The 57,671-nt window shown below is 71.0% G+C and carries 48 protein-coding genes; 9 read left to right on the plus strand and 39 right to left on the minus strand.

Going from position 1 to position 57,671, the window contains the following annotated elements:
- Nucleotides 1-403, minus strand: a 403-nt coding sequence (locus tag FXF52_RS22610; protein ID WP_148799762.1) for a glycosyltransferase family 2 protein, incomplete at its 3' end; no start/stop codon positions are given.
- 306 nt (nucleotides 404-709) lie between these two features.
- Between FXF52_RS22610 and FXF52_RS22615 the strand changes: the two genes are divergently transcribed.
- Both FXF52_RS22615 and FXF52_RS22620 read left to right on the plus strand, forming a co-directional pair.
- Nucleotides 710-1,258, plus strand: a complete 549-nt coding sequence (locus FXF52_RS22615) for a sigma-70 family RNA polymerase sigma factor (protein WP_222870606.1) — start codon at nucleotides 710-712, stop codon at nucleotides 1,256-1,258.
- 155 nt (nucleotides 1,259-1,413) lie between these two features.
- On the plus strand, nucleotides 1,414-2,439 hold the full coding sequence (locus FXF52_RS22620; RefSeq protein ID WP_187413634.1) for a sensor histidine kinase: 1,026 nt from the start codon (nucleotides 1,414-1,416) through the stop codon (nucleotides 2,437-2,439).
- A gap of 47 nt (nucleotides 2,440-2,486) precedes the next feature.
- On the opposite strand, the gene FXF52_RS22625 is transcribed toward FXF52_RS22620, so the two are convergent.
- Complete coding sequence (locus FXF52_RS22625) at nucleotides 2,487-4,829, minus strand: hypothetical protein (RefSeq protein WP_148799766.1); 2,343 nt, start codon at nucleotides 4,827-4,829, stop codon at nucleotides 2,487-2,489.
- Nucleotides 4,830-4,833: 4 nt separating this feature from the next.
- Nucleotides 4,834-5,499 carry a response regulator transcription factor gene (locus FXF52_RS22630; protein WP_187413635.1) on the minus strand — a complete coding sequence of 222 codons (666 nt, stop codon included), beginning with the start codon at nucleotides 5,497-5,499 and terminating at the stop codon, nucleotides 4,834-4,836.
- 156 nt (nucleotides 5,500-5,655) lie between these two features.
- On the opposite strand from FXF52_RS22630, the gene FXF52_RS22635 reads away from it, so the two are divergent.
- Together FXF52_RS22635 and FXF52_RS22640 are read left to right on the plus strand one after the other, a co-directional pair.
- Entirely contained in the window at nucleotides 5,656-7,848 is a 2,193-nt protein-coding gene (locus FXF52_RS22635; protein WP_148799770.1) for an Hsp70 family protein, read from the plus strand.
- Between the two features lie 120 nt (nucleotides 7,849-7,968).
- Nucleotides 7,969-8,808 (plus strand): SAM-dependent methyltransferase, encoded by an 840-nt coding sequence (locus FXF52_RS22640; protein WP_148799772.1) that lies wholly within the window; start codon nucleotides 7,969-7,971, stop codon nucleotides 8,806-8,808.
- Nucleotides 8,809-8,813: 5 nt separating this feature from the next.
- Here the strand turns inward: FXF52_RS22640 and FXF52_RS22645 are convergent, their stop codons facing one another.
- A complete protein-coding gene (locus FXF52_RS22645; protein WP_148799774.1) occupies nucleotides 8,814-11,021 on the minus strand; it encodes a LuxR family transcriptional regulator in 2,208 nt (735 codons plus the stop codon).
- Nucleotides 11,022-11,343: 322 nt separating this feature from the next.
- Nucleotides 11,344-11,553: a zf-HC2 domain-containing protein gene (locus FXF52_RS22650; protein WP_148799776.1), complete on the minus strand. Its 210-nt coding sequence runs from the start codon at nucleotides 11,551-11,553 to the stop codon at nucleotides 11,344-11,346.
- 364 nt (nucleotides 11,554-11,917) lie between these two features.
- Here FXF52_RS22650 and FXF52_RS22655 point away from each other — a divergent pair, with 364 nt between their 5' ends.
- The gene (locus tag FXF52_RS22655) at nucleotides 11,918-12,469 is read left to right on the plus strand and encodes a sigma-70 family RNA polymerase sigma factor (protein ID WP_148799778.1); all 552 of its coding nucleotides are present in this window, start codon (nucleotides 11,918-11,920) and stop codon (nucleotides 12,467-12,469) included.
- Nucleotides 12,470-12,483: 14 nt separating this feature from the next.
- Here the strand turns inward: FXF52_RS22655 and FXF52_RS22660 are convergent, their stop codons facing one another.
- The 10 genes from FXF52_RS22660 to FXF52_RS22710 all read right to left on the minus strand — a co-directional run bounded on the left by FXF52_RS22660 (nucleotide 12,484) and on the right by FXF52_RS22710 (nucleotide 28,279).
- The gene (locus tag FXF52_RS22660) at nucleotides 12,484-14,439 is read right to left on the minus strand and encodes a zinc ribbon domain-containing protein (RefSeq protein ID WP_222870607.1); all 1,956 of its coding nucleotides are present in this window, start codon (nucleotides 14,437-14,439) and stop codon (nucleotides 12,484-12,486) included.
- Nucleotides 14,440-14,722: 283 nt separating this feature from the next.
- A complete protein-coding gene (locus FXF52_RS22665; RefSeq protein ID WP_148799780.1) occupies nucleotides 14,723-15,958 on the minus strand; it encodes a histidine decarboxylase in 1,236 nt (411 codons plus the stop codon).
- A complete protein-coding gene (locus FXF52_RS22670; RefSeq protein WP_148799782.1) occupies nucleotides 15,955-16,668 on the minus strand; it encodes a hypothetical protein in 714 nt (237 codons plus the stop codon). The genes FXF52_RS22665 and FXF52_RS22670 overlap by 4 nt, the downstream gene beginning before the upstream one ends.
- Nucleotides 16,669-17,121: 453 nt before the next feature.
- Nucleotides 17,122-18,573, minus strand: a complete 1,452-nt coding sequence (locus FXF52_RS22675) for an APC family permease (RefSeq protein WP_187413636.1) — start codon at nucleotides 18,571-18,573, stop codon at nucleotides 17,122-17,124.
- A gap of 1,764 nt (nucleotides 18,574-20,337) precedes the next feature.
- Complete coding sequence (locus FXF52_RS22685) at nucleotides 20,338-21,255, minus strand: transposase family protein (protein ID WP_187413637.1); 918 nt, start codon at nucleotides 21,253-21,255, stop codon at nucleotides 20,338-20,340.
- Between the two features lie 42 nt (nucleotides 21,256-21,297).
- Nucleotides 21,298-22,782 (minus strand): cell wall anchor protein, encoded by a 1,485-nt coding sequence (locus FXF52_RS22690; protein WP_148799784.1) that lies wholly within the window; start codon nucleotides 22,780-22,782, stop codon nucleotides 21,298-21,300.
- Nucleotides 22,783-22,879: 97 nt separating this feature from the next.
- Nucleotides 22,880-23,200 carry a hypothetical protein gene (locus FXF52_RS41780; RefSeq protein ID WP_187413638.1) on the minus strand — a complete coding sequence of 107 codons (321 nt, stop codon included), beginning with the start codon at nucleotides 23,198-23,200 and terminating at the stop codon, nucleotides 22,880-22,882.
- A gap of 4 nt (nucleotides 23,201-23,204) precedes the next feature.
- Nucleotides 23,205-23,819, minus strand: a complete 615-nt coding sequence (locus FXF52_RS22700) for a GNAT family N-acetyltransferase (RefSeq protein ID WP_319993796.1) — start codon at nucleotides 23,817-23,819, stop codon at nucleotides 23,205-23,207.
- The gene (locus FXF52_RS44120; protein ID WP_370518017.1) at nucleotides 23,804-24,145 is read right to left on the minus strand and encodes a WhiB family transcriptional regulator; all 342 of its coding nucleotides are present in this window, start codon (nucleotides 24,143-24,145) and stop codon (nucleotides 23,804-23,806) included. Before FXF52_RS44120 ends, FXF52_RS22700 begins: the two co-directional genes overlap by 16 nt.
- 1,326 nt (nucleotides 24,146-25,471) lie before the next feature.
- The gene (locus FXF52_RS22710; protein WP_187413639.1) at nucleotides 25,472-28,279 is read right to left on the minus strand and encodes an AAA family ATPase; all 2,808 of its coding nucleotides are present in this window, start codon (nucleotides 28,277-28,279) and stop codon (nucleotides 25,472-25,474) included.
- A 657-nt stretch (nucleotides 28,280-28,936) separates the two neighbouring features.
- Here FXF52_RS22710 and FXF52_RS44125 point away from each other — a divergent pair.
- On the plus strand, nucleotides 28,937-29,410 hold the full coding sequence (locus FXF52_RS44125) for an IS110 family transposase (RefSeq protein ID WP_222870609.1): 474 nt from the start codon (nucleotides 28,937-28,939) through the stop codon (nucleotides 29,408-29,410).
- Between the two features lie 283 nt (nucleotides 29,411-29,693).
- On the opposite strand, the gene FXF52_RS22720 is transcribed toward FXF52_RS44125, so the two are convergent.
- The 16 genes from FXF52_RS22720 to FXF52_RS22795 are packed head-to-tail and all read right to left on the minus strand — an operon-like array spanning nucleotide 29,694 to nucleotide 43,865.
- On the minus strand, nucleotides 29,694-31,406 hold the full coding sequence (locus FXF52_RS22720) for a fatty acyl-AMP ligase (RefSeq protein ID WP_187413640.1): 1,713 nt from the start codon (nucleotides 31,404-31,406) through the stop codon (nucleotides 29,694-29,696).
- A 20-nt stretch (nucleotides 31,407-31,426) separates the two neighbouring features.
- Nucleotides 31,427-32,140, minus strand: coding sequence for a 2-hydroxychromene-2-carboxylate isomerase (locus FXF52_RS22725; protein WP_148799792.1), 714 nt, complete (start codon nucleotides 32,138-32,140; stop codon nucleotides 31,427-31,429).
- A gap of 44 nt (nucleotides 32,141-32,184) precedes the next feature.
- Nucleotides 32,185-32,931, minus strand: coding sequence for a 3-oxoacyl-[acyl-carrier-protein] reductase (gene fabG / locus FXF52_RS22730; RefSeq protein ID WP_148799794.1), 747 nt, complete (start codon nucleotides 32,929-32,931; stop codon nucleotides 32,185-32,187).
- Nucleotides 32,918-33,430 (minus strand): 3-hydroxyacyl-ACP dehydratase FabZ family protein, encoded by a 513-nt coding sequence (locus tag FXF52_RS22735; RefSeq protein ID WP_222870610.1) that lies wholly within the window; start codon nucleotides 33,428-33,430, stop codon nucleotides 32,918-32,920. Before FXF52_RS22735 ends, fabG begins: the two co-directional genes overlap by 14 nt.
- Nucleotides 33,427-33,828, minus strand: coding sequence for a 3-hydroxyacyl-ACP dehydratase FabZ family protein (locus FXF52_RS22740; RefSeq protein ID WP_148799797.1), 402 nt, complete (start codon nucleotides 33,826-33,828; stop codon nucleotides 33,427-33,429). Before FXF52_RS22740 ends, FXF52_RS22735 begins: the two co-directional genes overlap by 4 nt.
- Nucleotides 33,825-34,103: an acyl carrier protein gene (locus FXF52_RS22745; RefSeq protein WP_148799799.1), complete on the minus strand. Its 279-nt coding sequence runs from the start codon at nucleotides 34,101-34,103 to the stop codon at nucleotides 33,825-33,827. The genes FXF52_RS22740 and FXF52_RS22745 overlap by 4 nt, the downstream gene beginning before the upstream one ends.
- A gap of 4 nt (nucleotides 34,104-34,107) precedes the next feature.
- Nucleotides 34,108-35,310 carry a beta-ketoacyl synthase N-terminal-like domain-containing protein gene (locus FXF52_RS22750; protein WP_222870611.1) on the minus strand — a complete coding sequence of 401 codons (1,203 nt, stop codon included), beginning with the start codon at nucleotides 35,308-35,310 and terminating at the stop codon, nucleotides 34,108-34,110.
- Entirely contained in the window at nucleotides 35,307-36,155 is an 849-nt protein-coding gene (locus FXF52_RS22755; RefSeq protein WP_148799801.1) for an SDR family oxidoreductase, read from the minus strand. Before FXF52_RS22755 ends, FXF52_RS22750 begins: the two co-directional genes overlap by 4 nt.
- Nucleotides 36,152-37,081: a beta-ketoacyl synthase N-terminal-like domain-containing protein gene (locus tag FXF52_RS22760; RefSeq protein WP_187413641.1), complete on the minus strand. Its 930-nt coding sequence runs from the start codon at nucleotides 37,079-37,081 to the stop codon at nucleotides 36,152-36,154. The genes FXF52_RS22755 and FXF52_RS22760 overlap by 4 nt, the downstream gene beginning before the upstream one ends.
- On the minus strand, nucleotides 37,078-38,238 hold the full coding sequence (locus FXF52_RS22765) for a beta-ketoacyl synthase (protein ID WP_148799805.1): 1,161 nt from the start codon (nucleotides 38,236-38,238) through the stop codon (nucleotides 37,078-37,080). The genes FXF52_RS22760 and FXF52_RS22765 overlap by 4 nt, the downstream gene beginning before the upstream one ends.
- Nucleotides 38,238-39,218, minus strand: a complete 981-nt coding sequence (locus FXF52_RS22770; RefSeq protein WP_222870612.1) for a thioesterase family protein — start codon at nucleotides 39,216-39,218, stop codon at nucleotides 38,238-38,240. The genes FXF52_RS22765 and FXF52_RS22770 overlap by 1 nt, the downstream gene beginning before the upstream one ends.
- Before the next feature lies 1 nt (nucleotide 39,219).
- Nucleotides 39,220-40,080: an alpha/beta fold hydrolase gene (locus FXF52_RS22775; protein WP_148799807.1), complete on the minus strand. Its 861-nt coding sequence runs from the start codon at nucleotides 40,078-40,080 to the stop codon at nucleotides 39,220-39,222.
- Nucleotides 40,077-41,153, minus strand: coding sequence for a beta-ketoacyl synthase N-terminal-like domain-containing protein (locus FXF52_RS22780; protein WP_222870613.1), 1,077 nt, complete (start codon nucleotides 41,151-41,153; stop codon nucleotides 40,077-40,079). Before FXF52_RS22780 ends, FXF52_RS22775 begins: the two co-directional genes overlap by 4 nt.
- Nucleotides 41,154-42,293, minus strand: coding sequence for a beta-ketoacyl synthase (locus FXF52_RS22785; protein WP_148799809.1), 1,140 nt, complete (start codon nucleotides 42,291-42,293; stop codon nucleotides 41,154-41,156). It abuts the gene before it with no gap.
- On the minus strand, nucleotides 42,290-43,573 hold the full coding sequence (locus FXF52_RS22790) for a beta-ketoacyl synthase (RefSeq protein ID WP_148799811.1): 1,284 nt from the start codon (nucleotides 43,571-43,573) through the stop codon (nucleotides 42,290-42,292). Before FXF52_RS22790 ends, FXF52_RS22785 begins: the two co-directional genes overlap by 4 nt.
- A 22-nt stretch (nucleotides 43,574-43,595) precedes the next feature.
- Nucleotides 43,596-43,865: an acyl carrier protein gene (locus tag FXF52_RS22795; RefSeq protein WP_148799813.1), complete on the minus strand. Its 270-nt coding sequence runs from the start codon at nucleotides 43,863-43,865 to the stop codon at nucleotides 43,596-43,598.
- Between the two features lie 721 nt (nucleotides 43,866-44,586).
- Here FXF52_RS22795 and FXF52_RS22800 point away from each other — a divergent pair.
- The 3 genes from FXF52_RS22800 to FXF52_RS22810 all read left to right on the plus strand — a co-directional run bounded on the left by FXF52_RS22800 (nucleotide 44,587) and on the right by FXF52_RS22810 (nucleotide 48,098).
- The gene (locus FXF52_RS22800; RefSeq protein WP_222870614.1) at nucleotides 44,587-45,342 is read left to right on the plus strand and encodes a thioesterase II family protein; all 756 of its coding nucleotides are present in this window, start codon (nucleotides 44,587-44,589) and stop codon (nucleotides 45,340-45,342) included.
- Nucleotides 45,343-45,525: 183 nt separating this feature from the next.
- Nucleotides 45,526-47,580, plus strand: coding sequence for a BTAD domain-containing putative transcriptional regulator (locus tag FXF52_RS22805; RefSeq protein ID WP_222870615.1), 2,055 nt, complete (start codon nucleotides 45,526-45,528; stop codon nucleotides 47,578-47,580).
- A 236-nt stretch (nucleotides 47,581-47,816) separates the two neighbouring features.
- On the plus strand, nucleotides 47,817-48,098 hold the full coding sequence (locus FXF52_RS22810; protein ID WP_222870616.1) for a hypothetical protein: 282 nt from the start codon (nucleotides 47,817-47,819) through the stop codon (nucleotides 48,096-48,098).
- 90 nt (nucleotides 48,099-48,188) lie between these two features.
- Here the strand turns inward: FXF52_RS22810 and FXF52_RS22815 are convergent, their stop codons facing one another.
- The 8 genes from FXF52_RS22815 to FXF52_RS22850 form a co-directional block, all read right to left on the minus strand.
- On the minus strand, nucleotides 48,189-48,395 hold the full coding sequence (locus tag FXF52_RS22815) for an MbtH family NRPS accessory protein (protein WP_148799817.1): 207 nt from the start codon (nucleotides 48,393-48,395) through the stop codon (nucleotides 48,189-48,191).
- A gap of 26 nt (nucleotides 48,396-48,421) precedes the next feature.
- Nucleotides 48,422-49,429 (minus strand): 2,3-diaminopropionate biosynthesis protein SbnB, encoded by a 1,008-nt coding sequence (gene sbnB, locus FXF52_RS22820; protein WP_148799819.1) that lies wholly within the window; start codon nucleotides 49,427-49,429, stop codon nucleotides 48,422-48,424.
- A complete protein-coding gene (gene sbnA / locus FXF52_RS22825) occupies nucleotides 49,423-50,430 on the minus strand; it encodes a 2,3-diaminopropionate biosynthesis protein SbnA (protein ID WP_222870618.1) in 1,008 nt (335 codons plus the stop codon). The genes sbnB and sbnA overlap by 7 nt, the downstream gene beginning before the upstream one ends.
- Before the next feature lie 117 nt (nucleotides 50,431-50,547).
- The gene (locus FXF52_RS22830; protein ID WP_148799823.1) at nucleotides 50,548-50,814 is read right to left on the minus strand and encodes an acyl carrier protein; all 267 of its coding nucleotides are present in this window, start codon (nucleotides 50,812-50,814) and stop codon (nucleotides 50,548-50,550) included.
- Between the two features lie 140 nt (nucleotides 50,815-50,954).
- Entirely contained in the window at nucleotides 50,955-52,703 is a 1,749-nt protein-coding gene (locus FXF52_RS22835; protein WP_187413642.1) for an acyl-CoA dehydrogenase, read from the minus strand.
- A complete protein-coding gene (locus FXF52_RS22840; protein ID WP_148799827.1) occupies nucleotides 52,700-54,460 on the minus strand; it encodes an acyl-CoA dehydrogenase in 1,761 nt (586 codons plus the stop codon). The genes FXF52_RS22835 and FXF52_RS22840 overlap by 4 nt, the downstream gene beginning before the upstream one ends.
- A gap of 4 nt (nucleotides 54,461-54,464) precedes the next feature.
- On the minus strand, nucleotides 54,465-55,403 hold the full coding sequence (locus tag FXF52_RS22845; protein WP_148799830.1) for a TauD/TfdA family dioxygenase: 939 nt from the start codon (nucleotides 55,401-55,403) through the stop codon (nucleotides 54,465-54,467).
- A 67-nt stretch (nucleotides 55,404-55,470) separates the two neighbouring features.
- Nucleotides 55,471-57,597: an MMPL family transporter gene (locus tag FXF52_RS22850; RefSeq protein WP_187413643.1), complete on the minus strand. Its 2,127-nt coding sequence runs from the start codon at nucleotides 57,595-57,597 to the stop codon at nucleotides 55,471-55,473.
- Nucleotides 57,598-57,671: the final 74 nt, after the last annotated feature.

Here is a 57,671-nt window from a genome sequence, read left to right on the forward strand (position 1 = left end):
ACGCCCGAAGCTGCGCGTCCCGGTAGATCTCCATCGAGTCGGTGAGCCGGCCACGCGGGGTGTCGGTGAACATGTACATCAGATGCGGCTCGGGGCTGTCGATATATGGCCGCTCCCAACCGTCCACGATCGGCCAGCAGTCGTCGTCGAACAGGAACAGGTGGGTACAGCCCCGCTCGACCAGCAGTTCCAGGCACTTGTTCTTGGCCCGGGCGATACCGACGTTGCTGTCGAAGCGGAATGTCGCCTCCTCCACCGGCTCGTCGCTGGCGTCGTCGACCACGACTATCGCGGCGCCGCTGGGCGCGTACTTGCGGATCGCCTCCAACGCGGTACGGAACACGGCACCCCGGTTGTGCGTCGTGATCCCGATGCCCACCGCCGGAAAGCCCGTCTCCTGCATGCCCACCTCTTCGGTCGGGGCGCCACGGCGCCATCACTCGGGCCGCCGCCCGGCCCGCGGTACCGGCCGTCGCAGCGGTGCCGGACGACCGTCGGCGCTTGGCCGTGTGCGAGGTCGTCCACATGGGGCACGGCATCGCGGCATCGTCGGGTTCACCGGTCGACACGCGAACCAGCGGCGGCGCGGCGCGGGCCGCGGGTACGGCGCAGGGCGTAGGGATAACCCTCTCCAAGCCGAGGGACGGCACCCGCAGGAGCAGGGGCCGCACCATGTCGAGCGACCGGCCCGCGGCGGCACTGTCATGGCATGGCCGAACGGGTGCACAGCAAGCGACACAGCAGCGCGCTGGAAGGCGATTCCCGCCTGCGCGAACTGATGGACACCTACCAGCAGCCGCTGCTGAGGTACGCGCAGCGGTTGGCCGACGGCGACACTGGGCGCGCCGAGGACGTGGTGCAGGAGGCGTTCCTGCGGGCGTGGACGCACCTGGACCAGCTCACCGCCGACCGTGGGTCGGTGCTGGGCTGGCTGCGCCGGGTGGTGCACAACCTGGTGATGGACGGGTACCGGATGAAGAAGGCCCGGCCGACCGAGGTGGACATCGACAATGCCACCGAGGTGGCCACGGCGGACCCGATGGCCGGCGTGGTGGACTCCCTGCTGGTCGAGCAGGTGCTGCGCGGGCTGTGGCCGGAGCACCGGGCCGCGCTGGTGGAGACGTACCTGAACGGCCGGACCGCGGCCGAGATCAGCGCAACGCTCGGGGTACCGGTCGGCACGGTGAAGAGCCGGGTGCACTACGCGCTGCGGGCCGCTCGCAAGGCGACGGCCAACCACCTGCTCTGCGCCGCGTGAGCCGCTGGACCTGACCGTGGCGGAAGGCCGTCGCGGCCCACGGGCCGGGTCAGCCCGGCCCGACCGGAGCCGCTTACAGTGAAGCCATGCGCCGCTCGACCCAACGAACCGACGGATCATCCCCGGGGCCGGGCCCGTCGGGCAAGGTGGCACAGGTGGTCGACGCGGTGCACGGCCTGCCGGGTCGGCCGCTGCCGGGAGCGCAGGCCGAAGCCCTGGCCCGGGCGCTGGGTGGATGCCTGGAGGCCGCCACCGTCATCATCGCGCTGTGGCTGCCCCCGCCGGCGGGCCACGACGCGGACCCGGCTGCCGAACACACCGTGCAGGAGTACCGGTGGACCGCCACCGGCGCCAGCGCGGCGGTGCCCGTGACCGGGGCGGCGCCGATCCGGCTGCGCGACGGCGAGCAGGTCCTGGCCGACCTCGTGATCGAGCCGCCGGCGGCGGCCGAGCGGCTGCGCCGGTGGCCCGAGCTACACGCGGTGACCCGCCTGCTGGTCAGCGACATCCAGGCCCAGCTGATCACCGGCAGCGCCGAGCGGCTGATCGGCCAGAGCGACCTGCTGCTGGCCGACGCCCGGCTGCGGGCCGCGGGCGAGATGGAGCACCAGCGGCACCAACTGGAGCGCGACCTGCACGACGGCGCCCAGCACCACATGGTCGCGTTGCAGATGTCGCTGGCCATGGTGGAGCACCAACTGGCCGCCGGCAACGCCGCCGAGGCGGGCCGGCACCTCGACCGGCTGCGGGAGCTGCTGGCCAGCACCGAGGAGGTGCTGCACACCACCGCGACCGGCCTGCTGGCACCGTTGGCCGACCACGGTCTGGTGACCGCGTTGGCGGCCCGGCTGGGCACGCTCGACACGGTCACCCTGGACATCGACCCGCAACTGGCCGGCCATCGGTACCCGCCCGAGGTGGAGACCACCGTCTACCTGGCCTGCCTGGAGGCGGTCAGCAACGCGCACAAACACGCCCCGGGCGCCGCGGTCACGCTGACGCTACGTACCTCCCCTGGGGGGCTGACCTTCGAGGTGGCCGACACCGGGCCAGGCTTCGACACCGACGGGCGGATGCCGCTGCGCCAGCTCGCCGCCCGCCTGGCCTCGGTCGACGGCACGCTGACGGTACGGTCTAGCCCGGCCACCGGTACCCGGGTCAGCGGGTTCGTGGCGGTCTGAGCCTTCCCGCCGGTACCGCCGGGCCGCCCGCCCGTGCCTCGCGCCGGTCACTCGACGCCGTCGGTGAGCAGCCGCTCGCACGCCCGTACCAGCAGCGCGCACGCACTGCGCCCGGCCGGTCCCGAGTCCGGCGCCATGGACTGGTTCCGCCAGAACACCAGCGCCCGGCTCGCGGCCTGGGTCAACTGCCCCGCGCCGGCGTCGCCGGCCAGGCCGAGCCGGGACCGCGAGTCCGGACCGTACGCGCCGAGCAGGCGCAGCGCCTCGTCGTGCCCGCGCGGCAGCCGGATCCGCCGGCCCTGCAACGCCTGCAACAGGTCCAGCTCGGCCACCTCGTGCGCGCCCGCGACGGCCGCCTCCACCGCCCGGCCGAACCGGTCGTCCAGCTGCCCCGCGGCCAGGCAGGCCACCAGCGCGCGCAACGCCCACCGGGCGGCCACTACCCCCGCCCGGGCGCGTACCCAGGTGCGCAGCGCCACCTCGACCGCGATACCGCCGCCCGGGGCCGCACGCCAGTCCACGATCGCGTCGCACATCGACCCCAGGCGCTGCGGTGATCCCGCCGTCGCGGCGGTACCCTCCTCCAGCGCGCAGATCGCCACCGGGGAGAACCCGTCCCCGCCCGGCGACCGCAGGGCGGTCAGGAACTCCGACTCCGCCGCGCTGGCTGGCCTGGACAGCACCAGCACGACCGCATCGGGGGGCCCGTCGGCAGTACCCGACCAGCGGCGCAGCCGGGCCGCGAGGTCGGCGTCGACCCGGTCGCGATGGTGCAGCAGCCGCAGCCCGCGCAGCGCGTCCACGGGGCCCTCGACCAGGATCCGGTCCACCCCGGCCGCTGCGCCCAGCCAGGCGGCGCCGGACCGGCCGGGCAGCCGGACCGGCCGCCACGGCGGTGCCCCGCGAGCCGGGTCCAGCGTGACCCGCGGGTACGGCTGATACTGGTAACCGGTCGGCGGGACCACCCCGACCGGCGGCTCCCATCGGGCGGTACTGGCCGGCCCGTACAGCACCGATAGCAACTCAGGTGCGGAGGCCCCGACCACCACCACCCGGGCCTGAGCGTCCTGCCGATCGACCGCGACCCGCAACGGTGGGCTGTCCGCGGGCGCCTCCCGGCCGGTCACGAGCAGGGTCAACAGGCGGCGCGCGGAGGCACCGACCGGCAGCTCGGGTGCGGCGGCGTTGGCCCCGCGCGGCTGCGGCCCGGCCGGCTCCGGCGCGGCGGGACGCGCGGGCTCCGGCCAGTCGCCGCCGAGCCGCTCCGGCAGCAGGATGTCCACCACGGTCGCCGTGCCCCGGCCGGCCCGTTCCACCCGCAGCCGGCCGCCCAGCGCGGCCAGCCGCCGGGAGTCGTCCCGCAGCGCCGCGGCGACCCGGTTCGGCTCGGCGCCGGCCCGCTGCGCGCGGATCGTCAGCACGCCGGCGGACCGGCCCAGTTCCAGGTGCACCGGCTGCTCGCCGCCGCTGGCGCCGAGCGCGGCCGCCGCGGACGCACCGGCCTGGTACAGCCCGGACTCGACCTCCCAGCCCTGGCGCCGGCCCAGTTCGCCGCCGAAGACCACCGGTACCGGCAGCGCCGCGGTGACCTCCTCCAGCGCCGCGCGCACGCCGGTACTGCGCAGCACCTGCGGGTACACTCCGCGGACAACGGACCGGAACTGCTCGATCATCTCGCCCAGCCCGGCCCGGATGCCGCCGGCGATCGCCGTGGCCTGCGGTGAGCCGGTCCGCAGCGCCCGCTCCAGGTCCGCGGCGCGGTCCAGGATCGCCCGCAGCTGCCGACCGGGCGTCGCGGTGACCGCGGTGGCGAGCCGGTCGCGCTCCACCGCCTGCACGGTGAGCAGCTCCAGCTGGGTCGCGCTGACCCGCTGTACCGCCCGGTCGACCCGGGCCCGCACGGTGGTGCACGCCGCATGGTGGTGAGCCTGGCGCAGCAGCAGGCCGACGCAGACTGCTGTCTCGCCCAGCGGTGCCGCCACGGCCAGCGGGTACCGGGGATTCTCCGGGTGTGCCAGCACCAGCACCCCGTACCGGGCCCCGCCGTCGGTCACGTCCGCGGTCGCGACCACACCGGCCGCGTCCAGCAGCAGGTCCGGGTCGGCTACCGGGTTCGGCAGCGCGCCCTGCGCCCAGCGCCGGGACCGCCACGTGATCGCGGGTGTCCACGGTGGGGTGCTGGTGCCGGGTGCCGTCCCTGCCGGCAGCCACAGCGCCGCGTAGCGCACCGCGTGGGTCCGGGCGAGCTCGCGCAGCAACGTACGCAGGATCGGCCGGTATCCGCCCAGCGGATCCTGTGGTCCGGCCGGCGCGGGCAGCGCATCCGAGGACGCCAGCCGAACCAGGGCGGTGAACGGCCCGACTACCTCGCGGCCTGTGGTCCGGGGCACGGCCCTAGCCCGCTGTCTGGCTCGAGCGCAGGTAAGCGAGCACCGCCAGGACGCGCCGGTGGTTCGCGGCCGGCTCAGCCGGTAGGTCCAGCTTGGTAAAGATGCTCGCGATACGCTTCTCGACCGTCTTGACCGACAGGAACAACCCGGTCGCGATCCCGGAATTCGAGCGCCCCTCCGCCATGAGTCGCAGCACGGCGCGTTCCTGCTCCGTGAGATCGGCCAGCAGGCCACGTACCGGGGGACTCGGCCGGTCCACCAGGTTGGCGGCCAGCGCCGGCTCGATCACGATCTCACCGGCGGCGATGCGCACCAGTGTGTCGGCGAGCACGGCCACCCCGGCCACCTGGTCCTTGAGCCGGTACCCGATCCGCTCGGTGCCGATCTCCAGCAGCCGGAACAGGTAGTGCGCCTCGGCGTGCTGGGACAGCAGCAGCAGCCCGACGTCGGGGTACCTCGCCCGTACGCGCTGGGCGGTCTGCAGTCCGCCGTCCACGCCTGGCGGCATCCGAATGTCCATGATGGCCACGTCGACCGGGGTACGGGCCAGTAACTCCAGCAGTCGGTCGCCGTCCTCCACGCAGCCGACCACCTCGTGCCCCGCGGCGGACAGCAGCAGCTGCAGCCCCTCCCGGAACAGCGCGCCGTCGTCGGCCACCGCAACGTCCACAGCTCGCCTCCCGACGTCAACACCGACGAATTGTGACCCCCGAAATCGGCGACGTATCGTGACGGCGCGATGTGATCTGCTTCGAGGTCGGCAACGTATTACAACTATGGCATCAAGCATCGTAGCGACTGTGGACTCGGCGAGGGGAATCTGAGTATGTACGGGTTGGGCGTCGACCTGGGCACAAGCTTTACCGCCGCGGCGACCGCCTCCGCCTGGGCCCTGGACATGGCGCCACTGGCTGGGCAGGCGGTCGTCACGCCGTCGGTCGCCTACCTTGACGAGAAGGGCGCACTGCTGACCGGTGAGGCGGCCGACCGCCTCGGTCTGCAGGACCCCAGCCGGGCGGCGCGGGAGTTCAAGCGCCGCCTCGGTGATCCCACCCCGGTGATCCTGGACGGGGCGCCATACTCCCCCACCGCCCTGATGGCCGCCCTGCTCCGTTCCGTGGTGGACACCGTCAGCCAGGCGCAGGGCGGCCCGCCCGACCGGATCGTGCTGACCCACCCGGCGGTGTGGGGCCCGTACCGGCGCGAGCAGTTCGCTGGCATCCCGCACCTGGCCGGCCTGCCCCGCCCGCAGGCCGAGCCGGGGTCGGTGGCCGAGTCGGACGGCCCGACCGTCATCACCATCACGGAGCCGGTTGCCGCGGCCACGTACTACTGCTCCACCCAGCCACTGCCCCCGGACGGTCTGCTGGCGGTCTACGACCTGGGCGGAGGCACATTCGACAGCGCGGTGGTCCGCAACGGCCGAGACGGGCTGGAGATCATCGGAACCCCCGAGGGCATCGAATGGCTCGGCGGCGCCGACTTCGACCAGGCGATCATGGACCACGTCGACCGCCAGCTGGACGGTGCGATCACCGCGCTGGACCCGACCGATCCCGGTACCGCCTCGATCCTGGCCACCCTGCAACGCGACTGCATGCTCGCGAAGGAGGCGCTGTCCAGCCGCGAGCAGGCGGATATCACGGTGCCGCTACCCGGCTCGGTCCGGCACGTGACCGTGACTCGGAAAGCGTTCGAGCAGATGATCACGCCGTCCGTGGAGACCACCATGGAGACGTTCCGGCGGACCCTGACCGCCGCCGGCATCACCCTGCAGGACCTCACCGCCGTGCTTCTGGTCGGCGGATCGTCCCAGATCCCCCTGGTTACCCAGTTGCTGCGGGACACACTGCGGCGGCCGATCCTGATCAACACCCATCCGAAACACGCGGTCGCACTGGGCGCCGCGATGCTCAGCACCGACACCCACACGGCACACGGCATCCCGGCGCCCCGGCGGCGCAAGCCCGCCGCGCCGGCCAGGGCCGCGGTCCTGACCGGCACTCCACCCGCGGCGGCCGGACATGACAGCGGCGCACCGGCCACCACCGCGGCCCGGGCCGGCGCTGCGCCCACGGCGGCCGAACGTGACAGCGGCGCGCCCGCCGCCGCAGCCGCAGACGCAGCCGCAGCCGTGGGCACGGCGGCACCCAAGCCGGGGCGCGGCGCGAAGCACCGGGCGCAGCCGCCAGCCAAGCCGGAACGCCCAGCCAGCGGCCCTGCCGGAGACACCCGCCCGGCGGCCGAGCCGACCCCGACACGGCGGTGGCGGTCACGGCTCACCGACGCACGCTTCATCGTCGCGCTGATCGTGTCCTTCAGCGTGCTGGGCGTAGCGTTCGCGTTCGGGAACGCCCCGAGCGACCAGCCGCAGGTGCCCAGCGCAAATACCGCGACCAACGCCCCGAGCAACCAGCCGCAGGTGCCCAGCGCAACGGCCGCGACCAAGACCCCGAGCAACCAGCCGCAGAAGCCCAGCGCAACGGCCGCGACCAAGACCCCGAGCAACCAGCCACAGAAGCCCAGCGCAACGCCCAAGACCAACACCCCGAGCAAACGGCCAATGCTCAAACTGGAGGACGTCCAGGTACACAAACCGTCGAAGCTGGCTACGGTCCGCCCCGCGGTAGTAGGTGCCGAGCATCTCGTCGACCGGTCGCCCGTCTTCACCAGCCTTCCCGACCCGCTCACCGGAGCAGTGCTGATCCCCGGCGCCAGCGACGACAAGCGACTGACCTCCCCGGCCGACTACCTGGTCTTCGATGTCGCACGCGACGCCACCGTGTACGTCGCCTTCGACAGACGCGGAGCACCGGAGCTGTACAACTGGTGGCCGGCGTGGCTGAACCAGCAGGGCTTCAAACGCACTGACATGATCATCCCAACCAACGACAAGGACCAGCGCTACTTCGTCGTGTTCGCCAAAAAGGTGCCGGCGGGACGCGTCACGCTCGGACCGAACGCGGCGACAACCGTGTACTCCACCGGCTACATCACGCTCCTAACCGCTATTGGATGATGATTCCGTCACAAGGTTACTGAACGCCCCTTACCGGGCCGGGCTGCTTCGCGGAGCTGTCAGGTCACATCGGATCTGGACGAACCGTGTGGACGCTCTTGGGGAAGGACTCAGAAACAGATGACCACGCAAAGCTCAGCCCAGTCGGACGGCATCGACCCCTCCGTCCCCACTGCAGCGGGCATGTACGACTACTACCTGGGCGGCAGGAACAATTTCGCAGCCGATCGTCGAGCCGCGAACAAGGTGATCGCAGCGGCTCCCGAGGTGATTCTCATGGCCCGGGAGAATCGTGGGTTCATCCAACGTACGGTGCGATTCCTGGCCCGCGACGCGGGCATCCGCCAATTCCTCGATATCGGCAGTGGCCTGCCCACCCAAGGCAGCGTCCACGAGATCGCTCAGGCTGAGGCGCCGGACGCGCGCGTGGTCTACGTCGACAACGATCCGCAGGTGCTGGCCCGCTCGCGCGCCTTGGCACCCACCGAAGGCAAGACCACGAGCGTGATCACGGCGGACCTGCGCGACCCGGATGCCATCCTCAACCACCCCGAGACCCGGGCGCAGATCGACTTCGACCAGCCAATGGCCATCCTGTTGGTGGCCGTCCTTCACTTCATCGACGACGAAGCTGACCCGTACGGGATCGTCGCCCGCCTCCGCGACGCGATGGCGCCGGGTAGCTACCTTGTCATCAATCACGCCACCGCCGACCCCAGGCCGGACAACGCTGGTGGCGCCGCAGAAGTCTACAAGAACACCAAATATCCGGCCACCCACCGCACGCGTGATCAAATCGAACGCTTCTTCGACGGCGCACCCCTCATCGACCCCGGCCTGGTGTTCGTTCCGGAATGGCGGCCCGACATCGAAACCGACATCGCGCCGGAGGAGGTCTGGATCCTCGGCGGCGTCGGCCGAAAGCCGACTGTGGATCAACCTCGACCGTTGTCGCTCTAAAGGTCCTACTGCGAATTCGCCAGCTCACGAGCGATGTCGACCCGCGAATGGGCCCCGAGCTTCGCGAGGATGTGGGAGACGTGGGCTTCCACGGTACGGCGGGACAGGAACAGTTGGGCAGCGATGTCCGGGTTGGACTGTCCTGCGGTGACGAGGTCGGCGATCTTCCGTTCCGTGGCGCTGAGGGATTCCCGGCCGGTGGTGGGCCGGCGGCGCGGTCCGCGGCGGCCGCGGCGGATGCGGTCGTAGGCGGGCGTCGGCGCGCATGATGTCCCAAACCGCGTCGAGCGACGTGCAGCCCTCGACCGCCCGCGCGTACGCGGCCCGGGCGGCAAGCTGGTCGCCGCGTTCGGCGTACAGCACGGCGGCGTTCTCCAGTGCCTGCGCGCCGAACAGGGGTAGCCGATGCGGTGGAAGGTGTCGGCGGCGGCGAGGATCCGCGCGGGGTCGGCCGCCAGCAGGCCCGCGCAGTACCCGGCCGCGGCGGTGGTGGCGGGAGACGCCTGCCCTGGGCGGCGGCGTTTGCCCGGGCCGCGGCGGTGGCGGTGCGGTCGCCGCAGGCCAGCGCGAGGCGGACCACCGTCGGCCAGCCACATCGGCGTGTCCGGGGTCAGGTGCGGGAACTCGCGCTCGCCCTCGGGATCGAACACGGCCAACAGGCGAGCTAGCGCCTCGGCGGACCGGCCCTCGCGCTCGGCCGCGAACGCCCAGGCAACCAGCAGGAGGTCGCCGTACAGACGCAAGCCGTTCCCGGGGTTTGTCAGCTCCTCGACGCCGGAAAACTCCCGCTCGGCCGCCGGCAGGTCGTCGCGGTGAACCGCGATCAACTCCCGCACCCCGCGGCCGGCCAGCCGATACGTCATATCGGTCGGCAGGTCGGCGGCAGCCTGTAGCTCCGCCAGCGCCTCGTCCCACCGCCCTCGGTAGAAGCTGTAGTCTGCGATCTTCGCCCGCAGATGCCCCAGCCGGGGCGGAGTGCCGGCACGTTCGGCGAACACCATGGCCTGGCCGAAGGCGTCGTCGGCCTCGGCGGGCCGTCCCAGGTTGTCCAGGCCACCCGCGCAGTTGATCATCAACAGCAGCCGCAGGTCGGCGACCGGCGGCTCGTCCCCCAACACCGCCAACGCACGATCGATGAGCGCCACCTGCGCCGCCACGTCCCGCCGCTGGTTGTGCGCGATGAGGGCCAGGGTGTGCAGGGCGTATCCGACCGCCAGCCGGTCACCGGCCTGGTGCCCCTCGGCCTCGGCTCGGGCGGCGACCGCCCGAGCCTCGTCGAAACGCCCAACGCCGATGAGCGCAAGGGCGCGTAGGGCGTACAGGCGGGCGGTCCAGACCGCCGGAAGTCCCGGTCGCTCCAGCGTGTGCTCGGCGACCTCAACGGCCTGCTCGTACCGCCCCATGCGCATCAGCGCGTATCCAAGGGTCCAGGCCATCCGAGCGGCCACCACGGGATCGCGGCTGAAGGCCAGCACCGGACGGGCCAACTGCTCGACCTGCTCGTTGTCGCCAAGCTGCGACAGCGCAACCGTCAGATCGGCATCCAGCCGTTCCCGGCGCGGATCGTCGTCAAGTGCGCCGCGGACCCGGGTCAACAGGTCGACGGCCACCCGCGGCGCCCGGAAGGTCAACGCCGCGGCTTCCCGGGCCACCCAATCGATCATCCACTCGTCGGCCGTCACCGGTCCGACGAGCAACTGCTCGGCCACCCGCTCCACCGGCGCCCCCGCGCCGGCCAGCGCCCGAGCAACCTGCCGATGCAACGCCGCCCGCAGACTCACCGGCATCGCCTCGTACAGCGCCTGCCGGATCAGCCCGTGCCGGAACACCAGCCGATCCCCCGACGCCGCCAACACCCCGCCCGCCACCGCCTCATCCACCACGACCATCAACTCGGTCGCCGGCTGCCCGGAGACCACTCCCAGGTCATCGACCGTGAACGCGGGGCCCAACACCGCCGCCAGCCCCAGCACCGACCGGGTCCGCTCCGCCAAGAACCCCAATCGTCGCCCGATCGCCTCCGGCAACGACCCCGGCCACTCCCCCGCACCCGTCAACTCCGCCACCCCCGCCACCACGGTGATCCGCGACTCCCGGACCAACGCATCGACCGCCTCGCGGGCATAAAGCGGAGTACCTCCCGCCTGCCCCGTCAGCTCACCCAACGCCCCGCTCGGCACCGCGCCCACCAACTCGCCCACCACCTCGATCACCTGCGGTGCCGACAAAGCTCCCAGCGGCAGCACCGTCGCCCCCCCACTCCACGAGGTCCCGCCGCGTTGCGGCCACCTCCGGCCGGCGTGGCACCGGCCGGCATGCCGTGGGGCTGAGCACGCTGGACCGGTTCCGCGACGTGCTGATCGAGGTCTACTTTCGGAATGGGTCCGGGCCAGAGGCCGCCGAAATCTTGGGCGCTCCCGAGGAGCCCATCAAGTCCCGGACCTTCTACCCGCTACGCGCACTGGAAGCGGCATCGCTGGACCGGAGACTCATTGGAAATGAGCCGGAGCAGCGCGTCACCCAGCACGGCGCCGTCTACTCGCCACCGGGCTGGCGCATGTCGTCCTCGGAGAGCAGGGCCAAGCCAGCAACCACGTCCCGGAACCCGTCGTACTCCGCGCGGCATCGCCGGCATCGCGCGATATGAGCCTCCATCACCCGAACCTCGTCATCGGACAGAGCATCCAACGCGAAGACGCCGAGCGCCAGCTTGAACGGATCATCCGAGCGCTCGGGCTGGCTCATTCGACCTCCTCCTGACCGTTGACGCGTGCTGACTTACCTCGCTCTGATTACGCGCCGTAGGCGCGGACGGTTCAGCCCAAAGTGGTTTGCCGGTCGTCCGCTGACTGATCCACCATCGGCGGGCCCTCGGCGCCTGCCGGATGTCCATGGACCAGCGAGCCCCGGGCCTTTCCGACGAGCACAACGATGGGCGCGCTCGCCCGCGAGATCGCGCGGTGTATCACCGGCAGGCCAGTGGACACCGCACCGGCAACCCGGTGCGGTACGGGCACGGCCCCAAACATCCGTGAGCTACCCGATGTCTCTCAGTGCCAGACGACCGAACCTTGCCTTGAGAGCGGACCAGGTATGGAGGAGGGCAGCCATGGCACTTGCGACCGGAACCGTCGCCGTCAGGGACCTAACCGCCGAGGAGCGGATGCAAGCCCTGTATGACGCCCATGCCAAACCGGTCTATTCGTTCCTCCTGCGGCTCACCTTCGGCCAGCGCCAAGCGGCCGAGGACCTGCTGCAGGAAACGATGATGCGGGCTTGGCGCAAAATCGAGGTCTTGAACGCGGACATCGCAACGCTCCGCCCCTGGTTGCTCACCGTCGCCCGACGAGTGGCCATCGACGCCGGTCGGGCCAAGCAGGCCCGACCGGAGGAAGTCGGGCTGGTCGACATGACGGTGCTGCCATCCGGCGATGACGCCATCGAGCGAATGCTCGCCGTTCAGACCATCAAGAAGGCGATGGCTCGGCTGACTCCAGAGCACCGAAACGTGATCATCGAAATCTACTATCGCGAGCGGTCGGCCGTCGAGGCAGCCGCGGTGCTCGGCATTCCGGAGGGGACGGTCAAGTCGCGCACCTACCACGCGCTCCGCTACTTGCGCGCTGCCATGGGCACCGCCGCGAAGCGTCGGCCCGCATAGCGTCCCTGATCAGCTTAGTGATCCTGAGTCGGATTGAGTTTCCGGGATCGTTTCCCACCGTGGTGGGGACGCGTGGGCGTGGAAGTGGAATCCCGCGCCCAAGGCGGCTCCTCGTGGCTGTGGCCGGTGGTGGGTGTGCTGATCGTGTTCACGCCCTGGTGTCGGTGGGCTGCGCGGGGCAGCCTCCGGTCCGTTGGTGCGTGTCCCTCCGGACGCTTACCCGCTCGGTTGTGGGGCCGGGTGGGGGAGGGTGCCCTGCGTCGCCTGGGCGCGGGGCGTGGTGGCTTGTGCCGGGTGGGGCCGGTCTTCGACCGGTCCCCCCGACTGGTCGTGGTGATGACCGCGGAGGCTTCGAGTTTGTCGACCACGGCGCGGATGACCATGTGTCCGGTGGTCTTGTCGGTGACGGTCTTGGCCTGGTGGGTGAGGCCGCGGGCGGCGATGCGCCGCCAGGCGCCCTGGTCGCGGTCGCCTTGCCAGCGGCAGGACTGGTGGGGGCAGATGACCCATTTCCAGCCCGCCACCGTGGGCTTGTCGGGGGCCTTGCGATGCCGTAGCGGGGTCAGGCATTGCGGGCAGTGCTTGGAGGTGTTCCGGGCGGGGACGGTGACGACGGCGATACCGTGCTCGGCGGCGAGGTGCCGCATCCGGTCGACGATCTGCCCGCGCACCTGCTGGGACAGGCGGGTGTTGAGGGTGGCGCCCATGCCCCGTGCTTCCAACGATCGCAGGTCTTCGACGTAGATGACGGTCGCGCGGGAGGCGATGGCCTGGTCGACGGCCCAGCGGGCGGCGGCCCACGCGAGGGCGGTGTTCAGGTTTGTTCGGCGGTCGGAGAGGTGGCGGATCTCGTCGCGTAGGACTGCCTGTTTGCCGGCGAGGTGATGCTGCTCGTCACGGCCGGTGAGGCGTTGGTAGTGGTCGGCTTTGGCGTGCAGCCGCTCGGACAGCCGCCGGAGGCGGTGCTGTTTGGCGAGGATGCCGGCGGCTCGGAACTGGCCACCGGCCCCCAACTCGGTGATCCGCCCGCCCTCGTGCTGTCGCAGGGCTCCCGCGCAGAGGAGGGTGTTGAGGCCCCAGTCCACGCCGACCGCGACCGTGTGGCCGGTGCGCTGGGCCTTCGGCACGGCGTGCGTGTACGCGAGATCGGCGCGTACCTGTCTGCCGGTGAGGCGGAGGGTGGGCAGGTGTACCACCGCGCCTGCGGGGACCGTGGGCGGCAGGATGATCGGACAGGCCACCCACGTCCAATCCCGATACGATCGCGGATCCGGGCGGGTGGGCAACTGCAACCGCAGCAACACCCTCCTGGGGTCGGTGTCGCTGCGTTCGATGGTGGCCTGCTGCCGGTCACACGCGGCCAACAGCAGCATCCGCGCCACCCTTGGGACGCCTTCGAGTTCGAACACGTCCACCGGCAGCCGCCCATTGACGGCAAGGAACTTCGCGGCCTGCTGGGTGCGGGACTTGATGACGCGAGATGGTAGATGCTCCCCGCCCGGAACCGCCTGGCGTATCTGCTCCCACTCGTGCGCGGTGCGTTGACGCGGATCGGCCGGCCACGTCGCCAGCACCCCGGCGGTCAATTCAGCACGCCACGACGCCGAGCGCAGCGCCCGCCCGGCCTGCTCCTGCGCCATCCGCACGACCCGGTCATTGACCTTCACACCCTCCGGTGTGGTGACGATCCAGCCCAAACGCCGCAACGCCATCCACGCGTTCGACGGAAGCTTCCGGCCGCCGGCGTCCACACCGGAGGCAAGCACCTCCACATCGCCCGCGTTCCAACGCTCCGCCAACAACCCAGAGACCATCCCCGCCACCAGATCGGCACACCAGCCGACACGCTGCGCCAGCACCGCCTGCGACAGGACCTCACCGCTCTCCTCGTCCACCCCTGATCGCAGCAAAGCGCGGGCGCAAGCGGTACGGGAGGCCTCACCCTCGGCCAGCGGCAGCTTCCCGCTCACCGGCTCAACGCCGCGACAACGATCCAGGAGAACCCGAGATCACGACCGGCCCACATCACCGGAATCTCCCCCGAACCAGCCCGAAAGGCCAAACGCCACGGTCTACACGGTTAACCTATGATCACCGACGATTCCTAATCAAGTTGGTCAGCCTGAGGATTGGGCAGTTGTGCTGCGACGCTGTGTTGCCAGGGCCCACACAGCCGGCACAGCAGCCGCCCCTCCTGCTGGGGCTGCACGCCGTCAGGGATCTGCGGCACAGACAGCGACACCACGGGCCAGTTTAGGAGCCGCGGGCCCTAGCGTGCTGCCGGGGTAGGGTTTGCGGTGGTCGACGCTGCCGCGGCACCCACGCCCCGTCTCGTATCGCGGTGCGGATGTCGGTGATAAGAGCGTCGACCTGGCCGCGGGTCACCCCGGGCATGCAGATGGTGTGCGACCACTGCCCTTCGGTGGCCAGCAGCCATTTGCGGGTCACCGCCGCCGGGGGCGTGGCCAGCACGACGGTGAAGGCGCGCGAATGCCGCCAGGCGGGCCAGCCAATGCTGTCGAGCTGCTCGACGGCGTACGCGGCCAGGCCCCGAGCCTGGGCGGTCCGGGCGCGGTGCCCCTCGCGGCCGTGCGCGGCTATGGCGTACCACAGCAGCGCGGCGGCCTGCCCACACCGGGAACCGCTGACGGTGGTGTCGACGGTGGCGGTGTAGGCAATATGCTGACCCGGCCGGCGGATGCTGTCACGCATCAGCACCAACCCGCACGGGATCGGGGCGCCGAAGAACTTGTGACCCGACACGGCGACGCTGTCCACGCCGCTGCCCTCACCGAGGGTGAGTGACCCGTCGAGTGCGAGAGGTATGCCGGCGAGGGCAGCGTCGACGTGCACGTGCCGCCGGTCCACGCCCACCGCGCGCAGCACGACGTCGATGCGGGCCGGGTCGTCAACGGCCTCGGTCATCGTCGTTCCCGCGGTGGCCACCACCACCGCCGGGCGGTGCCGGCGCCACCCGACGAGCGCGGCGAGGTGCTGATAGTCCATCTCGCCGCGCTCGTCAACGTCGACCAGTTCGTGTGGGGCGCCGATGATGTCGAGGATCTTTCCGATCGAGTAGTGCGCCGCCTGGGAGTAGTAGACGACCGCGTCTGGGTAGCAGCGGTGCGCGGCGTGCAGCGCGGCGAGGTTGCCCTCGGTGCCGCCAGCGGTGACATAGCCCCACCGGTCATTGGCCGGCAGGGCCATCAGGTCCGCGCACCAGTCGACCACCGCCCGCTCCAGCGCCTTGGTGTGCGCGGTTCCGCCGGGATCGGACTTCGGGTCGCCGACGTTGTTGAACAGCCGTCCGAACAGCGGCAGGACCGGGGTGTAGTCGAGGTCGACCGCTCCGGGGAATCCGATGGCGGTGGGCTGCCCGGCGGCGGCCTGGTCGAGCAGCGCCTGGACTACCGTACCCGGGTCGGGGTTGACGGCGTGCAGATCGAGATCGGCGTCCGTCAGGACGGTGGGTTGCTCAGGTGCGCTCATGCCGGCCGCCCGGCGAGCAGGTGGCCGGTGAGGGTGCGGTGCAGCACGCCGAGCTGCACCCACGCCGCGCGCAGCGTCTGGTCGCCCTGCTGGGTGAGGTCGGCGTGAGGGTTGTACGGCCACCGGCGGCCGGCGTCGAGACTGCGGTTGCTGGTGATGCCGTCATCGCCGAGGCGCCGGTGCGGGTTGCGGACCATGCGCAGCGCGGTGCCGTCGATCAGCAGAACCAGACCCTGGCCGGACAGGTCGAACACCGTCCTGGGACGCGGCGTGTCCAGGGGTTGGTTACGCACCGAGTGGGCGATCGTATGCCACGGCCCCTCATCGCTGTCCAGGGTGGTCACGCCCGCGCCCACGTAGGCGGCGTCGCGGGGCATGTCCAGGTCCCCGCCGTTGACCATCGACCCCTCCGGTCCGCGGGGATCCCACCGCCGCCCCTGCTTGTTGGCGCGGGCGACGTTACCGGCGGCGGTGCGGGCCAGATCGTGCAGCACCCGGGGCAGGTCGTCGGACTCCGGACCGGCCAGGAACAGCCGGGTAGCGATCAGCAGCCGGTAGTGGTGGGGCATTTGCTGGTCCGGGGTGGTGTAGAACAACACCACGCCGTGCGGGCCGAGCGCGTTGCGCTTGCCGATCCGGTCGAACGCCTCATGACAGTGCTTGGCGTTCACACCGCGCAACCGGGACGCGACCTGCAACCGCAGATCCACCCAGAAGCGGTCCTCCGGGCCGGGTTCGTGGGGCTCGCCCGCAGCGGGCGGAGCCTGCGGGACAACCGGTGGCGGACGATGCGACGATTCATCCGAACGCGGCGGCCGCTCGGCCCCACGCCGCTGCCACTGCGGTGGGACCTGCTGCGGGCCTCGCTCGTAGCCCGGCGGCCCGGTCCAACGCGGGCCGGGCGTGTCGACTTCAGGGACACCGTCGTATCCCGCCTGACCAGGCCAACCCGGACCTGTCTGGCCAGGCGGGGGGCCGGGGTCGTCGCTCGGGGCGCCGGTCCAGCTCGGGCGGGCCGCGGCCGTCGGCGGCGCGTCGGCCGCGTACCAGACCGGCGGGCCGGCCGGCGGCTGCTCGGCCGCCGGCCACCCACACTCGTCCACATCCAGCTGGTGCCGCTCAGGTGGCGGCGTCATCGGGTAGGTCATCATCTGGCCCCGGCCCTAGAAGGTGACGCCGACGTCGTCGGGCACCGCATGGGTATCCGGTCGGCCTTCACTGATGTCCTGGTACACCTGCGGCCGCGACCGCCGCAGCGCACCGGCCCACGCGCTCCCGCCGATCGCGGCAGCCGCGATGATCAGAGGCAGCAGGTAGGGAGACAGCGACCCCGGCGCGGTACCCAACAGCGACCCCACGTTGATCACCATCGCGCCGAGGACTACCGCGCCCAGGACCACGCCGCACAGCGGCGCGACGACCGACGTGCCGACCCCCACATCGGACAGCAGCCCCCGCCGCGCGCCGATCGCCGCGACCGAGGCGGCCAGCAGCAGGCACAGCAGGCCGAGCGCGCCCAGCGTCGACAGCCAGGTGAACAGGCTGGCCACCGGGTCGGCGTGCAGCGCCGCGAAGACGACCACGACCACCGCGGCGATCCCGGTCTGAAGCAGCGACCCACCAACCGGGGCACTGACCCGGGTGCCGCTGCCCGAGCGGGCCAGCGCCGCCGGCAGCACCCCCTCGCGTGCCATAGCGAACGCATAGCGAGCCACCACGTTGTGGAAGGCCAGCAGCGACGCGACAATCGCGAAGATCAGCATCATCTGCGCCAGCGGCGTCATGAACCCACCGAGACGCTGCTCCATCACCGCAAACGGCAGGCCACCGTCCGGGTCACCCGCGACCGCGGCCACCTTGTCCGGGCCGACGGCAACTCCCATAGCCCACGCCGCCACGGCATACAGGACGGTCAGGAACAGCACGCCGGCGAACACCGCCCGGGTCACCGCCCGGTCGTCGCGGCTCTCCTCGCCGAAGCTCGCGGGCACATCCACACCCATCAGCGCGGCCAGGCACAGCGCAACCGCACCACCGATCCCGGGGACCCCGAGCCCGGAGATCGCGAACCCGTCCCACGACAGCGTGCCCCCGGCCGGGTCGGCCATCGCCGACGCCACGAACAGCACGATGATCACCAGCGAGCCTGCCAGGACGGTTGCCAGCACCACCGTGGACAATGCGACGGCCCGCACACCGAGCACCGCCACCAGGATCAGAGCGACGCCCGCCCACGCCCACCAGCTCCCACCGGCCGAGCCGGCCAAAGTGGCGCCGAGTAGCCCGTACAGGCTGATCTGGATGGCGTTGTACGCCACCAGCGCGACCGCGCCGCCGGCCACACCCCACCGCCGGCTTATCCCCCGGGTGAGGATGGCGTAGTAAGCGGCAGCATGAGGAACCCGCCGTGACATGGCGGTGTACCCGACGAGCAGTAGCGCGACCACGCCACCGACGAGCAGGAACACCAGCGGCACGCTGGACACTTGCGTGCTGGCGTAAGTGGCCACGATACCGCCGACCAGCACCACCATCGGTGCCGATGCCGCAGCGCCGAACACGCCCATCCCCCACGCGCTCAGCGTCCTCCGCGCCAGCGCCACCTGCACATGCATGCTCACCGCGCGCCTCCCCCGCCACGAGTCGCCTCGTTCGGGCACGACACGTGCTGGCAACCCGACCGGTCGTGCCGGCGCACATCAGCCTCGTTGAGCGGCACCACCAGCCACCGCGACGGGCGTACCGGTCCCTGCCGCCAGAAACGCTCGTCGACGCGGATGCGCCGCCGCACCCTGCCCTTTCGAGCGGAGAAGCCCACCAGGTCATGGGTGCCATCGGGCCATTCCCGACGGACCGCGTACCCCCACTTCAGCTCGGCTGCGGCGGGCGGGTCAACAGCTGACGCTCCTCCAGGGCGGGCATTCCTCCCCCAAAAAGACACACGGGGCCGTCCGAGGTGGACATTTGCGGCGGCCGGGCCGGCATGGCTCAGCATGATGGGTTCCTCCGGAAGGGGCAGTGAAGCGCAAAAGGGGGTGGGTTACCGACTGATCACAGGGGGTTCAAGGTCACATTGCTGGAGATCGTCTTTATCGGAACTCCACGGCTTCGGTGGAGGTGACTTCGGCTGGGCCAGCTGAGGGTGGGATGGTGTGGCTCACGGGGGCGCCCACCCGCCGGTCACCAGTGGCAACGCTGCCGGTCGTCAATGTTGGCTCGTTCCCGATCATTGGCAGGTTCCGCCGCGTTCCCCGCGTGTCCCCCGCGTGATCGCCCAGCCGGCGGGTATCGTCGCAGTGCCACATCTCTCCCATCCCCGTTGATGTTTTGCCTCTGGTCTCTGCCATACGGCCCGCACCGCATGGGAGTTCACATCTTTGACCCAAGACGGATCGCCGCTCGCAATACCGAGTGACGGCGCAAGACCGGGGCAGGGACGGCTTGACAGGGCACTTGTCCGAGGCGTACCCCTGATCGGCCTGCGCATCTCGCGAACCCGCCGCCCGTCGACGGCCTGTTCGACGTGGCCTTCGAGGCGGCCGACGACGGCGGACTGGCGATCGCTGGTGGTGACGGCCGCTGTCTCGATGCGCGCGAGGTGGGGACTACATCCGTGGGTAGGGTGGATCAAACCCCGACGTTCGCGTGCTCACGGCCGATGGCGGCCACCATTTGACGCTGCTCGCCGACGTGGGGAGGCGCTTGTCCGTGATGTGCTGGTCACCGGCGAAACGCGGCGGCCACCTCACCCCCGCGACCTGCACCACGCCCTGGCCCAGGCCCGTGAGGGCCCGGGCGCATTACCCAAGCCGGGTGGCGGTGCTGGTCAGCGGGGGCGCAGCGCTGAAGTTCGAACAGGTCGAACAGGCGACGTCGGGTGTCGCTCATATCGGTGAGCAGGCGCTGGGCGCAGTTCGGCCTTGCCACAGTCGTGGAACATCGCGTCCGTCCGCGCGGTCAGGCAGGCGTGGAACTCCCGCCGGAACGCCGCCAGCTCCCCGAAGGCGGCAGCAGAAACGGCATCATGCACACTGATCACCAAGACAGCCCCTGGTATTGATCCTCTTCCCTCGACAAGAAGATGATCGACCAGGGGCTGTCGACATGATCAGCCGGGGTACCCACGGACACGCCACAGGGTCGGGTCGCCCAGGGCATCGCAGCCCTGGGCTCCCACGGAACCGTGCGTAACAGTCGCCCGTTACACGGCTCTTCTCATCCTTTCCAGAGGCAATGGCTCTCCCAGGCCCAGTGCCGGAACAGGCCGGGGTCTCGATCGAGGATCCCGGTCCACCAGGCTTTGAACCGTTTGAGGGAGCGCAGCCGTTTGTATTTCTTCCGGGCCCAGCGCGCCAGGTAGGTGCTGTGATGTGGATCGGTTACCAGGTGATCATGCGGTCGGATACCAGGCCGGCGACCGCGTCGATGGTCTCGGGTAGTAGCTCACGGCGGCCGGTGAAGCGTTGAAGCTGCCGCCACCACTTCAGCTCCGCGATGGCGTGTTCGACCGGGATGCGTTGTGAGGAATGGTGTTTACGCTCTGCTTCCCACGCGTGCTGACGTGCGGGTGGTGCGCCGGGGCGTAGTTTCAGCGGCGGAGCGGTGACCTGGTCGGGGTGGTCCTTGGCCAGGCCTTGATAGCCGGCGTCGACGAGCACCGTCACCTGCGGGTAGGCGTTCAGCAGGGCGTCGATGCCCTCGACGCGGGCGGCGGTGGTGTCGTGCATCCGGCCTGGCCGGTGTCCACCGCACCACAGGGTCGCCCCGTGCTCGTCGGCTACCACGGTGGCCTTGATCGTGTTCTGCTTCGCCTTGCCCGACACAAACGCCTTGCGGCCAGGCCGGCCTGCGCGGGGCCGGCGGACCCGGATCTCGGTGGCGTCCAGCCGCAGTGTCACACCCTCCGCGGCGGCATAGGCGAACACATCCGCCAGGGTGCGCAGCCGGATCCCGCTCGGGCGGGCGAACCCGCGACGGGCCAACAAGGGCCGCACCTGCCCGATCGCCCGAGTCACGGTCGAGCGGTCCACCCCGAACGCCACCGCCAGGGCCTCGTGCGGCACCCCCAGACGCAGATGAGCGAGGGTGACGACAAGCCGATCAGTGAACCGCAGCGTCAAACGCCGCCCGGCTCCAGCCGCCCGCCGCCGGTGGCCACCCCGACGGGTATACAGCCTGCCCTCTCGCCCGGCCAGCCACACCACACGCAGCTCGGTTCGTAGCAGATGCAGATGCCGGCGGGAAATCCCGGTGAACGCGGGATGACTGAACACACGACGCGCCCACCGGATCGACATCCGGAGATCATCACCTACGTTGGATAGCCGCCACCGGCCGTCCTATTGCGCACAAGATCGTTGGCGTTCGTCCGTCGACGCCCTTCTGCGGCGCATGAAGGCGATCAGGGCCGCACCGACGGAGATCATCAGGACTCCGATGGAGCTGATCCGGGCGGTCATCGAACCCGTTGTCGGCAGCTTTTCGCAGGTGCCCGGGTCCTCGTACTCACCGATCAGCTTGTAGTCGTAGCCGGGAAACACCACATTGACGACGCGCCCTCGTCCGGAGGCGAAGACGATCGTCTCCTCTTCCCCATCGGAGGCCGTGACCTTTTTCTCCTGCGTTCCATAGGTCGCGACCACCTCCATCGGCGGCATTCCCTGACCGGGATGGGTGACGGTCACCTTCAGTGCGGTGCAGGTCGACTCGGTGGACATCGTGGGCAGCCCGCAGGTCGAGGGCCGCGACCAGAGATAACGAGCGACTTCCTTGCCCCGCTCGGCCACGACGATCTGGCCGACGCTTGCCGGCATCGGCAATTCCACCGACTTTCCCGCGGGCACCTTGATGGCACGGTCCACACCGGTCGCGGTGACCCGGAACGTCACCGGATAGTGGCCACCGCTGAGATGGACGTCGAACGACCCGTCGCAGGCCGGCGCAAAGGTGGCTTTCGGCTGTGCGCAGGACACGGCACCGCCGTTGTAGGCGCCGAGCGGGCCGGCGGAGCGGTTGCCGGGCTTGCCCTTGCTGCCCAGCTTCTTGTCGCCGTAGCGCTTGCCCTTTGCCACCATCGGCGTGATCAGCTCGCTCTTGCCACCCCAGACGAGGTCGACTTGGGTGTAGCACTTCGGCACGTCGACCTTCAGCTCAACCTTACGGTGCCTGGCGTCGATCGCCGCGACGTCGTGGTCGTGCGCGTACTGCGGCCAACTCGCCTTGGCGCTCGGCGCGAAGTAGGAAACAAGGAGAAACTCCTGCTCCTGGTCCTTGCACAGTGGCAGGTCACCGGCGAGCTCGACCGTCGCGCGGCCCTTTGCACCGTCGAACGTATGCTTGTACGTCGCCTGTGCCATGCCGACGCATTGCGGCGTCTCCTTGCACGTCCCCTTGAGGCCAGCGGCGCGGCCAGAGTCGGTGCTGGAGATGCCGGTCCGGTCGCCGTTGCGCTCAAACCAGGTCGCTGACACCGTCAGGGTGGCACTCGTCGTCGTGCCCGGCACCCGCTGCACGCCGGTCACCACGCCTTTCGGACCGTCGCCGTCAGTATCGGCGCTGATCGCGCTGCCCACCTTGATCCCATCGATTGGCGCCTGCGGCCGCGCGACGAGCTTGGTGATCTGGGCGTATCTGTTCTCCCAGCTGCCGTTGTTCACCTGCCAGGTGATCTCATAGGTGCCGTCCGGCTGGCACACTGCCGTCCCACTGACCTCGGTGTGATGCGCTGCGGCGGGGCTCGCCGCCACCAGCACCGCGAGCATGCCGAGCAGCATGCTGCCCGCCAAGGAAAGCAGCTTTCGGAGGGGTCTGTTCACGTCAGTCACTCCACAGATGGAAGGGATGGTTTCGGGGTCCGGCGCCTCGGCGGCGGCGCCGCACCCTTGGCGTCCCTGTGTGCACGTGCTGCAGGACGTGCATGGATCACCCTGTGGCGAAGTTGATATGAAAGGTTTCTGTCGATGATCGACCGCGCGGTCCACGGCCGCGGAGCACCGCCAGCCGCGCGTAGCCCCAGTCACCGCAGTCGGCAACCGTCCGCAGCGCCCACCGCATGCGCTCTGCGGCTTCCTCCGGATGCTCACCGAACTGGTACGCGACCTCGGCCACGCGGCCGGAGACCCGGCGGCGCACGAGTTCGCCAGCGATTGCCCGGCGCACCTGCTGGCGATCGGGATGCTGCGACGGCTGTAGCGCCGACGCGAACAGAGCTTCGGCGAGCATCACGGTCTGGTGCCTCAGCATTGCGTCACCTCCTCAATGCCGGCCAGGCACCGCGATCCCCGGTGCGCCCCACCGAACCGTCCCGCCGCGGCAGATCGCGGCCGAAAATGGCGAACGCACGCGGGTCGCCGGGATAGCGCAGCCCGCGGCGCAGGTCACGGAAGCCCATCCGCCGATACAGCCGCCACGCCCGCGACCGCTCCTCGGTTGTCTCCGCCGTCGACAGCACCGCCGTCCGCGTCCCGGCCGATGACAGCATGCCGCGCAGCATTGCCTCACCCAGCCCTCTGCCCTGGCAGGCCGGGCGGACCTGTAGCTCCGATACGGTGCAGGCGTCGTCGAGCCACTGCCTGCGATCGGCGACGACTGGCATCGCACCGGCCACCCAGTCCCGCCACCACTGGCCGGGCCGACACAGGTAGCCGTAGCCGAACCCGACGATGTCGGCCAGCGGCCCCAGAGTGGCCACCGCCCGGAACCCAGGCATCGTCAGGTCCTCGATCAGCTGCCGACGGCTGCCTTCCCGCATCGCCGGGGAACAGCCCATCGCCTCAGCAAGGACATCGATCGCCTCGTCCGCCCGGGTGGCGAGCTGCTCGGGCGTCCACACGACCAGGCAGGCCCTCATCGCATCCGGCACCGGTACCTCCGACAGGTCGGGCAGTGGCGGCTGACCGTCGACTGGGTGAAGGCCACCGGGCGGCTGCCGCACGCCTCACAGATCAGCGACAGAAACTGCCGGCCACTCCTGCTGTAGGTGAACCAGGACGCGCCCCGGACCACGCCGACGTCACCACAGTGAATGGCGTCCTCGAGGCATTGATCGCGCACGGGGCAGACGATGCAGCGGTGCACGGCTTGCTGCCACATCAGCCGGGACTCGGACCACCACGACGGGTCCAGCCCCCTGCATTCGGCTTGCTCCCACCACGACCGGTGGGGCTTCGTGATTTGAAGTGCCGTCATACTCTCCAATACGGGCAGGACCAGCCCGTGGATCAGTTCAGTTCGATTCCGGGCGCGTCGGCGTTCGTAGCGCGATGCACGCGAGCGAGAGGAGACGCCGATGGTGCCCGCAGCAGAGCGCGACAACCATCGACCGCGCAGGTGAGGAAGCTGCGGCCTGCCACGCGCCAGGGTTCACCGAGGTGAGACCGGTCTCCGACGGGTCGCCGCACAGACCCGTCCTCGGCCGGCACATGTGGATCGACATCACGGAACGGCGATCGCACCCGCCGGCCGGTCTGAACCTCGACGGATTGGACATGGCCGGACACCGATGGCGGGTCGGGCCGCACCCGGACCGATACGAATCAGCGATCGCCGCCTTGCGCTCAGTCCAGTCCGGAGGCCGGTGCCAGCGTCTCGGCCAGGAACCGCAGCCGAACCCGATCCTGGAACGACTTGCCTCCCTCGTGCGCGTTGAAGGGCAGTAATAATTCGTATACGTAAGCACCTTGACGTCGCCCGCATCACGGTCGAAGACCGGCGCTCAGACCGGTTAGACTCAGCCAACTCCTGACACCACTGTCAGTAGCGTTTTCGCGCTGTCCCCGCATCATCCGCCACTGTGTTGTACTGCGCCCGCGCCCACCACCCGGCGCCCTCACCGACCCGCCGTCCACACAGGAGGTTTTTATGGTCAACGGCCGGCTTGCATCCGCCCTCAGCCGTCGAACCCTGTTGACCGCTGGTGCTGGCGTCGGCGCTGCGGCACTGGCAGTCATCTATATGGACCTCTTGAAGGCCCAGCCCTGGGATGGCGCGGGAGTCGCCGCCGGCCCGCCGGAAGCGCGACGATGGCCGCTTCAGTTCTGGCGGTGATCGTCGGCTGGCTGCTCGCGGTCCTCGTCGCGCCGCGGTTCGTCCTTTCCCCGATCTGGCGGACCGTCGTGTTCTCTTGCCACCTCGCCTGCCTCGTGGTGGGATTCGGAGCGGTGCTGACCGTGAACTGGTTCAGTCTCCGGTGGCTGCTGGGCCGCGAATCGATCGGTGCCGTCATTACCACCGCACGTGGTGCTCACCCACTCATCTGGTCGGCCCTGGTGGGCCTGCTGGTCACCGGCGCAGCGCTGGGGCCGGACACCTCATCCGGACTTGGTCTGAGTCAAGCTGCTCGCCGTGCTGGGGGTTTGTATCAACAAACTCTTGCTGGGCCGGATCGGCGATCGGCTCGGCGGCGGCAGCAGCCCGCCCAGGTCCGCCCTGATAGCCGGCGTCGTCGGGGCCGCCGTATCCCAACTCGGCTGGTTGACCGCCACACTTGTCGGCGTTTGGAACGGTCAAGATTGGCTAGATCTGAGCGAGCTGGTTGTGGGCCTCGCGTGCGATCTCCACTCGGTTGCGGACGTTGAGCTTTCTCAAAATGTGGGCTACGTGCGTCTCAACGGTGCGCCGCGACAGCACCAGTCGCTGGGCGATCTCCGGATTGGACAATCCCTGCACCAGCTGGCGGGCCACCTCGCGCTCGGCCGGCGTCAGCGCCTCCCAACCCGTGGTGACCTTGCGGTGAGTCGATCGCGGTCCCCGGCGTACTCCAAACTGGCGCAGCCTTGACTCCAGCCGACGTAGGTCCGGCCAAGCGCCCAACTCCTGATAGATCGTCACGGCCCGAGCGAACGCGTCCCTGGCTTGCGACAGGTCGCCTCGATGCCCCAACCGGACAGCGGCCTCCTGCAGCGCGAACGCCACCCGTGGCAGCGCATGGATGCTGTCGAAATACTCCGCCGCCGCCAGCAGTGGCTGCGGATCATCCGACACAAGTGCCTGGCAGACGTTTGCTGCCGCCGCAACCTGTGGCGCATCGCTGTTCTTGGCATCCAGGTCGGCGGCCCGGGCAGCCGCTGCGGCGAGATCGGTGCGGTCGGCGGCCAAGGCCAGCCGCACGAACTCCATCATTGTCTCCCAACGACTGTATTGGGTGCGCTGGGAGTACTGCTCCTCCAGCCACGGGACCATCAGCGCCACCGCCGCGGGGAGATCACCGTCGGCCTCAACCAACAGTGCCTGCGCCTCGATCAACGGCTGGGCGTTCAGGCGCAGCACTCCGCTCGTGTACTGGACGTGCGCCACCGCGGCCAGGTGGGCCTCGGCCTCCTCTCGCTGCCCCCGCCGCGCATGGATCAATGCCGCCGCCCCACGCACCCGCAACAGATGCTGAATGTGCCCGACGTCGCCCATTGCGTCCACGTACAAGAGCGACTGGTCCCAATCACCCGTGCACAGGAACTGCTCGGCCGCGACAAGCTGCGTTTGAAGGACACGTGTGGTCGCACCAGCGCTCTCGGCGAGCGCCGACGTGGCCGACAGCGCCGTGGCGAACTCCTCGTACTGGTGAAGGTTGGCGAGCAGCGCCACCCGGTTGACCATGAGGAGAAGCCGAACATCCATTGACTCCATGTCGCCCCCGACAACCACGGAAAGACCGCGCTCGGCGAGCTCCAGCGCCTCGCTGTAGCCGGCCGCGTCAACCATCAGGGCCACCAACGCCCACCCGACCGAGACTGGGTCGTCGCAGGCCTGTCCCTCGCTGATCGCCAGCTGGGCATGGACCCTTCCGTCCTCCCGGTTGTCGCTGAAGAGAAGATCGGAGGCGAGCAGGGCGCGTAGTCGGCTGCGCCACGGCGGCACCAGTTCAGGTCGATCTAGCACCTCCGAGATGAGGGACCAGTCCCGCTCGGATTGACCGGACATACCGAATCCTCGGGCCAGGTTCCACGCCACTTCACCGACAAGGGCCGGGTCCGACACGGTTCGAAGGGTCTCCGTGCCCAGAGCCACGAGGTCGTCTAGACGATGCTGCAACCGGAGCACGGTGGTAAGCCGGGCGAGGTAGGCATCACGCCGTGGGTCACCCGGGTCAACAGCCGTCAGCGCTCGCTGGAGGAGCTCCGCGGCGATGAGGGGTGCCGCGTACAATGCGGCCGCGGGCAGGTCGGCCAGCCAATCCAGCATCCATCCCTCGGGCCTTTCCGACGTGGCCAGGAGGTGTCTCGCGACCCGATCCCATGGGGCGCCCGCTTCCGCGAGGGCTTTGGCCGCATGGCCGTGCATGCCGTCGCGAACCGCCGCCGGCGTTTCGTTCTTCAGCACCTCGGCTATGAGCGGATGACGAAACGACAGCCCGGCGTCGGAGTCGGAGAGCACGCCAGCCTCCACGGCTTCGCTCACCGCGTCGACGAGGGTGGGGACGGGGCGGCTCGACACCAACGCGAGGTCGTTCATCGAGAAATGGGTTCCGAGTAGGGCACCGCTGCGCAAGATTGCTCGCGTCGGCCGGGGAAGGAAGTCTAGTCTCCGGCTGATGGCGGCCGCCACCGACGCCGGCGGCTCGCCCTTCGGCGAGTCGAGCTCAGCGACATCGCGGGACACATGCACCTGCCCGTCCCGAACGAGGGCATTAAGCATCTCCCGCACATACAAGGGGTTCCCCCCAGCCTTGGCCAGCGCCTCGGTCAATTCCGGGCCCGGCGACGCGGACAGCAGCGAGTTGACCATCGTGGTCACGTCAGGTGGCGCCAGCTCGCCAAGTCGGATCAACGGCGCGGCCAGCCGATCGATCACGATCTCACGTAGGCGGTCTACCTCCTCGCGCCGGGGAACGGGGCGGCACGCGCTGATAAGCACGAGGGGCGCTTGACTCGCGATGCTCGTCAATCTGTGCCACACCCCGAGGCTGGCGGCATCGGCCCATTGCAGATCGTCGATGGCAAGCACCACCGGTGCGTGAGCGGCCTCACGGTCGATCAACGCGAGTACTCGCTCGCTCGCTGCCAGCACCGCGTCTGTCCCGGAGCCGCGCCCTGCCAACAGCTCCGCGATCTCCGACCGATACTCGTCCACCGTGTGCCCACCGAGGTCAAGACACTCTGCTATCACCTGCAGCGCAAACATTTGGGTCAGGCTGTCGGCCGTCCCATGGAAGACGCGCATGCCGAGGAAACGCGCATGCGCGAGTCCGGCGTTGAGCACTGCGGATTTGCCGATCCCGGGCTCGCCTTCGATCCACACCCCTCCGCCGCGGCCCTCGGCAGCGTCGAGGACGATACCGCGCAGAACATCGAGCTCCGCCCCGCGCCCGATGACCTCATCGCCACTCATCACGGCATCGTACGCAAAGCGGCTATGGGCAGCCATCCGCCACCGGCGCAGTTGTAGGCGGTATCCGGCCGGACACGAACATGCCACCGTTCAAAACCCGAACCTCTCGCTCACTGGTCCTGGTCGACCCCGCCACTGCCCACCCCAGGCGCTATCGGGCCGGGCGGTCTGTGCAGGCAGCGGTTCCACGCGGCGGCCATGGTCGACCAGCGTACCCACAGCTTGGGAGCGGGCGAGCCGGGCTGGGATGTTGATCAGGCGGGCACTTCACGTGCCAGAACGGGCTGATCAAGCTCTTGCGCCGCGCGGTCGCCCGGTTCACCGACCGAGACGTCACCGTTGAGCGTGTGCTGACCGACATTCAAGCTTGGTGGCGCTCTCAGGGTCCCTGGATCGTCCGGCCGGCGGTGTGAGGATCTTGGGGTCCGGCACCCGCTCGTCGTCGTTGCTAGACCGATCGGAGCGCGACGCGACTCCTTGCCTGTTGACCACGTTGACGAGCGGGGCCACTGCCGGAGGATGGCCGGCCTGTTAGGAACCTGATGACCACTCCCGGCGGGTGGATCTCTGTTAGTGAATGTCTGGTGCAGGTCGTCCTCGGTCGGCAGCTGGCAGCTCGGATGCCGAATCAGCCGGTCGATCGAGAGAGGTGTCGTGGTGCCAGTTCGCTTGAGGATCGATATCGCGTGCCGAGCCGCGCATCAGGCGAGCCTGGCCGATGAACAGGGGCGATTCGTCTGGGCTGGTCGCCGGTTCCGCACCACACCATCGGATCTAGCCCGGTTGTGGGCGATGCTGCCGGCCGGCACCGACCCGGCCGACGTGCTGGTGGTGATGGAGCCGACCCGTAACGCGTGGGTGCCGTTAGCCGCGTGGTTCCGCCGTCGCGGCGCCCGGGTCGTGCTGGTGCCGCCGGAGCGGTCGGCAGACCGAGCGAGAGGAGACGCCGATGGTGCGAACACCAGAGCGCAACAACCATCGACCGCGCAGGTGAGGAAGCTGCGGCCTGCCGCGCGCCGAGCTTCATGGACGTGGGACAGGTATCGATGGGTCGCCGCACAAACCCGTCCTCGGCCGGCACGCGTGGATTCGACATCACCGAACGACGAACGCGCCCGCCGGCCGCTCTGAACCTCGGCGGAAGGACCGTCGAGACCGCGCCGTCGTGATCACCCGTTGACGCCGCCACCACCCGGTGCCCGCCACGCAGCAGGTACCGGGGGTGGCCTCGTCTCAGGTCGCTCCGTCTTCTTTCCCACATCGGCCATCGCTCCCAGCGCGCCATGTTCGTCGCCTGCTGCCCGCCCCGGTAGAGCTGCGGGCCGCATCAGCGGTCGCGGGAGTTGATGCCTCGACGCGCAGTTCGCCTCGCAGCCAGTCTTGGTGCGCGTCTCGGCCTCCAGCGCCTCCGCCGTCAGGTCTCGAGGTCTACGTACAGGGGCTGCAGCGAGCCGGTCAGGAAGTCCTCCCGCATGCGGCGGCGCTGGATCTTGCCGCTGCTGGTGCGCAGCACGTGACCCGGGCGGACGAAGACCACGTTCGGCACCCGCACCCCCAGCCGGACGCTGAGCACCGACTTCGCCGTGCGTGCGTACGCGCGCAGGTCGGTCTCGGAGAGCCCGCGCGAGCGAATCTCCTGGACCAGCACGATGGCCTCGCCCTGGCGGCCCGGCACCGAGAAGACGCAGGTGGGCAGCGCGGCGAAGATCGGGTCGACGTCACCGGCCTCGCGCTCGATGTCGTGCGGGTAGAGGTTGCGGCCGTTGATGATGAGCATCTCCTTGCGCCGCCCGGTGATGTAGAGCTCGCCGCCGTCGAAACAGCCCAGGTCGCCGGTGCGCAGGAACGGCCCGTCGCCGTCGGCCGTGTGCGCGCCGAATGTCTCCTTGGTCTCGGCCGGGCGGTTCCAGTAGCCGCGGGCCACGCTGCCGCCGCGGATCCACACCTCGCCGATCTGCCGATCGGGCAGCGGGTGGCGGGTCTGCGGGTGCACGATCCGCACGTCCAGGTCGCGGACCACGCCGCTGCTCACCAGCTTCACCGACGGCGCGTCGCCGCTCACCGGGGCGAGCCGGTCGCGGGCCAGTTCCTCCGGGTCGACGCCGAGCACGACGGGTGGGATCTGGTGCCGGGTGCCGGAGACGTAGAGCGTCGCCTCGGCCAGGCCGTACCCGGGCAGCAGCGCCTCCGGGCGGAGGCCGGCTGGGGCGAAACGCTCGGCGAAGCGGGCCAGCGTGTTGGCGTCGATTGGCTCGGCGCCGTTGCACGCGTAGCGCCACGCGGCCAGGTCGAGCCGGGCCAGCTGCTCGTCGGTGACGTGCCGGGTGGCCAGGTCGTACGCGAAGTTGGGCGCGCAGCTGACCGTCGCGCGGTGCCGGTCGAGCAACTCCAGCCACAGAAACGGCCGCTTCAGGAAGTCCATCGCCGGGAAGAGCACCGCTGTCGCGCCGAGGTAAATCGGTGTGAGCAGCATGGCGATGAGCCCCATGTCGTGGTACACGGGAAGCCAGCTGCAGAAGACATCCTCCGGGCCCCAGCCGTGGCTGCGGCGCATGAGCTCGATGTTGTCGGCGAGGTTGTCGTGTCCGACCATCACGCCCTTCGGCTCGCTGGTGGAGCCGGACGTGTACTGGAGGAACGCGATCTCGGCCGGCGGTGGCGGCACCCAGTCGGAGGCGGACGCGGCGAACTCCTCGGCCGTTCCGCAGACGATGTGGCCGAGGTCCGACTGTTTGAGCCACTCGGCGACTGCGTCCCGGCCCTCCGGGTCGGCGAGCGCCACCGCGGCGCCGCTGTCCCGGGCCACCCCAGCGCTGCGCTGTACCTGGTGGCGGTGGCCGGTCGGCGGTGGCACCGGCACCGGCACGAGCCCGGCGTAGAGGCAGCCGAGGAAGCTGGTGACGAACGACAGCCCGGGCGCGTGGGCGAGCAGGACCCGGGTGCCGCGCGGCCACCCGCGCAGCCCCACGGCCACCGCCCGGACCGTGCGGTCCAACTCGTCGTACGTAAGGGTGGAACCCTGTGGCTGGCCGCCGGAGACGGTGCTGTGGAAGCGGACCGCCGCGTAGTGCGGCCGACGCGCGGCGTGCTCACGGATGCGCGCGACGAGGGCGGGCACCTCGGACATCAGCGCCGGTCCTCCCCCGCTCATCCGCATCCGCCGGCGTGACCGCCGTCGGTGGCGACCAGCTCGGACTCAGGCACGGTGAGCGCCTCGACGAGCGGCGGCTCCTCGATCGGCTCGTCGGCGGCGCGCACCGCGTCCGCGAACGCGGGCAGCCGGTCGACGCCCCAGTACTTGTCGTAGCCGCGGACGAAGAACGGCACACCGAACACGCCGTCGCGGTAGATGGACAGCAGCGCCGCCACGCCCTCCGCCCGCACGCTCGGGTCGTCGACCGCGCCGCGGACGGCGGCCGGGTCCAGCCCGAGGGAGACCGCGATGTCGCTGATGGTCTCCTGGTCGCAGATGTCGCGGCCGTCCTGCCACCGGGCCCGCAGCGCGGCCGCGATGAACTCGGCGCCGCGGTCCTGCCGCCGGGCCACCAGGTATGCCAGGTGCGGCACCTCCCACCACGGCGACCGGTCCACCGGCCAGGTGAACAGCAGGCCCCGCTCTCGGGCCAGGCGCCGCGCGTCCTGCAGGACGTAGAGGTGCTTGGCGCGGGACATCGGGGTGTACACGAACTGGCCGCCGGCTTCGGCGAGAAGCCGGAGGCTCAGCTCGTCCGGCTCCCAGAACGGGATCCACTCCAGGCGATCACCCAACGCGCGGTACCGGGTCCGCAGGTCGTGGTAAGCCAGCCAGGAGTAGGGGCTGCGCAACGAGAAGTAGAATCGCAGCGCGGGTCGGGTCGCCATGTCCGGTCTCCGGTCTTGTCGGGACTGTACGCGGGCCGGCCGCCTCAGATGGCGAGGCCGCCGTCGATCTGGAACACCTGGCCGGTGATGAAGGCCGCCTCGTCGGACGCGAGGTACGCGACGAGGCCGGCTACCTCCTCCGCCGTGCCGAAGCGGCGCAACGAGGTCCGGGCCAGCATCTCGCCGACGAGCTTTTCCGGCAGGCCGGAGGTCATGTCGGTGCTGATGAAGCCGGGCGCCACCACGTTCGCACGTATCCCGTGGCGGCCGACCTCCTTCGCCAGCGCCTTGGTGAAGCCGATGATGCCGGCCTTCGACGCGGCGTAGTTGGTCTGCGCGGCGTTGCCGGCGGTCCCCGCCACCGACGACAGCGTGATCACCGAGCCACGGCGCCGCTTCATCATGTCGAACACCACCGCCCGGCATACCTGGAACGTGCCGTCCAGGTTGGTGCTCATGACGTCCGACCACTCGTCGTCGGTCATCAGCGCCAGCGGCCGGTCCCGGGTGATGCCGGCCGCCGTGACGGCGACCGTGACGGGGCCGACCGCTTCCTCGGCGGCCTCGACGAAGCCGCGCACGGCGTCGCGGTCGGCCACGTTCACCTTGCGGGCGAACACCTCGACGCCGTGCTCGCGGGCCTCCTTGGCGACCAGCTCCGCCGAGTCCGCGTCGGACCGGTAGCAGAACGCCACGCGGAAGCCGTCGCGAGCGAGGCGTAACACGATCGACCGGCCGATGCCGCGCGAGCCGCCGGTGACGAGCGCGACGGGTGTGTCAGACGCCGGCACGCTGGGCCTCCTCGGTGCGGCTCTCAGGCCCGGCCAGCAGGCTGATGTCGCGCAGCGCCAGCACGAAGTGGTTGACCTCGAGGATCGGCTCGCCGCCGCAGAGCGTACGGCCGGCGAGGATCGAGGTGTCGCCAATCGCCTTGACGATCTCGACCTGGTGCTCGACCATGCTGCCCGGAAACACCGGCGCGTGCACGCGGATGTCGTTGATCGCGCCGGCCAGCTCCACCTTGCCGGCAAGGACGTCGGGGTTGGGCGTCTCCCAGACGGCCAGCAGCACGGCTGCCTGCGCCCAGGACTCGATGAGCAACGGCACCGGGTACGCGTACGCCGACTCCGGCGCGTCCTGTGCGACGTCGGCGTACGCGGGCTCGGCGCCGGTCACGGCCTTGAGCGCGCGCAGCCGTTCCCCCGGTACCACCTCGACCACCCGGTCCACGAGCAGGATCGGGAACCGGTGTGGGATGGTCTGCTTGATGCGTCGCTGTCCGATGTTCACGTCCGCACCTCCGTGTCGTGGCGCAGGCGGATGTCCGCGACGGCCCCGTCGGCCGTACGCAGGCTGGCGCTGCTGCGCAGTGCTCTGTCCGCTCGGGACAGGTTGATTTCGATCTCGACGGTGTCGCCGCCATACACGGGGCGCAGGAAGCGGCACCGCTCGACTACCAGGAGCGTGGCCGGCGCGCCATCGAGCCAGAGCCGCATGGCCTGGTCGACGAATTCGACGAGGTAGACGCCGGGCAGCACCGGGAAGCCCGGGTAGTGCCCGGCGAACACCGGGTCGCCCGCGTCCACGGCCACCTCGGCGCGGACCGGCTCGACCCCGGCGGGCGAGGTGAGCCGGACCGCCATCCGGGTGGGCGTGGCGCGCTCGGTGGCGGCCGCCCCGGACGTCACGGCGAAACCCGGTCGGCCAGCTTCGCCGACAGCAGCTCGTACGCGTCGTCCAGCGACTTGAGCGCGACGGTCTCCTTCTCGCCGAGCTTGACCTGGTAGGTCTGCTCCAGCTGGACCGCGATCTCCAGCGCCATCAACGAGTCGACCTCGAGCTCGTCGACGAAGTGCGCGGTGTCGGTCACTTCGGCGACGTCCACGTCGAGGATCTGCGCGAGCAGCGCCCGCAGCTCCTCCTTGTCTAGCGGCCGGGTCGGGGTGGAAAGCTGTTCGGTCACGAGTTCATCCCTTCTTTGTCTGGTTGGCTCTGCTGTATGCGTTCGCTTCGCTCGCTGAGGGCTCCGGGCGGCCGACGCCGTCCGTCCTTGTCACATCGCTCCTCGGATCGGGCATTGCCAGTCCCGGGCCCAACCGCAGCAGCGCGCAGCCGGCGGTGCCTTCGGCGTCGACGGCGGTAACCAGCGCGTGGCGGCCGGCAAGCTCGGGCGGGCCCGCGCTGGCGAGGACGGCGGCGAGTTGGAACGCCGCTGAGGCCGAGGCTGTGTCGCCGATCTGTCGCCGGCTGTCGACCTGGCTCGGCCCGGAGCCGACCAGCTGGCGGACGGCGGCGCGCTCGGCGACGCCGAGCGGGCCGGGCGTGCCGGAGGTGGCGACGAGCGCGACGTCGCCGCCGTCGGTGCCGGTGTCGACCAGCAGCTGGGCGATGGCGGTGGCGAGCGCCTCACGCGCCTCACTCGGCCTGTCGAACGCCCGGAAGCGGGCGCCGCGCACCGCCGCGAGAGCGGGGCGGCCGTAGCGGGCCGCGCTCGCCGGGGACTCCAATAGCAGCAGCGCGCAGCCCTCGCCGAGCGGCCCGGACGCACCTTCGCGGCCGCCCGCGTGCCACTCCAGCCAGGCGCGCTGGACCGAGTACTCCTCGACCGCGCCGCACAGCATCACGTCGACGCGGCCGCGCCGGTGCAGCCGTGCCGCGTAGTTGAGCGCGAGCAGGCCGGTGAGCGCCCCGCCGGAGATGGTGGTGTTGGGGCCTTTCAAGCGGTACCGGATCGCGCTCTGCCCGGCGGCGCAGTTCATCACCGTGTTGGGGAACCGGGCCGGGTCGACGTCGAATGGCTTGGCGCCGACCAGCGAGTCCCGCGTGAAGTCCATGATGGACTGAACGCTGCCCGAGCCGGTGCCGAGTACCAGCCCGACGTCCTCAGGGCGCTCGGCCAGCTCCGGGCCGTGCTCCTCGAAGAGCTCGCGTACGGCGGTCACCGCGAGGCCGGTGATCCGGTCCATCGACCGGGTGCCCTTGGCGCCCAGCACCGTCGGGATGTCGAAGTCCGGCACGATGCCGGCCCGCTCGTACGGGCCGGGCCAGGTGCCGGCGTCGAGCTTGGTCACCGGCTCCTCGCCGGTTGCGAGGCCGTCGGCGAACGCGCGCGCGCCCAGGCCGTACGGCGAGACGGCCGACCAGCCGGAGACCACCAGGTCGTCGGTCACGGCATTCCTCCCTCGTGCCCGGCCGGGACCGGCCGGCTCCAAGCGCCGGCCGCGGCGTGCAGTTCGCCGCCGTCGACGCCGATCGTGTTGCCGGTGATCCAGGACGAGTCGGTACGCGACAGCAGCGTCACTGCCTCGGCTACGTCCTCGGGGACGGTCAGCCGGCCGTGTGGGTTGTTGGCCTCGCCGCGGGCGACGAAGTCGGCGGACTCGGGGATCCGCTGCAGCGCGGGGGTGACCGTCACGCCGGCCCGCAGCGCGTTGACGGCCACCCGGTACGGCGCCAGCTCGCAGGCCAGCTGCCGCACGTGCGCCTCCAGTGCGACCTTCGCGGCGGAGACCGCGCCATAGCTCGGCAACGCCTGCACGGTGCCGGCGCTGGTCAGCGCGTACACCTTGGCGCCGGGGCGGAGCAGCTCGGCCGCGTGCAGGTCCTGGACCCAGTAGACGAGGCTGTGCGCCATCACGTCGACGGTCATCTCCAGCTGCCGCTTGGTGATCGACGCCGGCCACGGCTCGCGCGGCAGGTAGGGCACCAGCGTGCCGAAGGCGAGCGAGTGCACGGTGATGTGCACGCCCTCGCCGCCGGTCAGCTCGAGCAGGCGCGGGATGAGCTTGGCCCGGGTGGCCGGGCTCGCCGCGTTCGCGTTCTCGAAGTGCGCCTCGACGCCGTACCCGCGCAGCTTGCCGGCGAGCTCGGCAACGCTCGCGGCGCGGTCACCGGTGTCGAAGTGCAGCCCGACGATGTTGGCGCCCTCTTGGGCGAGCGCTGTCGCGATCGCCCGGCCGATGCCGCTTGACGCCCCGAGTATGAGCGCCCACCGGCCCTCCAATGGAATGATCATCCGGCTCCCCTAGCGGTCGGTTCCGATATGGCCAGGCGCGCGACGCCGATGTGTCCTTCCCCGGCGACGGCGAGGACCAGGCGCTCTCGCGCGCTGCCGGCTTCGGTGAGCAGGCGGGCCAGGCGCTCGAGCGGGGCGAGGCAGCCCGGGCCGGCGGGCGCCCGCCGCACCGCGCCGACCGGCAGGTCGGTCAGCGCCGATACGACGGCCTCCTCGGTCGCCGAACCGTCGCCAAAGACGTCGACCTCCTGGTACGCCGCGTCGCCGAGCACGCTCCCCAGGACCTCGCCGAGCCGCCGGCGGCCGCCGGCCGTGGCGAGCGTGGAGGGCGGGGCGAGCAGGGCCGAGGCCGCGCAGGTGCCGTACACGTGGGCGTCCCGTGCGGCGGCGTCGGCTGGGCGTTCCAGGATCATGGCGACCGCGCCGCTGCCGGCCGGCCCGTCCAATGGGTGCTCCATGGCGGCGGCGATCCAGGCGTCGCAACGGCCGGCCGCCATCGCCCGGGCGCCCGCGCCCAGCGCCTCGATGCCGGCGACCCGCGGCGAGGTCACTGTCATGAACGGGCCCTTGACGGCGTGCTCGGAGACCAGCCGCGTGCCGAGCACGTTGACGGCGAAGAACGGGGCCAGCGCGGGGCTTAGCGCGTCCGCGGTGCCGCTGGTGACGGTCGCGTCCATGTCCGCGAAGAGGTGCGCGAGCCCGGTGTTGGTGCCGACGACGGCGGCGCGCCGCTCCTCCGGTACACCGTCCAGCCGGCCGCCGTCGGCGACCGCGCGGCGCCCTGCGGCGAGGAGGAACTGGCAGGCCGGCGGCAGGTACCTGTAGCCGCGCGGCCCGAGCGCGGTACGCGGGTCGAACCAGTCGCCGCCCGCGTCCGGCGGGGGCACGACGACGCCGATGCCGGTGATCACAGCCGTGGCGGTCACGACGCCGCCTCCAGGACCACCGATGCGTTCGCGCCGCCGAAGCCGTACGCGTTGACCAGCACCCGGCCGGCGGGCAGCGGCAGCGCGCGGTCGGGCAGCCAGACCTTGCACTCTGGGTCCTGCTCGCCGGTCGGCACGTTCGGCGGAACTACGCGCTCGCCAAGAATCGTCGTGGCGGCGCAGGCGGCCAGCGCGGCCGCAGCCCCGCCGGTGTGGCCGAGCAGCGCTTTGAGGCTGTAGAGCGGCACGTCGGCGGCGCCGCCGAGGGCCCGGCGCAGGGCCGTGCTCTCCACCACGTCGTTGAGCTGGGTGCCGGTGCCGTGCGGGACCACCGCGCCGACCTGGCCGCCACCGGCCTCGGTCAGCGCCTCGCCCATCGTCCGTCCGATTTGGGCTCCGTCCGGGTCAGGCGCGGTCGGGTGGTGCGCGTCGCAGCTCACCGCCGCGCCGGCGACCCGGGCCCGGGCCCGCGCGCCGCGGGCGGCGGCGTGCTGTTCGGACTCCAGGACGAGTACGCCCGCCCCCTCGCCGAAGACGGTGCCGGCGCGGTCGCGGTCAAACGGGCGGCAGCGCACCGGGTCGACCGCGCCGAGCCGGTTGAAGCAGGCGAGCGCGGTGCGGGAGTAGGCGTCCGCGCCGCCGGCAAGCACGACATCGGCCTCGCCGGCCCGGATCATGTCCACCGCGACCGCAATCGAGAAGAGACCGGCCGCGCAGGCGTTGGCCACGTCGCCGGCCGGGCCGAGCACGCCGAGCCGCTCGCCGACGTGCGCGGACAGCCGGAAGACGGGGTTCCAGCCCGGGGCGGCCGACCCGGGGTAGCGCTCGCGCTCCCACAGGCCGGCCTCACCCATGCAGCTGCCGAGCACGACGCCGAGCCGGCCCGGTGGCAGCCCGGCGGCAGCCGACGCCGGAAGGCCGGCGTCGGCCAGTGCCTCCAGGGCTGCGGTGACCGCGAACTGCGCGGCCCGCCCCGGGTGCTCGACGGAGAGGTCCTCGGGTACCAGGTAGATCAGTGGCAGTGACATGTGCGCGAGCGGGTCGGCCGGCCGGTCGGGCAGCCGTACCCGCGCCGCGGACATGGCCTGCCACAGCGCGGCGGCGCCGCGGCCGTGGCAGCTGACCGCGCCGATCCCGGTGACGAGGACGCCGGACATCAGCCCTGGACACCCCGTCCGGTGCCGGAGCCGGCCGGCGCGCCCTCGAGCGCCGTGGTCAGGCGGTCGTCGAACGAAACCAGGTGCCAGTCCCGGCGGTTGTCGATGACCGCGTACCCGTGGGTGATGCGGCCGGTCGAGGTGGGCACGAGCACGCCGTCGCGGAGCACGTAGGTGTCCATGCGCGCGGTGTAGGTGAAGCGCTTGAAGACGTCCTCGACGGTGAAGACCGTGTAGAGGTCCTCCTCCATCGCCACCTCGTCTAGCACAGTGATCCGGGAGTGCGGGACGACCGGGATCCAGTCCTGCTCCTTCAGCAGCGTCCAGATCGACACTCCGCGGTCGGCCAGGAACAGGTCCACGACCTCCTCCATCAGCCGCAGGTAGCCGGACATCTGCAGGCGGCGAGTGAAGTGGCAGTAGGGGTACGGGATTCGCCACTTCCAGGCGAAGGCGTTGCGGCCGGCGGTGAGCGCGTGGAACGGGTCCCGGCCGTCGAGCGTGACCGGCTCCGGCGCCTTAGGCACCGCAAGGCCGAGCCGGTCGACCGTGTACGGCTCCAGGTGCGCCGGCACGTCCTCGGCCGGGCCGGTGCTCAGGTCGCGGCGCAGCGCCACCTTGACCCGCGCGCTGCCGGCGCGCGCGCCGGAGTCGGCGACCGAGAGGTCGACCAGGAACGCGAGCTCGTCCGGGAGCTTCGGGTCGCGGCGCACGTCGAGCTCGGCCACGTCGTCGATGTGGTAGGCGGTCAGGATGCGGGTGTCGAGGTCCACGATGTCGACGCCGATGCCGTACCGCTCGAACAGCTCGCCCGCGGGCAGCCCGTTGCTGCGCAGGTGGTCGAGGATCGCCTCCTCGACGAGGTAGTTAACGTGCTTGAAGCCGATCCACGTGCAGATGTTCGAACCCTCGTACCGGGGCCGGATCGAGAGTCGGGTCGGCGTGGTCAGCTCGCCACGGACGGCGGTCATCGTGTTCACGTCAGCTCCTGGGTTCGGTGATCGGGTCGTCTGGCAGGCCGGTGACGAAGTCGGCCAGCAGGTCGGCGAAGCGGGCCGGCTCTTCGGCCATCGCGAAGTGGCCGCACTCCTCGAACGGCTCGTACCGGGCCCGGGGCAGGGCGGTGGCGAGCGTTTTGGCGTCCTCCGGGCGGGCGGCGATGTCCCGCTCGCCGGTCACCACGAGCACCGGCAGGTCGAGGCCGCTGGCGTCCAGGTACGGCGAGGCGAGGTAGAGGTCGAAGAAGCGCATCCACCCGTACGGGCCGACGCGGTCGCGGACCTGGCGGGCCATCGCGGCGCGGGTCGCGGGTGCGATCCGTGCGCCGGCGCCCACTGTCAGCCCTTCCTCGAGGATGAGGTGGAAGCCGGTGAGGTAGTACTCGATCGTCTCCCAGTCGAACTCCTCGGCGGAGGCGCGGTAGAAGGGCGAGACGAGCACGACGCCCGCCGGGCGGTACGTGTCCAGCCCGCTCCGACACAGCACGTCGAGGAGCACGTTGGCGGCGAAGGAGTGCGCGACCAGCAGCCGCGGCGGCCCGCCGGCGCGGGCGGTCGCCGAGTGGATCGCCGCGTCGAGCCACGCGCCGAGGTCCCGGTAGCGGGTCCAGCCGGGCTGCGGCGCGGCCGCCCAGGGCAGGTGCGCGTCCCAGATCTCCAACGCGGCGGGCGCGTGGTCGACGAACGGCGCCCACGCCACGGGGGTGCCGGCGAGGCCGGGCAGCAGCATCGTGCGTAGCGGCTCGCCCGGTCCGGTCGCCGCCCGGCGCAGCGTGGCGGTACCGGTGCGCGGCGGCCACCGGGACGCGTCCGCGTGCTGGCTTTCTGCGACGGCGGTCGTCATGCTGGCGCCTCCGCGCCTGCCGGGTGAACCAGCATCATGCCCGCGGCCGCGTCGTCGCCCGTCGTGTCGGCGAACGAGCCGGAGCCGGAGACCGCGAGCACGGCGCGGCCGGTGGACTCCGGAGTGGACAGCCACGCGGTGCCAGCGACGCACTGCAGCACGCCGAGCGCGCCGGAGCAGTCGCCGAGCAGCGCGGTGAGGTCGGTGACGGCCGGGTATTCGTCGCGGGTCCGGTCCACCCGCACCGGCGTGCCCTGTGCCGGGTCGCGGTCGTGCGCGGTGCCCGGCGTGGGACCGCCGTCGGCGGGTGGGCACCACAGTCCGACCGGAGCGGGCTCGGCGCGCCGCACCGCGGCGACGGCGAGCGCGGAGTCGGCCCGCCGCGCGTACGGTCCCAGGGCGGCCAGCGGGGTGCGGCCCCGCTCCCTCGCGCTCCGCGCGTCTTCGACCACCATCGCGACGGCGCCGTCGAAGAGGTGGGGCGCCTGGTCGGGGTCGCCGCCGCCAGCGACGTGCCGGACCTGTTCGTTGGCTGGCTCGACGCCGATTACGAGGGCGGAGCGGATCCGGCCGGAGCGGATCAGGAGCCCGGCCCAGTACACGGCGTCCAGCCCGGAGGTCGGCCCGTTGCACAGCGTCAGGTTGGCGCCGCGCAGGCCGTGGGTGATCGCGATCCAGGACGCGATGACGTTGCTGGAGGTGGCCGGCAGCGCCATCGGGCTCGTACCCAGATAGGTGTGCTCGGCGATGGTGGCCACCGCGTCGCAGATGGTGTCGACGTTGCCGTAGTTGGAGCTGACCAGCACGCCGACGGTTTCGCCGGGCACGGTCAGCACCGGTTCCGGCCCGTCGGTCACCAGCCCGCTGTCGACCAGCGCGTCCCGGCCGGCGCACATCGCGAGCTTGGTGGCCCGGTCCTTGTACCGCAGCCCGCGCCGGTCGAGCCGGCGCACCGGGTCGTCGCCGCCGGAGCGCGGGATGTCCCCGGGCGCGGCGAGCAGGCCGGCCGGGTCGTCCAGGCCCGCGACGGCGACGCCGAGCCCGGTGACCACGACTTCCTTCACGGTGTCCACTCAGCCCACCTTCTCCACGACCGCGACGGCGTTGAGGCCGCCGAACCCGAAGGAGTCCACCTGGGCGATCGACATCGACGCCTCCTGCGCCGCCCCGCGAACCAGCCGCAGGTCGGCCACCTCGTCGATCGGGTCATCGAGGTAGCGGGTCGGTGGCACCCGGCCGGCGTCCATCGCCGCGACGGCGGTGAGGAGGCTGTGCAGGCCGGAGGCACCGGCGGTGTGGCCGAGCATCGACTTGATCGCGGTCATCCAGGGCGCGGTGGCCGCGATGCCGAACACGTCGCGGATCGCTTCGGCCTCCGCCTCGTCGTTCAGCGGTGTACCGGTGCCGTGCAGCATCACCAGATCGATGTCGGTCGGCTCGACGCCCGCGCGGGCGTGCGCCTCCCGGATCGACTGCGCGATGCTCTTGGCGTCCGGCGCGGACGGGTGGTGCGCGTCGCAGTTGACCGCGATACCGCGTACGACCGCCCGGACCCGGCCGTGGCCGGGGTCGGCGCAGCGCCGCAGCACGACCGCCGACGCACCCTCGCCCTGCAGCATGCCCCGCCGCTCCCGGTCGAACGGGCGGACCCGATCGGGTGCCTCGGGGTAGCAGCGGTCGAGCATCCCGTAGGTGCTCTCGGTGATCGTGTCCGTGCCCGCAACGACGACCGTGTCGGCTGCGCCGCAATCGAGCAGGTCGGCGCCGAGCGCGAGGCCGTAGAGCGAGGCCGCGCAGGCGTTCGCCACCGTGTACGTCTGCACCCCGCCGAACCGCCAGCGCAGCGCGGTGCCGAAGTGCAGCTCGGCCGGGTCGAAGGCGATCTTGTCGCGCCAGCTCAGCTCGACCGAGCGCAGCTCGCGCAGCGTGGTGCCGACGACGACCGGGATGTCGTCCAGACGCGGCGGAAGGCCCGCGTCGTCTAGCGCGGCGCCCACCGCGTCGAGCAGCCACTTGGTGGCTCTGCCGGGCACGTCCTGGCCGGGCCCGGGCCGGTCGTCGATCTCATACGCGTTGACGGCGCGGAAGCGGGTCGGGTCGAAGCCCTGGATCGGACCGAGACCGCTGCGCCCCGCGCAGAGCGAGGCGAAGATCTCCGTAGCGGTGCCGCCGGTGCTGGCGACCGCGCCGACCCCTTTGATTACCCAGCTCATCGTCGCCCACCGCCCGCGCCGACCGGCTGCCGGTCCGCCTCGTTACGGCCGTAGCGGCCGAGGATGACCACGGCGTTGTTGCCGCCGAAGGCCAGCGCGTTGTTCTGCACCACGTCCAGCTGGGCCGGGCGGGCCTCGTTCGGCACGCAGTCCAGCCCGCAGGCCGGGTCGGTCTCGACGTGGTTGATGGTCGGCGGGATGAACCCCTCGGCCAGCGCCACCGCGCACGCGGCCGTCGCCAGCGCGCTGGCCGCGCCCATCGTGTGGCCGATCATCGCCTTGATGGAGATGGTGGCCGGCGCGTCCGCCCCGAAAACCTGGTGGATCGCGCCCGCCTCGGTCACGTCGTTCGCCTTGGTGCCGGTGCCGTGCGCGGAGATGAAGTCGATGTCCTCGGGCGTCACCCCCGCGTCGGCGTGCGCCATCTGGATGCACCGGGCGATGCTGTCCCGGTCCGGCGCCACCGGGTGGTGCGCGTCGCAGGTGAGGCCGTAGCCCAGTACCTCGGCGTAGATCCGCGCGTCGCGGGCCAGGGCCGACTCCAGGCTTTCCATCACCAGCAGCCCGGCGCCCTCGCCGGTGAGGATGCCCTTGCGGTCCTTGTCGAACGGCTGGCACGCCTCTGGGGCGATCGTGCCGAGCCGGTAGAAACCGGTGAACGTCTTGCGGCAGAGCGCGTCGGCGCCGCCGCACAGGGCGATGTCGACGTCACCGCACTGGATCGCGTCGAAGCCGTTGCCGACTGCGTAGTTGCCGGCGGCGCAGGCGGTCGGGATCGTGACCGCCTCGACGTCGCGCAGGTTCAGCTCGCGGATGATGGACGAGGAGAGGCGGCCGGCGGCCGCCCGGCGGGCGACGACCGGGTCGAGCGCGTCCGGCCCCTCCGTCAACTGCTGCGCGGACAGCTGGTCCAGGTCGAAGGACTCGCCGTCGGTGGTGCCGACGGAGATGAGGGCCCGCCGTTGGCGGAGCTCCGGAAGGGAGAGCCCGGCGTCGGCCACGGCCATCCGCGCCGCAGCCACCGAGAACTGCGTGGCCCGGCCCAGCTCCTCGACCTTGTGCCGCTCGATCCACCGCTCCGGTTCGAAGCCGGTGACCTCGCAGCCGTTGGCGTGCGCGTACCCCTCGGTACCGAAGGCGGTGATCGGCCGGACGCCCGACCGGCCGCCACGTAGGCCGGCGGTGAACTCGGACACGCCGGTGCCGATGCTGGTCACCGCGCCCATGCCGGTGATGACCACCCGGTGGCGCCGTGCGTCGGCGGACGACTGCTGGTTCATCGAACTCCCCCGGAAGCGCTACTCAGCGGGCGCCGGCCTCGGCGACAACGGCATACACGCCCTCGAGGTTGACCATCCGGGCCAGGTCCGCCTGGTCGATGGTGATGTCGAGGGTCCGCTCCAGGGCGGCCAGGATCTCGATCGCGCGCAGCGAGTCGGCGTCGTGCTCCTCCTTGAAGAGGCTGGTGGGGCTGACGTCGGCCGGCTCGATCTCGAGAATCTCGCAGACGAGTTCCTTGATCTGGGCCTTGCGTTCGTCGTCGAGCGTGACGGTAGAACCGGCGCTGGTCATTTTTCCTCCGCATGACTCGGCTGACTCGCCATCTTGTTCGTGACGGAACACAGAAACTCATTCCGCCCGGTGAGTCGAAATCCTCAAACCGCCCGCTATACGTTTCCTATACCGTCGCCGGGCCGGAACGGGCCAGAAAGAGGCGCACGAGAAAATGGATCCGCACAGGTTCCCAGACGGATCTATACGGCCCCTATAAGCTACTCGGCAGTATCTTACGGGCCGGATCATTTGCCCGCTTCCCCAGAGACTGAACTAACGACAAACGATCATGGCCGGGTCAAAAGCGAGCGCCTCGACCGACACCGGGGACGCTCCGCACACCCCGCCGACACACCCGGTCACCCGGCGTCGGTCCATGCCTTCCCGGAAGCTGGCGCTGTTGCGACTTTCCGCAGGCGGTAAGGGGTGGCGGGGCGCGTTGCGGTCAACTGTCCGGCACGGGTCGAAGGAAACCGAGATGCAACAATGTCGCAATACCGCGCGAGGCCTACCCGCCGTGTTTCGAAGATTCCTTCACATTCGCTAGGCCGTGATGTGTCGCTTTGACGTCCGCGACCCGTGCGGCAACTCGCTACCCTTCATGCGCAGGCGGGTGCCAACGCAAACACACGCCTCGGCAACGCTGCCAACCCGCCGGCCCGAGCCGCCCCAAGAGGCGTAACGACCACATTTGTCGGCGGCATCGGACCAAACGCCACTACATTAGTGAGGGCCCGCGTTGACGACGACTCCGGTAAATCGGGCGGCCGACTGGTTCCGGGCATACAAGGACAACACCGGGACCACCGTGCGACTGGTCTGCCTGCCCCACGCCGGCGGGGCACCCACGGCCTTCCTGGGCTGGCAGCCGCTGCTGCCCGACCACGTGCAGGTGCTCGCCGCCTGCTACCCCGGCCGCCAGTACCGACTGCTCGAGCCGTGCCTGCCGAGCATGAATCCCATGGCCGACGCGATCACCGCGGCGATGGCGCCCTACCTCGACCTGCCGATCGCAATCTTCGGCCACAGCATGGGATCGGCGATCGGCTACGAGGTCGCGCTCCGCCTCGAACAGCGGCATGGGGTGCGACCGGTCCAACTCTTCGTCTCCGGCCGCGCCGCGCCACACCGAGTGACACCCACAGCGGTGCACGAAGACAGCGACGCCGCGCTGCTCGCCCAGGTCCGGTCACTCGGCGGCACCGAGTCCGCCGTTCTCGAGCATCCGGAGCTCCGCGAACTGCTGCTGCCGTCGCTACGGGCCGACTACACCTTGATCGAGACCTATCGCCCGGCACCGTCACAAGCGCGGACGGTCGGCGCACCCATCGTCGGGTTCCTCGGGGACACCGACCCGGCCTGCACGCCGGAACAGTTCGACAGCTGGTCGGAGCTGACCACCGACACGTTCGAGTCGCACATCTATCCGGGCGGCCATTTCTTCTTGACGGATCACGAGAAAGACCTCGTTAGCGACATCGCGTCAAGACTGTGAGGCGGCGCCTCCAAACATTCGCTTGTTGGGCGTCCAACGTTGAATCCTGCGGGGGGGACTATGCGGCGAACGGCACAGACAACCTTAGTAACGGTCGATGGTGAATCGCCTACGTCAGGCCAGGCGGAAGGGGGATACCGCGCCAGCCAAGGCGTGCGATTCGCCATCCTGGGACCAGTCGAGGTGTCCATCAACGGCCGCGGGGCCACATTGGACGGTTCCAAACAGCGCACCGTGCTGGCGGCCCTGCTACTGGCCCGGGGAGCGCTGGTCTCCGACGACCGGCTCAGCAGCCTGCTGTGGGGCTGGCAGCCGCCAAACACGATCAACGCCCAGATCTATACATACGTGTCGAGGCTGCGCAAGTACCTGGGCTCCGCGATCGGCATCATCCGACAGCGGCCCGGCTACTACATGCGCATCGGCGCGGCGCACTTCGACTACGACGAGTTCGAGCGGCTCGCGCGCGCTGGACAGGAGGGCCTGCGGACCGGCCAGTTCGGGCCGGCCGCGGAGCGCTTCCGCCGCGCCCTGGCGCTGTGGCGCGGACCGGCCCTGGCCGACGTGACCGAGCACCTCGCCGGCATCGAGCTGCCCCACCTCACCGAGGCGCGGCTAGCCGCCCTGGAGGGGCGGATCGAGGCCGACCTGGCGATGGGACAGCACCACCAACTGGTGCCGGAGCTGACCGCGCTCGTCGCCGAACACCCGCTGCGCGAAGGGCCGCGAGCCCAGCTGATGACGACCCTCTTCCGGTGCAACCGGCAGGCGGACGCCCTCAACGTGTACCTGGAGGGACGTAAGCTCCTCGCCGAGGAACTCGGCGTCGACCCCGGCGCCACGCTGGAGCGGGCGTACCAGAGCATCCTCGCCGGCGATGCCGACGGCCCGACGGCGCGCACCGAGCGAGACCAGATCAACACCGCATCCACCGGCGTCGGCGACGGCTGGGCAGGCACCCGGCCGGAGATGCTTCCGCCCGACCTGACCGACTGCGCCGGCCGCGACGGCGAGCTGCGCAAGGTGCTGCACGCGCTGCGGCCCGACAGTTCCAACCGGCTGGAGACGCCCGCCCCGGTCCTCATCACCGGCATGGCCGGCACCGGCAAAACCGCCCTCGCCGTGCGCGCAGCGCACCTGAGCCGCGAAGACTTCCCGGACGGCCAGCTCTACGTCGACCTCGACGGCATGGGCCCCCACCCCAAAAACCCGTTCGACGTGCTCGGCTGGTTCCTGCGGGCGCTAGGCGTACCAGACGCCGCCGTGCCGCGCACGCTCGACGAACGGATCCAGCTGTACCGCAGCCACCTCTCCCGGCAGCGCATCCTCGTCGTGCTCGACGATGCGGCCAGCGACCAGCAGGTCCGTCCCCTGTTGCCCACCGGGGCACGCTGCGGCGCCCTGGTCACCAGCCGCGCCCACATGATCACGGTGGACGGTGCGCGCGTGGTCACCCTGCATCCGCTGGAGACCACCGAGGCGCTGGAGCTACTCGGCCAGGTCATCGGACCCGACCGGGTCGAACGCGACCTGCTGTCGGCCGCCCGCATCGTCGAGCTCTGCGGCGGGCTCCCGCTGGCCGTACGGATCGCCGGAGTCCGCCTCGCCGCCAAGCCGCAGTGGCCGCTGGAGCGGCTGGCCGCCCGCCTCGCCGAAGACAGCCGGCGCCTAGACGAGCTGCAACGCGGCGACCTCAACGTGCGCACCAGCCTGCAGCTGAGCTACGAGCGGCTCGACGAGGCGGTCCGGCGGATGTTCCGCCGGGTGGCGCTGCTCGGCGTGCCGGACTTTCCGGCGTGGGTCGCGGCCGAGATCCTCGGCCACACCGAGCAGGCGGCCGAGGCGCTGCTGGAGGCGCTCGTCGACGCCCGACTGCTGGAGATCGGCGGGATCGACCCGCGCGGCCGCCCGCGCTACCAGTACCAGACGCTGGTGCGGCTGTTCGCACGCGAGCAGGCCATCCGCGAAGACAGCCGAGACCAGCGGCGCGCGGTCGTCGAGGCGGCCATCGACGCCTACCGGCGGCGAGGCGGCGAGGCGGTCAAACTCCTCGGGCTCACGCCGGCCACCCGGCCACCGGTGGAGACCGCGATGACCTGGATCTCGTCCGAGCGGGCCGCATTGTTCGGCCTCTTTCAGCAGGCGTCCGCCACCGGCCGGCACGCCTCGGCCCGCGACCTGTCCGTGCTCCTGGACGGCTTCGCCGGCATCAACCCGGCCGCCGGCCGGCCTAGGTAGTTGGTGTTAAACGGCGGTTGACCGGGTTCCGGTCGGCCGCCGTTATCTTGTGGGGTGTCGGATCGGCGTGTGCCTGGCGATCACCTTCACCCGACGGGCGGCGGAGGAGCTGCGGCACCGGCTGGACGAGCTGCTCGGCCCGATGCCCGAGGACATCACCTGGCCGAGCACGTCTTCGCCGTGGAGACCGGCCTCTCCTCCGGCCCGGAGATGTGCACTGTCCGCAGAGGGGGCAGGTGGCGCAGACGGTACCGAAGTCGGCGCTGCCAGCACCGCGCCACCGCGGCATCCCGGCCACGTTCCCCATCAGAATCGACCAGGCCGCCAGCCGGCGCAAGAGAAGGTCCCCGGGGGGACGGCTACCGCCCCTCGACCCCACCGTCTACCCGCAACGCCACGCCGTCGAGCACGGCATCAACCAACTCAAACGCCACCGAGCCGTGGCCACCAGATTCGACAAGCTCGCTGTGCGCTACCAGGCCACACTCCACGTCGTCGCGATCAACGAGTGGCTCTGACCCGAACTATCGAAGCGCGGCCTAGGGCCTCACCCGCGATAAAGCCGGCCCCCGCCGATGGTGGCGGGAACCGGCACGGCCGGGCGGGCGTCAGGCGCCGAGGCGCTCGCGGAGACTGCGCGGGCGCATGTCCGTCCACAGCTCGTTGATGACGGCGAGGCACTCCTCGCGGGTGCCCTCGACCGGTATGGCCAGCCAGCCGGCGGGCAGGTCGCGGTCGGCACGGTAGATCGAGTATTGCTCCTCGTCGTTGCGCACCACGCGGTACGTCGGCTCACTGCTGGTCTCGGTGCTCATTTCGGGTTCCTCCTGGGTGGATCTGGTTAGGTGCGTGGCTCGGGCAGGAAGCCGTCGACGGTGACGCCCATGCCGCGGGTGCGGGCCGCGCGCGCCACGTGGTCGGCGAGCGCGATGTCGAGCGCGCCGAGCCCGAACGGCGAGAGCACGGCGATGCGCGACGGGTCGCGCCGCTCTCCCGTGCCCCGTACCAGCTGGCCGATCGTGCCGGTGATGAACTGGCGGTGGCCGGTCAGCTGCTCGGCGAGGTGCAGTGAGGTGCGCTCCCGGAGCACGTGGTCCACGTCGTCCACGTAGTTCTGCACGTCGAGCGTCGCCTCCGCAACCAGGTCGCGCAGCGAGACATGCAGGATCGTGCTGCCCGGCACGAGTACGGACCCGTCCAGGTGCGGGTGGATCGCGGTCGTGGCGAGCGAGATCAGCGGCTGCGCGGATATCGCGGCGGCCGGATCGTCGACAACGCTGATCGTGAGGCCGGGCGCGACCTCAGCGCAGCGGGCGGCGAACGCCTCAGCCCGCGCCGGGTCGGTGTCGAAGAGCGTGATCGCGGCCAGAGAGGGCAGTTCGACCCGCGCGAACCGGAGGATCTCGAGGTTGATGACGCCGCAGCCGAAGAGGGTGATCCCGGTCGGCGGCCGGTCGGCGGTGAGCAGCCCGGCGGCGAGCGCGGCGCTCGCGGCGGTCCGCTTGGCCGAGATCACCGCGCCTTCCAGCAGCGCCTCCGGCCGGCCGGTGCGCATGGAGTTGACCAGGATCGTGGCGCTTGCCCGCTCGATGCCGAGGGCGAGGTTGCCCGGAAACGAGGCGATCCACTTCATCCCCGCCACGCCCAAGCCCTCGCCGGACGGTCCGACGTACGCCGGGAGCCCGATGATCCGGCTACGGTCGTTATCCGGGAAGCGCAGGAACGTCGAGAACGGCACCACGCAGTCGCCCTCATCGTGCCGGCGGTAGACGTTCCGTACGAGCTCGATGATTTCACGCTCGGCGCCGGCCAGCAGCTCGGCGACCTCGGCGTGCCCCAGGATCAACATGCCGCGACCTCGTCGGCGCTGGGATCGTCACTCAACTCCATCGGCTCCTTCCACAGGTGCTGGGCATCTCCGAAGTGGCCACTCACCCACGGATCGGAGTAGATCGTGTCGAGGTATCGATCGCCGCCGTCGGGGAAGATCATGACGCAGGCGGCGCCGGCGGGGATCTCGGGCAGCAGTCGGCCCAGCGCGGCGACCGTGGCGCCGGACGAGCCGCCGGCGAGCACCGCCTCGCGCGCCACCAGCCGCCGGCAGCCCACCACGCAGTCGAGGTCGGAGACGTGCATTACCCGGTCCGGTACCGCCGGGTCGAGCAGCTCCGGCTGGATGGAGGCGCCGTGGCCGGGCAACAGGCGACGGGCCGGAAGTTGTCCGAAGAGGACACTGCCGATCGCGTCGACGGCTACCACCTGGGTCGCCAGCCCGTGCCGCCGGACGTACGCGGCGCAGCCGTTGAGTGTCCCGGTCGTGCTGGTGGCGCAGATCAGGTAGTCGACGTCGCGGTCGAGCGCTTGGTGGATCTCCCGCATCGTCTCCTCATGTGCCCGCGGGTTGAGCGGGTTGGCGTACTGGTTGGGCCAGAACGCGTGCGGCAGCCGGTCCAGGAGTGACCGGACCCGCCGCATGCGCATCGGTAGGTACTCGGCGGTCTCCGGGTCTCGCTCGGTGACCATCTCCACCTCGGCGCCGTATGCCCGCAGCAGAGCCAGGTTCTGCTCGGTGGTCTTGGCGTCGACGACGCAGATGAAGCGCAGGTTGAAGTAGCGGCAGATCTGCGCCATGCCGACGGCGAGGTTGCCCGAGCTGGACTCCACCACCACTGACCGGCCGGGCACCAGCTCGCCGCTGCGCACCTTGCCCAGCAGCATGCTCAGCGCCGACCGGTCCTTGATGCTGCCGCCCGGGTTGAACCGCTCCACCTTCGCGAAGATCCGGACCGGATAGCTGGGGTACAACCGCTCCAGCTCTACCAGTGGAGTAGCGCCGATCGTACCGAGAATTCCTTTGAGGGTTTGCGTGGACACGGAGCGACACCCTTTCGGCGATCTCCAGGATTAGCCAAATTCATCGGCCTATTCGATCGTGCGATGGAGACCATTCAGCGCCCTATACCTGAGCTATACCCGCGGCGCCGCATCGGCACCGGCGGCGGTTTCCGCGAGATGTCCGGCGAGCGCATGCACGGTCGGGTAGTCCCATGGCAGCGTGGGCTCGACCGCGAGGCCGAAGTGCTCCTCGATGTCGCCGCACAGCGTCAGCGCGTAGACCGAGTCGAGGCCGAGCTCGACGAGTTCGACGTCCGGGTCGATGTCGGACGGCTGCTTCTCCAGGAAGTACGCGATCCGTTCGGTCAGCCAGGCGGCGATCTCCGCTTTCTCTGCCATTTGAAGGCTCCTTCGGTTGGTGGGATGCCGGTGCCCGGCGGGACACCGGTCGGCCCCGCCCCGACGTCGGGGGCGGGGCCGGCTGGGTGGGGGCGGGCTGATGTTCGGGGCTCGGTGGTGTTCCGGGCGGGTTGACGCGGTCAGCCGGCCAGCCGCTCGGCGGTCAGGGTGCACGCCCGGCCGTCCGCGAGCCGGTCGGTCAGCTCGGCGCAGAGCCGCTCGTCGACGGTCGCCGTGGCCCTGCGCTGGGCCGGCACCGTGTCGCGGCCGAGGCGGGCGGCGAGGCGGCGCAGCGCGAGACTGGCCCAGGCCGGGTCGGCGAGGAACGAGCCCGGCGGGGCCGCATGCCAGACGCCGACGCACGCCGCGCCGGCCAGGACGCTCGCGTACCGGCGGGCGAGCCCGAAGCCCGGCCGCCCGGCGGTCACCGTCCGCTCCCGGGGCGGCAGCGCGGCCGCGCGGTCGCGCAGCATGTCCAGCTCGGCGACGAGCGCGGCGACCGGCCCGGCCAGCCACGGGTCGTCGGCGACCCGAGGCAGCATCGCGGCCGCCCGCAGTGTGCCAGCGAGGTCGTCGGCGCCGGCGGTCAGCGAAAGGCCGCTGAGGTCGAGCGGCGGCAGCGGGGCGCCGGGCTGGAACAGCGCGTCCGGCGCCGACGCGGTGTCCGGCTGCCATGCGCGGCGGGCCAACACCGGCAGGTACGGCACGATCGAGGCCAGGCAGACCGCCGAGCTGGCGTGCGCGAGGGTCACCACGGGCAGGTCGCGCAGGTGCTTCTGGAAGATGGCGTACTCGCCCTCGCGCAGGTATGACCGGGCGCCGAGTAGCACTGACAGGTCGTACGCGGCGTCCTGCAGCAGCACCGGCACGAAGTACTTCACCGCCGCGGCGAGCGTGACGGTCTGCGAGGTGAGCAGGTGCAGGCCACGCGCGGCGACCGTGGCCAGGCAGTCGGCGGCGAGCAGGTCGGCGAAGACGCCGGCGAGCACCGCGCGGGACTGTGGCAGGTCGGCGAGCGGGCGTCCGTAGAGCCGGCGGGTGAACGCGAAGCGGGCCACGGTTCGCAGCTGGGTGTCCACGACGCCGGTCATCATGCCGGGCAGGACGCTGCGGGTCACCTGGAACGCGCGCATCACGGTCTCCAGGCCGGTGCCCTCCGCGACGCCGGGCGTGCCGAGCACCGCCTCCGGCCGCACCGGGCAGTCGCGAAACTCGACGCCGCCCAGCTGGCAGCCGCGGACACCGGCGGAGTGGTACCGGGGGCCGAACGTGACCCGGTCCGGTGGCAGCTCGGTCCGCTCGACGAGGACGTGCGAGTGGCTCCGGCTGCCGGCCCGCTGGCCGGTGCGGGCGAAGACCAGCAGCGCGTCCGAGCGGCCCACGTTGTTGACCAGGTCCTTGCGGCCGTTGAGCAGCAGGCGGCCGCCGTTCTGGCGGGCGGTCAGCTCGTCCCGGGTGAAGTCGGCGCCGTGCGGCAGCTCGGTGTAGCAGGCCGAGGCACGGCGGCCGGACAGCAACAGGTCGGCGAACGCTCGCTGCTGGTCCGCTCGGCCGGAGATCCAGACCGGCACCGCGGCGATCAGGCTGGTTACGCCGTACCCGATGCCGAGCGCGCTGTCCCGGCGGAAGACCGCGCGGGCGGTGCGCATGAGGTGTTCGGCCGAGGTGAAGCGGCCGCCCAGTTCCACGGGCACGAACTCCGCGTTGAAGCCGTACCGGTGCAGCAGCTCCTCACCCGCCGCGGGCAGCTCGGCGCGCTCGTCGGCGGCGAGCAGTGCGGCGTCGCCGACCGGGTTGGAGGCGTCGCCACGGTCGCCGAGGAGCCGTTCCAGCGCCTCAGGTCCGGTGCTCTCCGCGATGGACGCCGAGGCGTTGGATGTCTCGATCATGCCGGCACCTCCGTCCGGTTTTCGCCGAGGCGGCATGGGAGCAGGGAAAAGAGCATCCGGTCCCGGTGCTGGGCGAGCAGGTGTGGCAGCAGGGCGTCGAGCAGCTCGCCGTCCTCGCCCCCGTCCTCGGACCGTGCCAGCGCCGGCAGCAGGCGGGCCAGCGCGGCCCGCACCCACAGCGCGTCGGCCCAGAGATCGCCGCCCACGGCGTCCCGGTTGTGCCACCACAGGTGCAGGCAGGCGGCCGCGGCGAAGCAGGTGGCGTACCGGCGGGCGAGCTGGAAGTCCTCGGGTGGCACGTCCCGCGCGGCTGGCCGGAAGCCGGTGAGCTCGGCGTGCAGCGCGTCGGCGGCGTCCCGCAGCCGGCCGGCCTGCGCCGCCAGGCCGGCCGGCACGTCTCCCCCGGCCGCCGCGGCGCCGATCGCCTCGGTGAGCGCGGGCAGGCCCTGCACGACGCTGGACCCGATGCGGGAGAGGAGCGCCAGTCGGTCGCCGTCGATCCGCGGCAGGGCGGTGGTGAGGGTCGCCGCGGCGGCCAGGCCGTCCGCATCGACCGTGCCGGCCCAGTACGACCGGTACAGCTGCGGCAGCTGGTTGACGAGGGAGTTGAGGTTGACCAGCGTGTTGCCGTCGAAGATGCCGACGATGCGGTGGTCGCGGTCGACCTTCTGGAAGCCTTCCCCGCCCACACCCGTCACGCCGGTCAGCAGCGCCCGCGCGCCGAGCACCTGGGCCAGCGACGCGATGGTCCGGTCGGTGCGGGTCGGCACGAGGTACTTAACCACCGCCGAGGCGACGCTCAGCTCCCCTGGCAGGGCCTGGATGCTGCGGGTCGCGAGCAGGGCAAGCGCCTCGACGACCAGCGTGTCCGCGTACGCCTCGGCGAGTGTCCGGGCGGCGTGCGGCAGGTCGACCAGGCGGCGGTCGTACAGCTCGTGCCCGAGCGCGAAGGACGTGGCGATGCGCAGGGCCCGGTCCACGCAGCCCAGCGACATGCCGGCGCAGAGGGTACGGGTGATCTGGAAGCTCTTGAGAGCGACCTCAAGCCCGGCGCCCGGCTGCCCGACGACCGCGTCGGCCGGCACCAGGGCGCCGTCGAACGCGATGCCGCTGATGTCCGCGCCGCGCACGCCGTGCAGGACCCCCTTCGGCAGGCACCGGTACGCACGCTCGGGCAGTCCGGCCTTGTCGACCAGCACGAGGCTGAAGCCGCGCGGGCCGCCGGACGGGTCGGTACGGGAGAGCACGCAGAGCAGGTCCGCCCGGGTGGCGTTGTTGATCAGCCACTTCTCCCCGTCGAGGCGCGACCATCCGCCGTCGCTTGGGGCGGCGGTCAGCTCGCCGGCGAGCAGGTCGCTGCCGTGCCGCCGCTCGGTCAGCGCGAACGAGACGACCGCGCCGTCGAGCACCCGCCGGGCCAGCTCCTTGGCCTGTGCTGGCGCGCCGGCCAGCCAGACCGAGACCGCGCCGAGGTACGTCTTGCAGTGGGCGATCGTGACGGTCAGGTCGCGCCGGGACAGCACCCGGATGACCTGCAGCAGGTCTTCGGCGCCGGTGAGGTCGCCGCCGAGCTCGGCCGGTACGTAGGTGCGGTGCAGGTCGAGCTCGTCGAGGCGCCGACAGGCCGTGACCGGGAACTCTTCACGTTCGTCGACGGCCAGGAGGGCGGAGAAGGAGAGCGGGGTAGCCGGATCGGCGGGATCGCCGAGCTCCCGTTCCAGCCGCTCCATGATCGCGAGGTGCGTTCCAGCGGTCATGGCCTTAGTCCGACATCGCCACCAGGACACGGCGGGGGCCGGTGAACGGCCGGCGCCCGTGGCCTACCAGGATGTTGTCGATCAGTAACAGGTCGCCGGCGTGCCAGTCGACGTCGACGGCGACCTCGAGGCCGCGGTCGCGGACCTGGATCACGTACTCGTCGGGGATCGGGTTGCCGTCGGCGAACGTCACGTACTGCGGCAGCTCGTCCTTGGGCAGGATCTGCGCCAGCGCCGACGCGGTGTCCTCGCCGAGCGCGGCAGGGTGCCACTGGTCGGCTTGGTTGAACCAGACCTCGACGCCGGTCACCGGGTGGTTGATCGTGGACGGCCGGAGCTGGCTGACCCGCAGGCCGCCGTCGGGCCGCCACTCGAACGTCGCGCCGGTCTCGGTCAGGTACCGCTCGGCCTCCTCGCGCGAGTCGGTCTCGAACGTCTGCTGCCAGCTGTTGCCGAAGCCGCGGCCGCCGTGCAGGTTTTGTCGGTAGCAGATGCCGTCCGCGAAGGCCTCGCGCACCTCGGGGTCGAGCGCGGCCAGCCAGGCCTCACCGTCGACCACGGGGGTGGCGCCCCCGGTCTCGGGCGCCACCTCGCAGTAGAACATCAGGCGCGACGGCCAGGCGTGCGCATACGACAGCTCGTTGTGCATCGAGATCGTGTACTCGGCCGGGTACTCGGTCGAGGTGTACACGTTGTCGCCGACCTTGGTGCGTGGGGTGTTGCCGTGCACATAGGCCAACCGGTTCGGCAACGCCTTGTCGTACACCTCGGTCAGCCGGTCCGGCGGCACGCCGAACCCGCGGAACACGAGCGCCCGCTCGCTCACCAGCAGCTCGTCAACCTTCGCCTGGTCGGAGAGGAACTCGACGAGGCCGTCAACGGTGGCTTTCGCGCCGATGTCCAGTGGCCGCAGTTCCGTCGGCGACCAGCGATCCGCTGCCATGAGGCGCTCCCATCACGATCGGGCACGGGTCCAACCCGTCAGGTCTGCGCAATCGTGTGGCGGGCACCTATACGGGAGCTATACCGCCACCGGCGGTGCGAACCTGTTCGCGGGGCGGCGCCACGACCCGCGTGCGACGCCACGGCGCCCACCAGTTCCAGCGGCCGAGCAGGGTCATCGTCGCCGGCACCAGCAGGCATCGCACGATCGTGGCGTCGATGAGGATCGCGACGAAGAGGCCGACGCCGATCTGCTCGATGTCGCCGAGGCTCGCCGCGCCGAAGCAGCCGAACACGATCATCATCAGCAGCGCCGCCGAGGTGACGATGCCGCCGGTGCGCTGCAGGCCGCGCCGGACGGCGACGTTCGTCTCCATCCCCGAGTCGACGTACTCCTTGATCCGCCCGAGCAGGAACACCTCGTAGTCCATCGAGAAGCCGAACGCGAACGCGAACACCGTGACCAGCAGGTACGGCGTCAGGCCGCCGATCGTGAGCGTATCCAGCGGACCGGCGAGGACGCCGTGCTGGAAGATCAGCGTCAGCACGCCGTACGTGGCGCCGAGCGAGAGCACGTTCATCAGTACCGCCTTCAGCGGCACCAGCAGCGACCTGGTCATCAGCAGCATCAGCACCAGCATCGCGCCGAGGGTGACCGCGATCGCGGCGGGCAGCCCGCGGTAGATGCGGCCGAGCAGGTCGAGCAGGATCGCCGCGTCGCCGGTGACCCACGACTCCCCACCGGTCGGCCGGTCGGCCCGCATCCGCAGCACCAGGTCGCGCGCGGCCTCGTCCTGACTGTCCCCGCGTACGTCGAACGCGACGCTGGACAGCCCGGGCGCCTCCGCCTCCGCCTGCCCGACGCGGGCGACCTCGGCGTCGCCGCTCCACTTCTGCGCCCAGCCCTGCAGCGTCCCCGGGTCGGTGCGGGCAACCACGCGTACGGCCGGGAATGTGGTCTCGCCGAAGCGCTCGGCGAGCTCGTGCGAGACCCGTACCGACTCGATGCTCGTCGGCAAGCCGGCCAACTGCGGCAGCCGCGGCTCTACGGTGGCCAGTGGTGCGGCGAGGAGCAACAGCAGGCCGGTGGTGACGATCACGACGGCGCGCGGCGAGCGCTGAGACATCCGCGCCAGGCGGGCGAAGAAGCCGCGCTCCACGTCCCCCTCGCTGGCCCGGCGCCGCATCCGCTCCGACGGTTTGATCCGCTTGTGGAAGACGCCCAGCAGCCCTGCGGTGAACGTCAGTGCGGCGACCAGCGCCAGCAGCGCGGCGGAGATTCCGGCGGCGCCCATGGCCTGCAGCCGCGGCATGTCGAAGAGCAGGAGGCCGCAGAGCGCGAAGACAATAGTCAGGCCGCTGAAGCTGACGGTCCGGCCGGCGGTGGACCATGCCTTGGCGACCGCCGTGTGCGGGTCGTGCCCGCGGGCCAACTCCTCCCGGTAGCGGGCAACGAGCAGAAGCCCGTAGTCGATGGACAGGCCGAGGCCGAGCAGCACCACGACGCTGAGGACTGTGATGTCGAGGTCGACGAACCTGGAGAAGACCAGCAGGCCGACGAGCGCGCCGGTCATCGTGGCGATCGTGGCCAGCACGGGTACGGCCGCCGCGACGAAGCCGCGGAAGACGAAGACCAGCAGGATCAGGGTGAGCGCCAGCGAGAGCCCTTCCGCCCGGACCAGGTCGTTCTGCGAGGCGCCGCCAGCCTGCCGGGGCACGATGTCGGCGCCGCCGAAGCTGACCTCCGCGCCCGGCACCGCGTCGGCCAGGGCGCGGAAGCGGTCCTGCGCGGCGTTCAGCGCGTCGGTCTCGGCGTCCCTTTCGGGCTGTTCGAACCGGTCGAGCATCACACCGATCCGCACCGCGCGGCCGTCCGCCGCGGCGACCGGCTGGTCCACCCGCTGTACGCCGGGGATCGCCGACACGTCGGCGCTGGCCCCGGCGACCGCGTCACGGACGTCGGGACGGCTCGGGTCGATGCCGTCGACGAGCGTGACCATCCGCAGCCCGTGGTCCGCCTCGGCCCGGACCACCCGCTGGGCGTCGTCGGACTCGGTGCCCTGCACCGCGCGGGTCGTGGTGACCTTCGTGATCACCGGCCCGGCCGCGGCCACGCCCGCGACCATGATGAGGAGCCAGCCGATCAGCACCGCCCAGCGGTACCGGAAGCAAAACGCACCAATCCTCGCAACCATGCTCCCCAGGATGTCCGAATCACGAGCCGATGTCGGTAACGCCCACCCCCGACTTTGTCTGGGCATTAGCTGCC

It is taken from the genome of Micromonospora sp. MP36 (assembly GCF_008119785.1).
Classification (GTDB): domain Bacteria; phylum Actinomycetota; class Actinomycetes; order Mycobacteriales; family Micromonosporaceae; genus Micromonospora.

Bases quoted from the DNA above. Each gene is read 5' to 3' on its own strand.
- FXF52_RS22835 (WP_187413642.1), bottom strand. From the start codon at position 52,703: ATGATCGAGACATCCAACGCCTCGGCGTCCATCGCGGAGAGCACCGGA.
- FXF52_RS22830 (WP_148799823.1), bottom strand. From the start codon at position 50,814: ATGGCAGAGAAAGCGGAGATCGCCGCCTGGCTGACCGAACGGATCGCG.
- FXF52_RS22720 (WP_187413640.1), bottom strand. From the start codon at position 31,406: ATGTCCGAGGTGCCCGCCCTCGTCGCGCGCATCCGTGAGCACGCCGCG.
- FXF52_RS44120 (WP_370518017.1), bottom strand. From the start codon at position 24,145: ATGACGGCACTTCAAATCACGAAGCCCCACCGGTCGTGGTGGGAGCAA.
- FXF52_RS22655 (WP_148799778.1), top strand. From the start codon at position 11,918: ATGGCACTTGCGACCGGAACCGTCGCCGTCAGGGACCTAACCGCCGAG.
- FXF52_RS22650 (WP_148799776.1), bottom strand. From the start codon at position 11,553: ATGAGCCAGCCCGAGCGCTCGGATGATCCGTTCAAGCTGGCGCTCGGC.
- FXF52_RS22845 (WP_148799830.1), bottom strand. From the start codon at position 55,403: ATGGCAGCGGATCGCTGGTCGCCGACGGAACTGCGGCCACTGGACATC.
- FXF52_RS22815 (WP_148799817.1), bottom strand. From the start codon at position 48,395: ATGAGCACCGAGACCAGCAGTGAGCCGACGTACCGCGTGGTGCGCAAC.
- FXF52_RS22840 (WP_148799827.1), bottom strand. From the start codon at position 54,460: ATGACCGCTGGAACGCACCTCGCGATCATGGAGCGGCTGGAACGGGAG.
- FXF52_RS22675 (WP_187413636.1), bottom strand. From the start codon at position 18,573: ATGCATGTGCAGGTGGCGCTGGCGCGGAGGACGCTGAGCGCGTGGGGG.
- FXF52_RS22765 (WP_148799805.1), bottom strand. From the start codon at position 38,238: ATGTCCGGCGTCCTCGTCACCGGGATCGGCGCGGTCAGCTGCCACGGC.
- FXF52_RS22685 (WP_187413637.1), bottom strand. From the start codon at position 21,255: ATGTCGATCCGGTGGGCGCGTCGTGTGTTCAGTCATCCCGCGTTCACC.
- FXF52_RS22785 (WP_148799809.1), bottom strand. From the start codon at position 42,293: ATGAGCTGGGTAATCAAAGGGGTCGGCGCGGTCGCCAGCACCGGCGGC.
- FXF52_RS22850 (WP_187413643.1), bottom strand. From the start codon at position 57,597: ATGGTTGCGAGGATTGGTGCGTTTTGCTTCCGGTACCGCTGGGCGGTG.
- FXF52_RS22775 (WP_148799807.1), bottom strand. From the start codon at position 40,080: ATGACGACCGCCGTCGCAGAAAGCCAGCACGCGGACGCGTCCCGGTGG.
- FXF52_RS22795 (WP_148799813.1), bottom strand. From the start codon at position 43,865: ATGACCAGCGCCGGTTCTACCGTCACGCTCGACGACGAACGCAAGGCC.
- FXF52_RS22710 (WP_187413639.1), bottom strand. From the start codon at position 28,279: ATGAGTGGCGATGAGGTCATCGGGCGCGGGGCGGAGCTCGATGTTCTG.
- FXF52_RS22790 (WP_148799811.1), bottom strand. From the start codon at position 43,573: ATGAACCAGCAGTCGTCCGCCGACGCACGGCGCCACCGGGTGGTCATC.
- FXF52_RS22615 (WP_222870606.1), top strand. From the start codon at position 710: ATGGCCGAACGGGTGCACAGCAAGCGACACAGCAGCGCGCTGGAAGGC.
- FXF52_RS22640 (WP_148799772.1), top strand. From the start codon at position 7,969: ATGACCACGCAAAGCTCAGCCCAGTCGGACGGCATCGACCCCTCCGTC.
- FXF52_RS41780 (WP_187413638.1), bottom strand. From the start codon at position 23,200: ATGCTGAGGCACCAGACCGTGATGCTCGCCGAAGCTCTGTTCGCGTCG.
- sbnB (WP_148799819.1), bottom strand. From the start codon at position 49,429: ATGTTGATCCTGGGGCACGCCGAGGTCGCCGAGCTGCTGGCCGGCGCC.
- FXF52_RS22635 (WP_148799770.1), top strand. From the start codon at position 5,656: ATGTACGGGTTGGGCGTCGACCTGGGCACAAGCTTTACCGCCGCGGCG.
- FXF52_RS22665 (WP_148799780.1), bottom strand. From the start codon at position 15,958: ATGAGCGCACCTGAGCAACCCACCGTCCTGACGGACGCCGATCTCGAT.
- FXF52_RS22755 (WP_148799801.1), bottom strand. From the start codon at position 36,155: ATGATCATTCCATTGGAGGGCCGGTGGGCGCTCATACTCGGGGCGTCA.
- FXF52_RS22725 (WP_148799792.1), bottom strand. From the start codon at position 32,140: ATGGCGACCCGACCCGCGCTGCGATTCTACTTCTCGTTGCGCAGCCCC.